This is a genomic window from Nocardioides sp. NPDC051685, assembly GCF_044453405.1.
Classification (GTDB): Bacteria; Actinomycetota; Actinomycetes; order Propionibacteriales; family Nocardioidaceae; genus Nocardioides.
This window is the reverse complement of sequence record NZ_JBITCR010000008.1, coordinates 112,785-169,522: the sequence shown is the minus strand read 5'-3', so window position 1 is coordinate 169,522 and position 56,738 is coordinate 112,785. Positions and strand designations below refer to the sequence as shown.

The following is a 56,738-nucleotide window of genomic DNA, read 5'->3' as shown; positions in this document are numbered from 1 at the left end:
CCGGCAAGCCGATCCGGATCGCCAGCAAGTCGATCCGGGTGCGCTCGGTGATCCGCGACGCGCTCGAGGTCCCCGGGATGTCGGGCATTCTCGCCTACACGCTGCCCGAGGCGCTCTGGCTCGCCGAGGAGCACGATGACGTCGTGGTCGGCTACCCGACCATGCACCGCGAGGCGTTGCGCCGGCTGGCCAAGGACGAGGAGCTGGCCTCGCGGATCACGCTGATGGTCGACAGCCCCGAGCACCTCGACCTCACCGCCGAGATCGTCGGCCCGGGCGGCCCGCCGATCCGGATCTGCCTGGAGCTGGACGCCTCGCTGCGGTTGGCCGGCGGCCGGGTGCATCTCGGCGCCCGACGCTCGCCGGTCCACTCGCCGGCGGCTGCCGCCGACCTGGCCCAGAAGGTGGTCGCGCACCCGCGCTTCGAGCTGGTCGGCGTGATGGCCTACGAAGGCCAGATCGCGGGTATGGGCGACAACCAGCCGGGTCTCAAGAGGTTCGCAGTCCGCGCCATGCAGAGCAGCTCCGCGGCCGAGCTGGCCGAGCGCCGCGCGGCTGCGGTCGCGGCGGTGCGCGCGGTCGCGCCGCTGGAGTTCGTCAACGGCGGTGGCACCGGCAGCCTCGAGCTCACCACCGCCGAGGACGCGGTCACCGAGCTGGCCGCCGGGTCAGGGCTGTTCGCCCCGCGACTCTTCGACTTCTACACCCGCTTCCGCCCCCAGCCGGCGGCGTACTTCGTCCTGTCGGTGGTACGCCGCCCCTCACCGCAGCACGCCACCGTGCTCGGCGGGGGCTGGATCGCCTCGGGTGCCGCCGGCAAGGATCGGCTGCCGACGCCGGTCTGGCCGGAGGGCCTCTCTCTCGTCGACCAGGAGGGGGCCGGCGAGGTCCAGACTCCGCTGGTCGGTGACCGCGTCGATGAGCTCGGGATCGGGGACCACGTGTGGTTCCGGCACACCAAGGCCGGCGAGCTCTGCGAGCACGTCGACGAGCTCCACCTCATCGATGACGGCCGCATCGTCGACGTGGTCCCGACCTATCGCGGCGAAGGAAAGACATTCCTATGACCATCGAGTCGTCGGCGGCCGCTCCGACCGCCCCCACCGCAGCGGACCGCGCAGCCCGTGCCTCCTGCTTCGCGGCCTTCGCGATCCAGGGATTCATGTTCGCGTCGCTGATCACCCGGCTGCCGACGATCAAGGACCGGTTCGACCTGTCCGACTACCAGGTGCTGGCCGTGCTCGGGGTGGTGTCGATCATGTGCGCGGTGGGCAGCGTCGCCGCGGGGTACGCCGCAGCCCGGTTCGGCAGCGCCGTCGTGCTGCGTACGGCGCTGGTGGCCGCGGCCGTGTGCATCGGCACGGTCGCACTGCCGGGCGCGCTGCCTGCACTGCTGGTCGTCCTCGGCGTCTACGGGCTCTTCGTCGGCTCCATCGACGCGACCATGAACATGCAGGGCGTCGGCGTCCAGGACCGTTACGGCCGCAGCATCATGGTCGGCTTCCACGGCATGTGGAGCCTCGGCGCAGTGGTCGGCGGCATCTACGCCACGATCACGATCGAGCTGGGCCTGCCGTTGCCGGCCACGCTCGCCATCGTCACCGTGGCCGCGCTGCTGCTGGTCGCTCTGCTCTGCCGCAACCTGCTCGCGGTCGACCCGATCGACGGCCATGCCGACTCGGTGGGAGAGGCGGTCAAGGCCAGCGTCCCGTGGGTGCCGGTGCTGCTGCTCGCGATCCCGACCTTCGTGATGTGGTTCCTCGACTCCGCGACCTCGGCCTGGGGTGGCATCTACCTCATCGACGGCCTCGGCTCCTCCGACAGTGCCGCCCCGCTGGCCTTCACGGCGTACCAGCTGGTCCTGCTCCTCACCCGCCTGGTCGGCGACCGAGTCGTACGCCGCTTCGGCGCGGTCGCGACGGTCCGCGGCAGCGGGGTGATCTGTGTGGTGGCGGTCGCGATGATCGTGGCCGCGCCGAGCGTCGGCGTCGCCATCACCGGCTTCGGCATCCTGGGAGCCGGCCTGGCGATGATCCCGCCGCTGTCGATGGTGGCCGCGGGCCACCTGGACAGCGAGGGTGGCGGCCAGGCGCTGGCCCGGGTCAACGTCTCCAACTACGTCGGCTACATCCTCGCCGCCGTAGCCCTCGCTGCTGTGGCCGAGCAGATCAGCCACCGCGCGATGTTCATCATCCCGCTCGTCCTCGCCCCGGTCATCGTCCTCATGGCCGGCCGCTTCGCACCCCGCACAAGGAGCGTGACCTCATGACCACCACCGCAGCCTCGAGCAAGAGGACGCCCGCCGAGCCGGCTGTCATCCAGGTCGAGAACCCGTCGACCGGCGCAGTCATCCAGGAGATCCCGAACCTGACCGAGGCGCAGGTCGCCGAGCTGGTCGTGCGGGCACGGGCGGCGCAACCGGCGTGGGCCGCGCTCGGGTTCGACGGCCGTGCCCGCTACCTCAGGCGGATGCAGAAGTGGTTCATCGACAACACCGAGCGGATCACTCACCAGATCCACGACGAGAACGGCAAGTCGATCGACGAGGCCACGATCGAGGTGATGTACGGCGTACTGGCCAGCTCGTTCTGGGCGAAGAACGCCGGCAAGTACCTCGCCGACGAGAAGGTCTCCAGCCGCTCGCCGTTCGTGCTGGGCCGCAAGTTGCTGATCCGCTACGAACCACTCGGCGTGGTCGGCGTGATCGGACCCTGGAACAACCCGCTGCTCAACAACTTCGGTGACGTGATCCCGGCCTTGGCCGCCGGCAACAGCGTGATCCTCAAGCCGTCCGAGGTCACCCCGCTCACCTCGCTGCTGATGGCCGAGATGTGCCTGGCCGTCGGGCTGCCCGCGGACGTCTTCGCGGTCGCGACCGGCGCCGCCGGCACCGGCGCGGCTCTGGTCGAGCAGGTCGACGGGCTGATGTTCACCGGTTCGACCCGCACCGGCAAGAAGATCGCCGGCCGCTGCGGCGAGCGGCTGATTCCGGTCAGCCTCGAGCTCGGCGGCAAGGACCCGGTGATCGTGCTGGCCGACGCCGATCTGGAGCGGGCCGCCAATGTCACCCTCTTCAGCGCGATGCACAACACGGGCCAGACCTGCACCTCCTCGGAGCGGGTGTACGTCGAGGCGCCGGTGTACGACGAGTTCGTGGCGCTGATGACCTCGCGATTCGAGTCGTTGCGCGTGGGTGAGTCGACCGGTTTCGGGACCTCCGACGCCGGCTCGCTGACCTTCCCGCCGCAGCTCGACATCGTCAGCCGGCACGTCGACGAAGCGGTCCAGGAGGGCGCTACCGCCGTGACCGGCGGCCGAGTGAAGCCCGGCCCCGGCCGGTTCTTCGAGCCGACCCTGCTGACCGGCGTCACCCAGGACATGGCCTGCATGCGCGAGGAGACCTTCGGCCCGACGCTGCCGATCATGAAGGTCGCCGACGCCGACGAGGCGGTCCGGCTGGCCAACGACTCGGCGTACGGCCTGCAGGCGGCCGTCTGGACCAAGGACACCACCAAGGGGCAGGAGATCGCGCGGAAGCTCCAGGCCGGCACGGTCACCATCAACGACGCCCTCGCCAACTACTTCGCCCTGGAGCTGCCCATGGGCGGCTGGAAGGACTCCGGCCTCGGCGCCCGGCACGGCAAGGACGGCATCCGCAAGTTCGTCAACCGGCAGTCGGTCCTGGTCACCCGGTTCGGCCAGAAGAACGAGCTCCACGGGATGCCGTTCAAGGCCAAGAACTTCGGCGTCCTGACGAAGCTGATCAGCACGCTGTACGGACACCCTCGCAACACAAAGGCCTGAGCGTACGAGGCGAACGACGGATCCTCGGACCGCCGTCGCATCCGGCAGCGGTCCGCTGACCGAGGGCGGGTCGTCATCGCTCGACGCGTCGATGCGCGGCTCGCGCGCCGACGGGACAGTGGGTTGTAGCTCACCGAAATAGCTGGGCACGCCGAGTGCTGCGTGCTTGTCGACCAGGCACACACCAGCGGAGGGGAAGGAGGGCACAAGGCGAAGGGACGGGTGAGCGAAAAGGAGAAAGCCCGGTCAGTTCAGCAATGAATTGCCTACTGAGACCGGGTTTTCGCCTGGTGGAGCTGAGGGGATTCGAACCCCTGGCCTTCTCATTGCGAACGAGACGCGCTACCAACTGCGCCACAGCCCCAAGCGATGAGAAACGTTAGCACCTCGTCGCGGGTGATACCCAATCAGGAGCCCGTGGCGCGGCCGCGCGCCTCTTCGGCAGCCGAGGCCGCGGCGCGCTCGGCCTCCTCGGCCTGGCGGACGAGCTCGGAGTCGGCGGCGTTGCGACCCGAGCTCCACACGCCGGTGGCGTCCAGGTCGATGGTGCGCACGGTGCGGCGCGGCGCGGCCTCCTTGGAGACGTACGTCGGCAGCGGGGTCTCCACCGGCTTCCAGGCACCCGCGGGGAGCTGCTCGCCGGTGTCGTCGTGCTCGACGACGGCGACCAGGTCGCCGGTGTCCTGGTCGATGTCGAAGGTGACCCGGGGCGGGGCGACGGGCTCCGGCTCGGGGATGTCCTCGGGGAACGGGATCCGTGCCCAGACCTCGCGCTGGTGGCGCACGCTGATCCGGCAGGTGACCAGCCAAGCAACGACCAGCCCGGCCGGGATCGCGATCCAGACCGGGCCGAGGACACCGAAGCCGGCGAGCGCGCCGACCACGGCCAAGCCGAGGACAAGCGCGCCGAGCACGATCGAACGGCGCTTGGCCGCGGCGCGAGCCGCTCGGCGGCGTACGGCTATCGGGACCGGACGTGGAGCAGGCTCGGCGACCTCGGGCTTCTTCGACGACTTCTCGGTCACCAGGTCGGTGGAGTCCTTGCCGGTGGCCTCTCGTCGTGCGAGGATCCGACGGGACTTGGAGATGGCGGCGCCGGCCCGGCTCTTCGTCCCGTCCTCGGCCGACGCTGTCTGTTCGAGCGCTTTGGGCACCAAGTACACCGCCCACGCCACGGCGAGGGCGACGAAGATGAGTGCGCTCGGGTCCACGTCAAGAAGCGTAGGAGCCATTACCAGCCCGTAGGCGGACGTGCAGTGGTGTGTCGCGTGTGACTTGTGTGATTTCAGAAGGACACGCCGACGTCAATGCCTCATTCAGGTGACAAACCCAGTCTGGCCAGCATTCCTTGGTGACATTCCTCAACCGTGATCGCGAAGATACGGTGATCTCGCCAGGCGCCGTCGATATGCAGGAATCGGGGCGCATATCCGATCTCGGCGATGCCCAGCTTCTCCACGACGCGCAGCGAGTTGGAGTTCTCCGGACGGATGCAGATCTCGATCCGGTGCAGCCGCGCGGTGGTGAAGCAGTGGTCGATGACCAGTGCCACCGCCAGCGGCATCACGCCTCGGCCGGCGAAGCTCTGGTCGATCCAGTAGCCGATCGAGGCGAACTGCGCGGAGCCGCGCACGATGTTGTTGACCGTGACCTGACCAGCGAAAACACCGTCGACGTCGATCGCGAACGGATAGGTCGTCCCGCGCTTGGCCTGACGCCGAAGACGACGTACGAGGCCGGCGAAGGTCGTGGGCCGGGCGCTCGAGCCCGGGGGCACGGTCGCGTCCCACTGGTGCAGCCAGGCCGCCGAGCGACGGCGCGCCTCGGTCCAGGCCTTGGCGTCGGTGCGGTCGAGAGGGCGGATGGTCACCGCGCCGTGGGAGAGGACGGCAGGCCAGCCGGGATCAGTCATCGCTGGCCCCACTCAGTGATCACTGCCGACCGACTGCTCCACGGCGTGGGGCAGCACCGGACGAAGTACGTCGATCGCATCCTTCACGCCACCCCGGGACCCGGGAAGGTTCACCACCACGCACGCTCCGATCTGACCGGCCAGACCGCGGGACAGTAGCGCTGTCGGGACCCCCTTGGCCACTCCGGCCGCCCGGATGCCCTCGGCGATGCCCGGGATCTCGCGATCCAGCAGCGGGCGGGTGACCTCGGGGGTGCGGTCGGTGGGGGTGAGGCCCGTGCCTCCGGTGGTGAGGACGACCCGCGCCCCGTCCTCCGCCGCCCGGGCGATCGCCTCGCCGACCGGGTCGCCGTCGCGTACGACCTCGGGAGGGCCGACCGCGAAACCGAGCTCTTCCAGGAAAGTGACCAGGAGTGGTCCGGTGGTGTCCTCGTAGACACCCGCCGAGGCGCGGTTGGAGGCGACGACGACGGTCGCTTTCAGGCTCATCGCTGGAACGTACCCGACTTTCCACCGGTCTTCGTCTCGACCCGGACATCGGTGATGACCGCTCGCTTGTCGACCGCCTTGATCATGTCGACCACGGTGAGGCCGGCGACCGCGACCGCGGTCAGTGCCTCCATCTCGACACCGGTGCGGTCGGTGGTCTTCACGGTCGCGGTGATCTCGACGGCGTCGTCGGCGACGCTCAGCTCGACCTTGACGCCCGAGACCGCCAACGGGTGGCACAGGGGGATCAGATCGGGGGTCTTCTTCGCGCCCATGATCCCGGCGATGCGGGCCACGGCGAGCGCATCACCCTTGGGTACGCCCTCGCCGCGGAGCAGCTCGATGACCTCAGGTGCGACCAGCACCCGCCCGGACGCGGTCGCAGAGCGGGCGGTGACCGCCTTCTCGGAGACGTCGACCATCCGGGCCGCCCCGGTCTCGTCGACGTGGGTGAGTCGGTCGGCCATCAGAACTCCACGTCCAGCTCGATCACGTCCACCTCGGCGTCCTTGTCCAGCGCGGTCGTGTCCGGCGGGATCACGATCAGGCAGTTCGCGCCGGCCAGGTCGCCGATCAGGTGGGACCCCGGCCCACCGATGGGCGAGACGCCGGCGCGGGAGCCGTCGTACCAGCCGCGGAGGTACTGCTCCTTCCCCTTCGGGGAGCGCACCGGGTGGGTGAGGGCGGCGCGGCGTACGGGCCTGGCCTCGGGGGTCATGCCCATCAGCCGGCGGATCGCCGGGAGCACGAAGAGCTCGAAGGAGACGAACGAGGAGACCGGGTTGCCGGGCAGGCACAGTACCGGCACCCGCTCCTCGCCGATCCGGCCGAAGCCCTGGGGCTTGCCCGGCTGCATGTTCACCGGCCCGAACCAGACACCCTCCGGCGTCAGCGCCTCCTTGACCACGTCGTAGTCGCCCATCGAGACGCCGCCGGAGGTGACCACCAGGTCGGCGCGGACCAGCTGGTCGGAGAGCGCGGTCATGAAGGCACGCGGCTCGTCGGGAACGATCCCGACGCGGTAGGCGATCGCGCCGGCCCGGCGGGCAGCGGCGGCCAGGAGGAAGGAGTTGCCGTCGTAGATCGAGTCGTGACCCAGGGTCTCGCCGGGCTCGCGCAGCTCGGTGCCTGTCGAGAGCACCACGACCCGAGGCCGCGGGCGCACCGCCACCTGGGCGCGGCCGACCGAGGCGATCAGGCCGAGATGGCGCGGGCCGAGGACCGTGCCCGCAGGGATGAGCAGGTCGCCCTTGGCGACGTCCTCACCCGCGTAGCGGACGTGCTGAGCCTCCTCGGGCGTCTTCCGGATCTCGACCTCGGCGACACCACGGTCGGTCCACTCGTACGGCACCACGGTGTCGGCTCCCGCCGGCAGCGGCGCGCCCGTCATGATCTTCGCCGCCGCGCCCGGCGGGAGCGCCAGCAGCGAGGCCTGCCCGGCACCGATCTCGCCGAGCACCGGCAACCGCACCGGCGCCTCGGCCGAAGCCGTCGCGACGTCGGCGTAGCGGACCGCGTAGCCGTCCATCGAGGAGTTGTCGAAGCCCGGTAGGGCAACCTCGGCATGGATGTCCTCGGCCACCGCCAGCCCGAGACAGTCCATCAAGGGCTGCGGGTAGGCCGGCATCGGCTCGAGTTCGGCCAGGATTCGGTCGCGGTAGTCGGCGGGGGTCACCCCGCCAACACTAGTCGGACAGGACGGTTGCGGGCGCGACGCGTTCGGCGTTGGCGCCGTCGAGCTCGACGGCACCGATCACCTGGACGCCCTTGCCGAAGGTCCAGTCACCGTTGACGGTCAGCGAGGACGCCTTGCGCAGCGACGGAGCGCCCTCGGGGAAGCGCTCGTCGAAGTTGGCGACGTACTTGTAGTAGTCGCCATCCAGGTCGATGAACGGCACCACGTCGGCGACCTGGTCGAGCACGAAGTCGTCGCCGATGTCGTAGACGTCGGAGCGGAGGACGAGGAGGTCGTTGGTCGTCTTGACCGGAACGAACCGGTCGCGGCCGACCTCGATCAGCTGCGAGCCCTCGAAGACCTCGATCGCGGCACCCATGGCGGTCTCGATCTGGACCACCTTCGGGGTCTTCGGGTCGGCGGGGTCGACGGTCTTCTCGTTGCGGATCAGCGGCAGGCCGAGGATGCCGTCGCGCTCGGAGAGGACCTTCTTGAGCGCCTTGAGGTCGAACCAGATGTTGTTGGTCGAGCAGTACTTGTGGCGGCTGAGGTCCTGCACCGCCACCTTGTCCTCGTCGCGCGTCTGCGCCGTCTCACGCAGGATGAGACGGCCATCGGACTTGCGGCGCGCGAAGTGACCGCCCTTGCGGTCGCTCGGGGTGCGGCGTACGGCCTCGATGGCGAAGGGGGCACCGGACTTGGCGAACCAGCCGGCGACCTTCTCGTCGGGGACGGCGCCGAGGTTGTCGGAGTTGGAGACGAAGACCCGCTCGTAGCCCTGCTCGATGAGCAGGTCGAGGAGTCCGGTGTCGAGCAGGGCGGTGTAGATGTCGCCGTGGCCCGGCGGGCACCACTCGAGCTCGGGGTCCTTGGGCCACTCGACGGGGGTCAGGTCGTCGACGAGCAGACGCGGCTCGCGGTTCTGCAGGAACTCCAGCGGCAGACCCTCGACCGGCAGGTCCTGGTAGCGCTCGAGCGCGGCCAGGCTGTCCTCGGAGGTGCGGAAGGAGTTCATCAGCAGCAGCGGGAGGCGTACGTCGTACTTCGCCCGCATGTGCAGGATCTGGCGGGCGATGACGTCCAGGAAGCTCAGGCCCTTGCGCACGCAGAGCAGCGACTTCGCGCGGTCCATGCCCATCGAGGTGCCGAGGCCACCGTTGAGCTTGATCACCGCGGTCGTCGAGATGGCGGCGTGCGCCTCGTCGTCCGTGACCTCGGCGTCGGCGATCGACGCGATGTCGACCGGCTCGATCGTGTCCTCCGGGATCATCCCGGTCTCCCCGTGCTCGAGCTGGCGGTAGTAATGTGCGAATGTCTGCACCGCGACGTCGTCCACGCCGGCATCGCGCATCTTCGCCATTGCCTTGGCCAAACCTGGGCTACCCATAAAGGAAAGCCTAGGCTGTCGTTGTGTCGGGTTCACACACCCCTCCGGGTTCTGATGGTCCAGCCCCCGCTGACTTCGTGGGGCGCAAGACTGCCTTACGCGACCAGTTGGTGACTACCCGGGGGCGCATCGGGCTCCCCCGGCTCGGTTCGCTTGCGCGCTCCCTTGCGCAGGTGGTCACCGATATTCCAGACGTACGCAGCGCCGCCACGGTTGCGCTCTACGTCTCGATCGGCAGCGAACCGGGCACGGGACCTCTTATCGACGAGTTGGACGCGGCCGGGAAACGCATCCTCCTCCCCTGCCTGCTGCCGGACAACGACCTGGACTGGGCCGTCTACGACGGAGATCTGGTCCGGGCACCTCGCGGCCTGCTGGAGCCCGGCGGGGAGCGCTTGGGCGTCTCCGCGATCGCCGGTGCCGACGCCGTGCTCGTCCCCGGCCTGGCCGTCGACCCGCAGGGCCATCGGATGGGACGGGGCGGCGGCTCCTACGACCGCATCCTGGCCCGGGTGCCGGCCGGAACCTTTACCTGCGCACTTCTCTATCCGTGGGAAATCGGCGTCTCGGTGCCCGTGGAGGCGCACGACCGAGCCGTCGGAGCGGCCGCGAGCGCGGAGGGAATGCAGCGCTTCTCCTAGGCGTTCGCTAATATTGGCAGTCGCGCCCGTCGAGTGCCAGATTCTGTTCTAGGAGAAACGTGCCCACCTACCAGTACGCCTGCACCGAGTGCGGCCACGCCTTCGACCAGTTCCAGAGCTTCAGCGAGGCTTCGCTGACCGAGTGCCCCGAGTGCGGCGGCAAGCTGCGCAAGGTCTTCAGCGCCGCCGGCGTCGTCTTCAAGGGCTCCGGCTTCTACCGCACCGACTCCCGCTCCGGTTCCTCCTCGTCGACGTCCTCCACGTCCTCGTCCTCGACGTCCTCGAGCACCTCCTCGCCGGCGCCCGCCGCCTCCGGCTCCTCGGACTGAACCCTTAGTTATCCACAGGGTCATCCACATGCCTGCAGAGGCTGTGGATAGCGAGATGCGGGGAACGCGAGCGCGATCTAGCGTGCCCGCATGTTCACTCGAATCACGTCCTTCTCCCGCCGCGTACGCCGCGGGGTGCTCGCCCACCGACGCCTGCTGGCGTTCCTGCTGACCGCCTCCGCGGTCGCGATCGGGATCTCGGCCACCCGGCCGGACCCACCCGACACCACGACGATGGCGGTCGCGTCCCGAGATCTGCCGGTCGGCACCGTGCTCACCGCTGCCGACCTGACCGACGTCGAGACCGATCCCGGCAGCGTCCCCACCGACCTCGCCGATGCGCCGCTCGGTGAGCGCCTCGCGGCTCCTCTGCGGCGGGGCGAGCCCGTCACCGACGTACGTCTGGTGGGGCCGGGGCTGACCGAGGGACACCCCGACCTGGTGGCCGTGCCGGTCCGGCTCCCCGACGCCGAGATGGCCGGTCTGCTCCACGTCGGCGACACGGTGGACCTCTACGCCACGGACCCGGCCACCGCCGAGACCGCCCAGGTCACCACCGACACGCTGATCCTCAGCCTCCCTCAGGCCGCGGAGCCGAGCGGCGATGATTCTCCGGCACAAGGAAAGACCGACGGGTTCGGCGTCACGAACACTTCGGCGGGGCGTCTGGTCATCGTCGGAGTCGCCGCGGACAGTGTCGAGGACGTCACGTCCGCAGCAGTGAGTGGTTATCTCACCTTCGCGTACTGATAACCACCGCGCCACGTCCGGGCGGTCTCCTTCACCTCACACACCGATTCACAGGAGAAAGCAAGACATGGACGGTTTCAAGAAGTTCCTGCTCCAGGGCGACCTGATCAAGCTGGCGGTCGCCTTCATCATGGGCGGCGCTTTCGCCACAGTCGTCACTGCCACCGTTGACATCATCATGGACCTGCTCGGCAAGATCGGCGGCACGCCCGACTTCTCGAACTACGAGCCGGGCGGCATCAGCCTCGGCGCATGGCTGACCGCGGTGATCGCCTTCCTCATCATGGCGTCGGTCGTCTACTTCCTCATCGTGAAGCCCTACACCGCCGCCAAGGAGCGCTTCTTCCCGGACCCCGACCCGGGCGAGACCGAGATCGACATCCTCAAGCAGATCCGCGACAGCATCAGCGTCCGCTGACCCACTCGCACCCCAGGTGCCGTCTCACCCACCGTGGTGAGGCGGCACCTGGGATTTCAGCCATCGATCCGACGTCGACTCCTCGGACTCCGCGGTGTCGTCCCGCTCGTCCTGGGTCGTCTCGGGAAGTTCGTCACCGAAGATCCGCGCCAGCCGCTGCTTGCGTTTCCACTCCGGCTCCTTGGTCTCATCGGGTTCGGTCATCAGCACAACCCGGCTCGTTCGCGCGCCGCCTTTGCCTCTTCGGCGATCTGGGCGAGCTCCTCCTCGGAAGCACCGCTGCTGGCACCGTCCGAGGCGGTGTCCGACGATCCACCGGCGGCCTCGTCTGTGGGCGTCGACCCCGCGGTCTCACCGTCAGTCGAGCCACCGTCGGAGGGTGCGTCGCCCGAGCCCTTGCTCTTCTTCCCAGCAGCCTGCCCGGCGTCCATCGCCCCGGCGGCGATCTTCTTGGTCAACGGCTTGTCGTTGGCGATGGCCTTGAAGACGTTCCTCGCCTTCTCCTCATCGAGCACAACCGTGGCCTCGGGATTCTCAGGATCGGGCAACGTCGGGATGGTGAGGAACTTGATGTTCTCCATCCCGATGCTCTGGAACCCGGACCCGATCTTCGCCATCGTGTCGAGGTTGTCCTTGAGACCCTCGTCCATCGTCAGACCCTTGGTCGCGGCGTTCAGGAAGCCGAGCACCTTCGTCGGACTGGACAGCGTGTCGCCGGAGAGCAGCTTGGCCGCCATCGACCCGATGAACGCCTGCTGGCGCTTGGACCGGTCGAGGTCACCGCCATCACCGAGGCCGTGCCGCAGACGTACGTAGTTGAGCGCCTGTTTGCCAGTCAGTGTCTGCTTGCCGGCGTCGAAGTGAGCGCCGGTGTACTTGTCATCGACTTCTTCAGGAAGGCAGACGTCGACCCCGTCGATCGCATCGACCATGCCCTTGAAGCTCGCGAAGTCGACGACCACGAGATGGTTGACGGTGATGTCGCACTTCTCACCGCACAGGTCGCTGGCCACCGACTCGAGCTGGGTGACCGTGCAGGTCGGACCACCAGCCGAGTAGGCAGCGTTCCACCGAACGTACTCAGCCGGCGCGGTCTTTCCGTCCTCGGTCTTGCACGACGGCCGGTCCACCATCGTGTCGCGGGGGATGGAGACGCCGTAGGCGAACTTCCGGTTGGCGGAGAGGTGCAGCAGGATGTTGGTGTCCGATCCACCACCGCTCGCGCCGTCGACGCCACATCCCTTGCAGTCGCGGCTGTCCGACCCCATCACGAGGATGTTGATCGGCTCCTTCGGGCCGACGTCAGCGGCCTTCTCACCAAGACTGACAGTACTGATGTTCGACCGCAGGCTGCGGTAGGTGTAGACCGTGAACAGCCCGACGATCAGCGCCAGCACGAGCAGCGTCGAGCTGAGCACCTGCCACACGCTGATCCGCGGCTTGTCGCGACCCTCGCGCTCGTCGCCGGGGTAGGGGGCGTACGGCTCGTCATAGCCACCCTGCGGCGGATAGTCGTCATAGGGCTCGTCGTCATGACCCGAGGCGTACGCAGCACCGTGCCGCCCCGCGGGCGGATATGCCTCGTGACGAGCCTCGTGCAGCTCGTCGCGGGAGGTCGTGCGCCCCCGAGGCCGGTCGCCGGGGGCAGGGGCGTTCCAGTCGAACTCGCGGGCGGCCGGCGGGGCGAGCTGCTGGTCGGGAACCTTGGGCGCAGAAGGAGCAGGCTGAGGGTCCTGGCGATACCACTCCGGCACGGGCGCGACCGCGGTCTCCTCGACGGAGGGCGCCGGCGGCGGAGGTACGTGACGCGGGGGGCGCGGTGTCTCGCGCAGTGCTGGAGCGACGGCGGTCACATCTGGGTCGCCCCACTCCTGAGGTGACGACGGAGCAGGCGTCTGCGACGCACCCGAGCCCCCGCGGCCCATCGCCTGATAGCGCTCGGCTCGGGTCGGCTCCCGCCGTATCGGTTCGACGCGCAGAGGTTCGGCACGCGGCGGCTCGGCGACGGAATGATCGACCGGAGCCGGCTCCTGACGAGCTGGACGCGCAGCGCGGCGACCACCGCCCGCCGACCCGGGGCCCGGAGGCGGCGGCGACACGAACTCGGACTGCGGACGCGCGGCCCGTCGTCCACCGCCGGGCTCCGCCGACGGCTGGTCGGTCGGTACGTCCGCGACCCGAGAACCACGCCCGGAACGAGTCCCCCCCGACTCGTTGTTCGCGGGTTCGTCGGCGCCGTACATCCACTCGAATCCGGACACACCCGAGCCAGAATCCGCACCCCCACGTCGGGGAGGCCGGGAGGGGTCAGGCATAGGTCACCGTCACTCGTCGCTTGTCTTCGGGGGGATTCGGGTTGAGTCGACGGTGACTCAACCTACGCGAGGGCCCCAAGTTTGGCCCCTGACCGCATCGAACCCCAAACCGTAGTATCACCCGTCACCATGGCAAGATATCCACGAATGCCCCAGTAGCTCAGTGGATAGAGCAGCCGCCTCCTAAGCGAAAGGTCGCAAGTTCGACTCTTGCCTGGGGCACCAGGTTTCGCCTGTTTCGCAGGCCAGAAGGCGTTTCACGCCCAGAATGCTCGAGCCCGGATCCCTTCCGGGGCTCGCGCAACTCGACGTTCACACTTGCGCTCGACGCGGCTTCATGCCGTCCTTGACGCATCTCTCGCCACCACAGTTCAGATGTCACGTGCCCGTGTGCCTGACCCCTCACCACCTTTCGGGGGTGCCGCAATGCACGCCACTGGACGATCGTCGGGATCGCCGAGGTTCAGGAGTCCCCCGAACACATCGGTCATACCGCGCGGCGGGGTGCGTCGCCGAGGAGGATTCATGTTGCCAAGAAGGCTGATCGGTATCGCGGTCGCGTCGATGCTGGTGTTCGCGACAGTTGCAGCGGGTTCCGCCTACGCGGCGGAGGCGGACGGCATGCAGATCAAGGTGCTGTCCAACCGGGCGGACCTGGTGTCGGGCGGCGATGCCCTCGTTGAGATCGTGCTGCCCAGCAACACCGATCCCGCCAAGATTCGAGTCGACGTGGCCGGGAGAGACCTGACCTCCGCGTTCGCTGTCCGGTCCGACGGTCGCTTTCTCGGTCTGGTCACTGGGTTGGCTGTCGGTGAGAACGTGTTGACCGCGCGTGGCGCGGCTGGCGCCGCCCAGATGACGATGACCAACCATCCGATCGGGGGGCCGTTGTTCGCGGGGCCGCAGGTACAGCCCTGGATCTGTGCGACCGAGAAGAACGGCCTCGGTCCGGCGCAGGACGCCCAGTGCAACACCCCGGCGAAGTTCGAGCTGCTCTACATGTCCTCGGTGACCGGCCAGTTCGCGGCGTACGACCCGAACAACCGACCGCTGGACCTGGCGTACACGACGACCGACCAGGGAAACCGCGCGCCGTACGTCGTCCGCCGCGAACGCGGCGTGATGGACCGCGGCATCTACGACATCGCGGTGCTCTACGACCCGTCCCAGCCCTGGGCACCCTGGGCGCCGCAACGCGGCTGGAACGGCAAGCTGCTCGTCCCGTTCGGCGGCGACTGCACCCCGCGGCACTCGCAGGGCTCACCGGAGTCCCTGCCGGACGGCACGGTGCTGAACGACCAAGCGCTCTCACGCGGCTTCGCGGTGGCCCTGTCGAGCCTGAACATCTTGGGGCAGAACTGCAACGACGTGGTGTCGGCCGAGGCGTTGACGATGCTCAAGGAGCACATCGTCGAGCGCTACGGTCCGATCCGCTACACCATCGGCAACGGCTGCTCGGGCGGCTCCATGCAGCAGCACTGGATCGCCTCCAACTACCCCGGACTGCTCAACGGGATCCAGCCCTCCTGCAGCTACCCGGACATCTGGGAGACCATGCAGGAGGCCGAGGACTGCCACCTGCTCGACCGGGCGTTCGACAGCTCGGCACTGTGGACGGTCACGGCGCAACGCGCCGCCGTGGAGGGGTACGCCGCCGAGACGACCTGCCGTTCCCTGTGGGACAACCCGACCGGCAACGGCAACTACGCCAAGACCTGGCTCGACCCGGACAACGGCGCCGGGTGCCTAGGTGGCTTGCTCGGCGCCAACGCCACCACCCTGGACCCCAACCCGGCCTGGGTCTACGACGAGCAGACCAATCCGACTGGCGAGCGCTGCACTCTGCAGGACTACGGGGTGGCCATCTGGGGCCGGCGCCCGGCTGAGGCGTGGGGCGCGGCCGAGCAGCGGATCGGGCGAGGGTTCGCCAACCGGCCCTTCGACAACGTCGGCGTGCAGTACGGGCTCCAGGCCCTGGAGTCCGGTGAGATCCTGCCCGAGCAGTTCGTCGACCTCAACGAGAAGGTCGGTGGCCTGGACATCGACTGGAACTGGCAGCCGCAGCGCAGCACTGCCGACCCCGCCGCTCTCGAGATCGCCTACCGCTCCGGGCGGGTCAGCTACCCGAAGGAAGCGGCCAAGGTGCCGATCGTCGACCTGCGCGGATCAAGCAACCTCGAGATCCACACGGACTTCCACAGCTACGCCATGCGCGCCCGCATCGACCAGGCCAACGGCGGCCACGGCAACCAGATCATCTGGACCAGCCCCGAGCCGCTCACCGGCGACGACACCGCCAACGCGCAGGCGTTCCTGCTGATCGACAAGTGGCTGGCCAACGTCGAAGCCGATGCCTCCAGCGATCCACTCGAGGTCAAGGTGCTCCGCGACAAGCCTGCGGATGCCGTCGACGCGTGCTGGATCGCAGGCGAGAAGGTCACCGATATGAGCAGGTGCAGGGCCGCGTTCCCCTACTTCGCCGACCCCCGCATCGCCGCCGGCGGTCCGCTGGCCGACAACATCTTGAAGTGCCAGCTCAAACCCCTCGACCGCGACGACTACGCCGTTGACTTCACCAACGCACAATGGGAACGCCTCCGGAAGGTCTTCACGGCAGGCGTGTGTGACTACCGCAAGCCCGGCGTCGCACAACAACCGTCGATCCCTTGGCTGACCTTCAGCGATGGCCCCGGCGGCCAACCGCTCGGAGCTGCGCCACGATCCAGGTAGGAAGGCGGTATCCCGAGCACACCGCGATCTATGAAGCGTCGACGACCTCGAACCGGATTCCGGCGGCTTGGAGCCGCGCGAGCAGCGCGTCGCCCATCGCGACCGCGGTGGTCACCGACCCGGAGGTCTCGGGCAGCGTGTCGAAGGCGAGGCACAGTGCCGACTCGGCGAGCATCTTCGAGGTCTCGGTGTAGCCGGGGTCGCCTCCGGAGACCTTGGTGTGGATCTTCCGGCCGCCGGTCTCAGCAACGAAGTCGACCGTGAACCACGACTTCTCGCGCCGGCGCTCGGAGGGGCCGGTGCCCTGCTTGACCCGCTCGCCGAGCTTGGCCCGCAGCGGCGACACCTGCATCGCGAGGGCGAGACCGCCGACCCCGACCGCGCCACCGACGGCGTACCGGAGCGTCTTGGTCCCGGCGAAGTGCGAGTAGGTGAACGCGGGGCCGTACGCCTCCAGGGCTCGCCCGGAACGAGCGACGATGAACGGGTCGATGGTCGGCAGCGGCAGCAGCCAGTAGCCGAGCTCGCTGTCGCGACCGATCCGGGGCTTCGCCGGTCGAGACGTACGTCCCTTCGGCCGCTCCTCGAGCGCCCGGCGCTCGCGCGAGGCCGCGGCCATCTCCCGGGGCCGCGACATCTGCCCCAGCGCGGAGTGGAAGGTGCCGCCGGAGAAGGTGGCGTTGGAACGGACGACGCCCTTCATGGTCATCGGACCGGTGATCTCGCCACCGGCTGCGAGCTCCCGCACCGTGTAGTAGGCGCCGAGGTCGTGCGGGATCGAGTCGAACCCGCAGGCGTGCACGATCCGGGCGCCGTTGGCGCGGGCGATCGCGTCGTACTTCACGAACATCGTGTCGACGAACTCGGGTTCTCCGGTGAGGTCGACGTAGTCGGTGCCGGCCTCCGCGCAGGCCTTGACCAGCGGTTCACCGAACTCCAGGTAGGGCCCGACGGTGGTGATCACGACGCGAGCACGAGCCGCCAGCGCGGCCAGCGACGAGGCATCGTAGACGTCGGCCTGGATGAGCTCGACGTCGACGGAGCCGAGCCCGTCGCGAACTGTCTCGAGGCGTGACAGCGAGCGACCCGCGAGCCCCCACCGCAGCCCGTCGGGCGCGTGCTCGGCGAGATATCCGGCCACCAGGCCGCCGGTGAATCCGGTCGCGCCGAACAGCACGATGTCGAGATCGCGAGAAGTCGTCATGACCGCTACCTTTCCAGAAGCAACGAAATCCGAGACGGCACGGGTCTCTCAGTGATCAAATGTTGCATCAGTAGGGATACTCTTAAGCGGTTTCTTTCGGCACGATCCCCAACCACGAGATGAGTGAGACGAGCCTGTGGGCGACGCGGTGATCAGCGTTCTGCTGGCCGACGGTCACGACGTCGTGCGTGTCGGCGTGCGCACCGTCCTGCAGCCCGAACCCGACATCGAGGTCGTCGGTGAGGCTCGCACCGCCGCCGAGGCGCGGCCGCTGATCGCGACGCTGCGCCCTGACGTACTCATCCTGGACGCGCACCTGCCCGACTCCTCTGGGGTCGCGCTGTGCCGCGAGGCGCTGGCGATCAAGAGCGACATCCGATGCATGATCCTGGCCACCGACGCCGACGACGAGGTGATGAGCCAGGCGATCATGGCGGGCGCGGCCGGTTACGTGCTCAAGCAGATCGAGGCGACGAGCCTGGTCTCCGGCGTACGCCTGGTGGCCAGCGGCCACACCCTCTTCGACCCCGAGGCGGCCGCCAAGGTGGTGCACAACGTCGAGGAGCGCCGTCGGATGCACGAGGTGGTTGCCGAGCTGACCCCGCAGCAGCGTCGGATCCTGGTGCTGCTCGCCGAGGGCATCTCCAACCGGCAGATCGCCGACCGGCTGGTGCTGGCGGAGAAGACCGTGAAGAACCACATCACCGGCCTGCTCGCCAAGCTCGGTGTCAGCCACCGCACCCAGGCCGCCCTGATGGCGAGCCAGCTGCTCGAGGACGGTGTCGTGCCGCGGCCGGCACCTCCGGCCGACGACACCAGGCAGGCCAAGGGGCCGGGCCCGAACGGCGGGCCGGTGCCTCCGCATCCCCGCGGCCAGGCCCCCTCCCACAGCCCCGGCCGAACCCGGTGACCGACGCGGCGATCCAGGTACCGTGGACGGCATGTGCCGCAACATCCGCCCGCTCCACAACTTCGAGCCGCCTGCCACCAACGACGAGGTCACCGCTGCCGCCCTGCAGTTCGTACGCAAGGTGAGCGGCACGACGAAGCCTTCTGCCGCCAACCAGGAGGCCTTCGACCACGCCGTCGCCGAGATCGCGCACATCACCCGGCATCTCCTCGACGACCTGGTCACCAACGCCCCCAAGAAGAACCGTGAGGTCGAGGCCGCGAAGCGCAAGGCTCGTGCCGAGGCGAGGTACGCCTGATGACCCTCGCCGTGGAGGCGAGCAACACCGATTCGTACGCAGCAGCCCTGGCCCTCCTCCAGGACCGGCGCCTCGTGGTGCTGACCGGGGCCGGCGTCTCGACCGACTCGGGGATCCCCGACTACCGCAGCCCGGGCAGTCCATCACGGCAGCCGATGACCTTTCAGCAGTTCATCTCGGGTCCGCAGGAACGGCAGCGCTACTGGGCACGCAGCCACCTCGGCTGGCGACGGATGGGCAGCGCGGTGCCGAACGCCGGTCACCAGGCCCTGGCGGCGATCGACCCCGAGCTGCTGATCACCCAGAACGTCGACGGCCTGCACGAGCAGGCGGCACCCGAGCTGGCCAGGAGCGGCCGGATCGTGACGCTGCACGGCCGGGTCGCCGACGTGATCTGCCTGTCCTGCCGCACGGTGAGTCCGCGCCGTGACCTCCAGGTGCGGATGGAGACGCTCAACGCGGGGTGGGCCGAGGCGCATGCGGACGTGGAGACCCGTCCGGACGGTGACGTCGCGCTCGAGGAGACGCAGGACTTCGTCGTCCCCGACTGCGGGATCTGCGGCGGCATCCTCAAGCCCGATGTCGTCTTCTTCGGGGAGAACGTGCCCAAGGACCGGGTCGCCCGGTGCATGGAGGCGGTCGACGCCCTCGCCGACGAACGAGGAGGGGGCGAGCTCCGCGGCGAGCGGCACGAGGGGAAGGGCGTGCTGCTCGTCGCGGGCTCGAGTCTGGCGGTGATGAGTGGCTACCGATTCGTGCGCCGGGCGGCGAAGGCCGGGATCCCGGTCGTCATCGTCAACCGCGGCGCCACCAGGGGCGATGGGGAGGCTGCGTACAAGCTGGAGGTCGGCACCAGCGAGTTCCTCACCGCGTTGTCCTCACGCAGAGCGTGACTGGAACGGTAGATCGGCCATCCGGCCGGCCGCCTCGTCGACGGACAGCCTGGCTCCGATGAAGAAGTGGTAGACCGGGCCCTCGTCGATCAGCAGCACCTTCGCGCTGTGGAAGTCACCACCGAGATCGGTGAGCACGATCTCCTCGCCGCGCTCGAGGTGACGGGTCAGGCCGGTGTCGGTGTGGTGGACGGCGACTGGGCGGAACGTCTCATCCAGCTCGCGACCGCGAGCGGGCAGATGAACGACCTCCATAGAGCTCTCCCCTCCGGAGACCCCCGCAAGTCTCGACATGACAACTGCTGAAGCCCATCACGATGAGCTGGTCTTCAGCAGGTCCCGCGCATCAAACATAAGCATCTAAGACCTAATCGGTCCAGAGTCGTGTGCCAGATTCTGCCGACGTCGAGAGAATTTCACCCACAGTTGCAAAAGTGGGTGCGCAGTTGCCGAACCGAAGCCGACTCGTGGGGCCGACCGGCGATGGATCTGCGGGTCAGAGGGCCTTCACGAAGATATGGTCCGCGGCCTCGGGGATGATCTCGGCGGTCTCGCCACCGGAGCCGAGCAGGACTCCGTCGGCGGTCGCCTTGATGGCGACGGTCTGGTCCGGGATCGCGCCGACGCGGCGCAGGGCGCTCATCAGCGACTCGTCCTTCTGCATCTCCTCGGAGATGCGTCGCACCAGGACGGTGGCGCGCTCGGAGCCAGCCGCGGCCGTGAGCGACTGGACGCCGGCCATGAAGTCCTCGTCGGCCGGCTTGCCACCGAGCTCGTCGAGGCCGGGGATCGGGTTGCCGTAGGGCGACTCGGTCGGGTCGCCGAGCAGGTCCAGCAGTCGCTTCTCGACGGTGTCCGACATGACGTGCTCCCAGCGGCACGCCTCCTCGTGGACGAGCTCCCAGTCGAGGCCGATGACGTCGGTGAGCAGCCGCTCCGCGAGCCGGTGCTTGCGCATCACCCGGGTGGCCAGGCGAAGGCCCTCGTCGGTGAGCTGCAGGTGGCGGTCACCCTCGACCGTGAGCAGACCGTCGCGCTCCATCCGGGCCACGGTCTGGGAGACCGTCGGACCCGACTGGTGCAGGCGCTCGGCGATGCGGGCGCGCAACGGAACGATTCCCTCTTCGACCAGCTCATAGATGGTGCGAAGGTACATCTCGGTGGTGTCGATGAGATCGCTCACGGGTTAATCCTACATCCTTGAATCAGTCAAAAAAACCGAACCCAGCAGGGTGTGTTCCGGACGACGTCGGCCTGCAGGAGAGATCAACACGGCGTGATCCCCTAGGAGCCCTGGCGTTCGAGGGCTTCGTTGTATTTCGAAAGCATAGCGCTGAGCCGATCGATCTCGCCGGGACTCCATTCGGCCAGCCGGTCGCTGAAACGTACGCGGCGCTCCCGAGCCACCCGGTCGAGCCCTTCGCGCGCCTCGGCGGTCACCGAGACCAGGCTGGCCCGGCCGTCCTCGGGGTCGGGGTGACGCTCGAGCAGGCCCAGGTCGACGATCGTCTGCACCATCCGGCTGACCGCACCCTTGTCGATGCCCAGCCCGTCGACGAGGGCGGAGGCACGCAGCGGACCATGCTCGGCGACCCAAGTCAGCAACATGTAGCCGCCGGGCGGCAGGTCGGGGTGGAGCATTCGGCCACGGTCGCGCATCGCCCGCTTCGCACGGCGCATGAGCACACCGACCTCGGCCTCGAGCCGGATCAACGACTCCACCCGCGGGGCATCGATCGCGTCGTCCACGGCGGACTCGTCAGTCATCTCCGAACAGCTCCCTCGGCTTCGGGCTCGGCCTCAGGGAGGGCCTGAGTCTCGGGGAGATCCTCCACGCTCGTTCTGAGCGGGACCTCCTTGATGCCCACGATAGCGACCAGCGCGATCAGGGCACACGGGACGGCCACCAGGAAGAGGTCGGCGGTCGCGACGGCGAAGGCGTGCTCGTAGAGGGCCTGCATCGCGCTCGGCATGCTCGACGGGTCGGCGAGCCCCCCGCTCTTCAGGCTCTGCAGCTCCTCGGGCGTGACCTTTCCGCTGGCCACGAGCTTCGGGACGCCGTCGGTGATGACGTCCTCGACGCGGTGGGAGAGGACGGCGCCGAGCGCGGCGATGCCCATCGAGCCGCCCATCGACCGGAAGAAGGCGACGACCGAGGAGCCCGCGCCCATGTCCTTGTTGTCGAGGTTGTTCTGCACCGCGAGCACGAGGTTCTGGTTGGTGGCACCGACGCCGAGGCCGAGGACCGCCATGTAGGCGCCGACCAGGGCCAGGTTGGTGTGCTCGTCGATCGTGCTGAGCAGGTAGAGCCCGATCGGCAGCATGATGCCGCCGAAGAGCAGGTAGCGCTTCCAGCGACCGGTGGAGCTGATCAGGCGTCCGGTGACCATGCCGGCGCCGGACAGCCCGAGCACCATGCAGATCGACATCAGCCCGGCGTGGGTCGGCGTCATCCCGCGGGCGGTCTGGAAGTACTGCTGCAGGTAGACCGTCGCGCCGAACATCCCGGCACCGACGAAGAACGAGGCGAGCGTGGAGAGGACCATCGTGCGGTCACGGAAGAGCCGCAACGGGATGATCGGCTCCTTGGCGAACCTGCCCTCGACCAGGATCGCGAGGGCGAGCACGACGACGCTGCCGGCGACCAGGGCGTACGAGGTCAGCGAGGTCCACGCGAAGGAGTCGCCGCCCAGGGTGACCCAGATCAGCACGGTCGAGACACCGCCGACCAGCAGGAACGCGCCGAGGTAGTCGATGCTGACCTCGCGGCGTACGTGCGGGAGGTGGAGGGTCTTCTGGAGCAGGACGAAAGCGACCACCGCGAACGGGACACCGATGTAGAAGACACCGGGCCAGCCCAGCGGGGAGTCGACGATCACGCCACCGATGAGCGGTCCGATGACCGTGGCCAGGGCGAAGACCGCGCCGATGTAGCCGGAGTAGCGGCCGCGTTCGCGCGGGGAGACGATCATCGCGATGATCACCTGGATCAGCGCGATGATGCCGCCCATGCCGAGACCGGCGATGACACGGCCGGTGATGATCACCGGCATCGACGGGGCCAGGCCGCAGATCGCCGAGCCGACGATGAACAGGCCGAGCGCGGCCTGGACCAGGATCTTCTTGTTGTAGAGGTCGGCGAGCTTGCCCCAGATCGGCGTGGTCGCGGTCATCGCCAGCATGCTCGAAACGACGATCCAGGTGTAGCCGCCCTGGGTGCCGCCGAGATCGGTGACGATCCGCGGCAACGCGTTGGCGACCGACGTGCTGGACAGCATGGCGACGAAGAGCGCCATCAGCAGGCCCGAGAGGACCTCCATGATCTGGCGGTGGGTCATCTCCGGCGCGGCGACGGCCTGCGAAGACTGCGGGGACTCTGACAAGTGGGGACTCGGCTCTCACGCGAATTGGTTGAATATCGGCAACCAATGTACGCCGGGTTAGTTGCTAAACACAACTTGTCGCCGCTCGCGGTCGACGCGCGAAAACGGGGCGACCCGCAGGCGGGCCTGTGGCCGACCCGGTGGATGAGTCCGGTACGCCTGCGGGTCGGGTGGCTGCTGGTGAATTGCCAGCTCCCCATCCGTGGTTGGAGGGCTGCTAGCGAGCAGCCACCTCACGCATCCAATCGTTCTTCATCTGATCGGATCACCTCCTTTCCCGTGTGCCTCAACGGTAGGCGTCGAGGCCGGCCGCGTTCAAAGGGTTTATTTCACGCCGTGGCCGGCTCCTCCTCCACGATCGCGTGGCTGAACTGCGACTGGTAGAGCTCGGCGTACGCACCGTCGGCTTCGAGCAGCTCCGCGTGGTTGCCCTGCTCGACGATCGCACCGTCGCGCATGACCAGGATCAGGTCGGCGTCGCGGATCGTGGAGAGCCGGTGGGCGATCACGAAGGACGTACGGTCCGAGCGAAGCGCCGCCATCGCGTGCTGCAGGAGCAGCTCGGTGCGGGTGTCGACCGAGGAGGTCGCCTCGTCGAGGATCAGCAACGAGGGCTCCGCGAGGAAGGCGCGCGCGATCGTGACCAGCTGCCGCTCGCCCGCCGAGAGGTTGCCGCCCTGGTCGGTGATCAGGGTGTCGTAGCCGTCGGGCAGCGAGTGGACGAACCTGTCGACGTACGTCGCGCGGGCCGCCTCGAGGAGCTCCTCCTCGGTCGCGTCGGGCCGGCCGTAGCGGATGTTGTCGCGGATCGTGCCCTCGAAGAGCCAGGTGTCCTGGAGCACCATGCCCGTGCGTTCGCGCAGGTCGGAGCGGGGAATCGAGGCGATGTCGACGCCGTCGAGGGTGATCCGGCCGGCGTCGAGCTCGTAGAACCTCATGATCAGGTTGACCAGCGTCGTCTTGCCTGCCCCGGTGGGACCGACGATCGCCACTGTCTGCCCCGGGCGGGCCACCAGGGAGAGGTCCTGGATGAGCGGCTTCTCCTCGTCGTAGGAGAACGAGACGTGCTCGAAGCGGACCTCGCCGGCGCCCGTGCCATCGATCCGCGGATCGCCCGTGTCGAGCGACTCCTCCTCGGCATCGAGGAGCTCGAAGACGCGCTCGGCCGAGGCGACGCCCGACTGGAGCAGGTTCATCATCGAGGCGAGCGTCGTGATGGGCTGGGTGAACTGTCGCGAGTACTGGATGAAGGCCTGCAGGTCACCGAGGCTCAGGGCACCGCTGGCGACCCGGAGGGAGCCGACGACCGCAACCACCACGAACATCAGGTTGCCCACGAACATCATCAGCGGCATCAGGATCCCGCTGACGAACTGGGCCTTGAAGGCGGCGGTGAAGAGCTTGTCGTTCTCCTCGGCGAAGGTCTGCTCGACCTCCTCCTGGCGACCGAAGACCTTGACCAGGTCGTGGCCGGAGAAGGTCTCCTCGATGTGACCGTTGAGCTTGCCGGTGTGGCGCCACTGGGCCACGAACTGCCCCTGCGACCGCTTCATCACCGCGCCGGTCACCACCAGCGAGACCGGCACCGCGAGCAGCGCGATCAGGGCCAGCACCGGGCTGATCCAGAACATCATGAACAGCACCGTGACCAGCGTGAACAGCGCGGTCAGCACCTGGCTGAAGGTCTGCTGCAGCGTCTGGCTGATGTTGTCGATGTCGTTGGTGACCCGGCTCAGCAGCTCGCCGCGCGGCTGCTTGTCGAAGTAGGACAGCGGGACGCTGTGGACCTTCTTCTCGACGTCCTCACGCAGGCCCTTCACGGTGCCCTGGACGACCGAGTTGAGGATCCAGCCCTGCACGAAGGAGAGCATGGAGGCGACGAGGTAGACGGCGAGCACGATCATCAACGCGTTGCGCAGAGCGTCGAAGTCGACGCCGTGGCCAGGGTTGACGTAGTCCATCCCGGCGAGCATGTCGGCGAGCCTGTCGTCGCCCCGCGCCCGCAGCCCCTCGACCGCCTCCTCCTGGGTGACCCCGGCCGGCAGCTGCCGGGAGAAGATGCCGCCGAAGATGATGTTGGTCGCCTTGCCGAGCAGCCACGGCCCCAGCGACATCAGCGTCACGCTGATCGCGGCCAGGCCGATGGTGGCGAAGGCGTGGACCTTGTAGGGCGCCATCCTTCCCAGGAGGCGCTTCGCGGAAGGGACGAAGTTCATCGCCTTGTCCCCCACCGCGCCGCCGGCTCCCATCGGGCCGGGGCCGCCCTGGGGACGTACGATCCGCTCGGTCTTCTTCATCTGACCGGTCTTCTGGTCGCTCATGCGGCGGCCTCCTCTGCGCTGAGCTGGGAGGAGACGATCTCCTGGTAGGTGGCGTTGACGGCGAGCAGCTCGTCGTGGGTGCCCTCGCCGACGATGGCGCCGTCCTCGAGCACGAGGATCTTGTCGGCGTCACGGATGGTGGAGACGCGCTGGGCGACCACGATGACGGTGGCGTTGCGGGTCTCGGGGGCGAGCGCGGCGCGGAGCCGGGCGTCGGTGGCGACGTCGAGCGCGGAGAAGGAGTCGTCGAAGAGATAGATGTCAGGACGACGCACCAGCGCCCGGGCGATGGCCAGTCGTTGCCGTTGGCCGCCGGAGACGTTGGTGCCGCCCTGGTCGATCTCGGCGTCGAGGCCGGTGCCTCCCTCGGGCGCCATCCGCTCCACGAAGTCGCGTGCCTGGGCTACCTCGAGCGCGTGCCAGAGCTCCTCGTCGGTCGCGTCCGGCTTGCCGTGGAGCAGGTTGGACCGGACGGTGCCGGTGAACAGGAAGGCCTTCTGCGGCACCAGCCCGAGGGAGCTGCGCAGCGTGGCCGGGTCGAGGTCGCGTACGTCGATCCCACCCACCCGGACGACACCGGCCGTCGCGTCGAAGAGCCGCGGGACGAGGCCCAGGAGGGTCGTCTTGCCGGCGCCGGTGGAGCCGATGATCGCGACGGTCTGCCCGGGGCGGGCCTCGAAGGTGACGTCGTGGAGGACGGGGTGGTCGGCGCCGGGGTAGGTGAAGCCGGCCCCGGTCAGGTCGATGTGCCCGCGCCAGGAGATCTCGGTGACACCCGCCGCCGGCGGCGTCACGCTGGTCTCGGTGTCGAGGACCTCGGCGATCCGGTCGGCACAGACGGCCGCGCGCGGCACCTGCATGAGCATGAACGTGCCCATCATGATCGACATCAGGATCTGCATCAGGTATTGCAGGAAGGCGGTCAGCGGACCGACCTGCATCACCCCGTTGTCGACCCGGATGCCGCCGAACCAGATCACCGCGACGCTGGCCACGTTGATGATCAGCATCATCAGCGGGAACATCGTCGACATCCACCGCCCGGCGCGCAGCGCGACGTCGGTGAGCTCGTCGTTTGCCTTCGCGAAACGCTCGGTCTCCTGCCGCTCGCGCACGAAGGCGCGGATCACGCGGATGCCGGTGATCTGCTCGCGCAGGATGCGGTTGACCGCGTCGATGCGCTCCTGCACCTTGCGGAAGTTGGGGACCATGCCGCGTACGACCACGGCCATGGAGATGAGCAGCACCGGGATGACGACCGCGAGCAGCCAGGAGAGACCGGCGTCCTCCCGGATGGCCATCACGACGCCGCCGACCATCATCATCGGCACCATCACCGCGAGCGTGCAGGTCAGGACGGCGAGCATCTGGACCTGCTGGACGTCGTTGGTGGTGCGGGTGATCAGCGAGGGGGCGCCGAAGCGGCCGACCTCGCGGGCGCTGAAGGAGCCGACCTTCGCGAAGATCGCCGCCCGCAGGTCACGGCCGAAGCTCATCGAGCTGCGTGCGGCGAAGTAGACGCTGACGATCGAGCACAGGATCTGCACCAGCGCCACGCCGAGCATGATCGTGCCGACCCGGATGATGTAGCCGGTGTCGCCCTCGGCCACCCCGTTGTCGATGATGTCGGCGTTCAGGCTGGGCAGCAGCATGAAGGCCGACGTCGAGAAGAGCTGCAGGATCGCGATGACGACCAGGAATCTCTTGTACGGGAGCAGGTAGTCCCGCAACAGCCTGAGAAGCATTCAGTCATTCCCTCTGGTCAGGATGCCACCGAGCAGCACGTCGATGACGTCGTCGCTGCTCAGCGGCCGGTTCGTTCGGTTCAGGCCGGGGAACCAGGCCCCGGTCGTGAGGCTGCGCAGCACCAGCGCGGCCTTGCGCGGCGGCAGCCGCAGCTCGTTCACGTGCGGCTCGAAGACGAGCCTCGTCAGGTTGTCGACGAGGGCCTTGTTGGCCTCGATGAGGAACGTCGGCGGACCGGGCGGATGACGTACGCCTTCGGGATCCGGCTCCTCCATCACCGCCGAGCGCACGGCCATCATGACGAGGACACCGCGCTGCGAGGACGCGGCGAGCAGGTCGATGACCGCACGGAGCTTGTCCTCGATGTCGGCCTTCCCCTCCACCACCTCGGCCATGGAGTGGCCTGCCCGGGTGGGGTCGAAGACGTTCTCGGCCACGGCCCGGTAGAGCTCCCGCTTGTCACGGAAGTGTCTGAAGATCGTGCCCTCGGCGACTCCGGCCGCCTCGGCGATCTGCCGCGTGGTGGTTGCCGTGCCGTGCTCGATCAGCAGCGTCTCGGTCGCCGCGATGATCGCTGCGCGCCGGTCGGCTGCGGGAATCGGCTTCGCCCGCGTACGTCGTTCGTCCACGTCGACGAGCATAAGTGAGTGAGCACTCACTCACAACCCAATTATTGGGTGGTTGGTCACACCAAACCCTTTCGAGCGGATGCGGACTAGGGCATGCTGAGGCGCTATGTCGGGCCGCCAAGGGCCACGGCAGCGGTGATCGACGATCTCGACCACCGAATCGGAATGGAGACAGCATGCGTAGGTTGTTGACAGGCGCGACTGCGGTCGCGCTGGGCGTCACCGGCGCCCTCGTCATGGCGGACTCGGGGACCGCCACCTCCAACAAGGAGGTCCGCTATGTCGTGGCATATGCCGAGGGATCCTCGGCCGCCAGCGCCCGTGCCGCAGTGAAGGCCGCCGGGGGCGAGATCGTCTCGGAGAACAGTGCTATCGGTGTCGCCACGGTCACCGCGGGCGAGGACTTCGCCGAGGCTGCCAACGCCTCGAGCGCGCTCGTCGGCGCGGCCCAGGACAGGATCGTGGGCGCCACCACCCCTGACGGGGCCAGCGAGGCGCGCAAGCAGGACGTGTCGGACGTCGAGACCGAGTTCCGCGGCACGAAGGGCACCGCGCCCAAGACCCCGAAGCCCAAGGGCTCCTCGGAGCCGCTCTCCGGTCTGCAGTGGGACATGAAGCAGATCGACGCCGCCGCGGCCAACAAGACCGAGCGCGGCAAGGGTGTCCGCGTCGGCATCCTGGACACCGGTGTCGACGGGTCGCACCCCGACATCGCCCCCAACTTCGACGCCGCCCTGAGCCGCAACTTCACCACCGACATCCCGGTCGACGCCAACGGCGACACGGTCGACGGCCCGTGCGAGGACGAGCCCGACGCCTCCTGCGAGGACGCGGCCGACGTCGACGAGAACGGTCACGGCACCCACGTCGCCTCGACGATCGCCTCGCCGGTCAACGGCATCGGCATCTCCGGCGTCGCCCCGGAGGCCGACATCGTCAACCTGCGCGCCGGCCAGGACTCCGGCTACTTCTTCCTGCAGCCGTCCGTCGACGCGCTGACCTACGCCGGCAACAACGGCATCGACGTGGTCAACATGAGCTACTACGTCGACCCGTGGCTGTTCAACTGCACCAACCACCCCGCCGACTCCGCGGCGGACCAGGCGGAGCAGGTCACGATCATCACCGCGATGCAGCGTGCCCTCGACTACGCCCGCGGCCGCGGCGTGACCCTGGTCGCCGCCGCCGGCAACCAGGCGATCGACTACACCAAGCCGCAGACCGACGCGAGCAGCCCCGACTTCGCCAGCGAGCCCGGCGAGGCCGCGTACGTCCGTGACCTGCTCGACCCGGAGTCGTGCGTCTCGATGCCCACCGAGGGCAACGGGGTGATCGCGGTCAGCGCCACCGGTCCGTCCGAGCGCAAGTCCTACTACTCCAGCTACGGCAACGGCTTCGTCGACGTCGCAGCGCCTGGTGGGGATGCGTACGACACCGCGGACGGGACGCGCGACTACGCCGCCACCATCCTGGCCGCCTTCCCCTACGACCTGGCCGTGTCCGAGGGCGCGGTCGACCCGGCGACCGGCGAGGTCCTGGTCCCGTGGGCGGTCGCGGACTGCTCCAGCGGTGAGTGCTCCTACTACCAGTACCTGCAGGGCACCTCGATGGCCTCCCCGCACGCTGCTGGCGTCGCCGCGCTGATCGTCGGTGAGTACGGCAAGTACGACAGCTCCGGCAAGACCCTCTCGCCCACCAAGGTCGAGAAGATCCTGCGCAAGTCGGCCACCGACAAGGCCTGCCCGGTGCCGGCCGACTTCACCTACGTACGCCACCTGCCCGACGGCACGACGCGGACCTCGACCCACACCTGTGAGGGTGGCGACGGCCCGAACGGCTTCTACGGCAGCGGCATCGTCAACGCGAAGGCGGCGGTCGGTCGCTGATGTGAGTGCAGGGATACCCGGTCAACCGGCCCTACCAATTTCTGGGCCCTGCACTTCTCTGGCATTGCAGTACCTGAGAAGCGCAGGTCCCCGGTTGACCGGGGATTCCTACCGCTCGCGGATGACCGCGACCTGACCGGCGCGGACCACGTGCGGTCGACCCTCGTTGCCGGAGAGCAGGTCGGTGCCCCGGACGGGGACGATAACCGCCTCGTGGGTGTGGTTGATGACGAAGACGTACGTCCCCTGCTCACCGACCCGCCGGATCGCCTCGACGCCCTCGGGGAGCCCGGCGACGACCGGCTTGGTCGTGGTGAAGACCTGGGTCGCCAGGGTGTCGAGGGCGTCTGGGGTGAGCTCGGTGCCGACGTACCAGGCGGTGCCCTTGCCGACGCGGCGCCGGGTGACGGCGGGGTCGCCGGCGCAGTCGCCGGTGGCGTACGCAGCCACGACATCGGCCCCGACGGCACGGCCACGCTCGCTCCAGATCGTGCCGGATCCGTAGGCGGTCAGCGGGATCTCGTCGCCCTCGGGCAGCGGGCAGAACTCCTCGATCCGCACCCCGAGGAGATCGGACAGCCCACCCGGGTAGCCGCCCAGCCGGATGTGGTCGTGCTCGTCGACGATGCCGGAGAAGTAGGTCGCGACGAGCGTCCCTCCGGCCTCGACGAAGTCGGTGAGCCGGGCGATGGCGTCGTCGGAGAGCAGATACTGCACGGGCACCACCACCACGTCGTAGCCGTCGAGCGGGTCGGTGACGCCGATGACGTCCACCCCGAGGTTGCGTGCCCAGCAGGCCTTGTGCCAGGCCCGGGCGGTCGCCATCGGGTCGACGTCGACCGACGGGTGCGAGTCGAGGGTCGCCGCCCACCAGGAGTCCCAGTCGAAGCAGATCGCGACGCTCGCCTGCGCCACCCTCGTGCCGGTGACCTCCGCGATCGCGGAGAGATCCGCCCCGAGGCGTACGACGTCTCGCCACAGCCGGCTCTCGGTGCCGGCGTGCGGGACCATCGCGGAGTGGAACTTCTCCGCACCGCCGCGCGAGGCACGCCACTGGAAGAACAGCGCACCGTCAGCGCCGCGCGCGACGTGCTGGAAGGAGTTGCGGCGCATCTCGCCGGCGGTCTTGGCGATGTTGCGCGGCTGCCAGTTGACCGCGGAGGTCGAGTGCTCCATCAGCAGCCAGGGCTCGCCGTGGGCCAGCGAGCGCGTCAGGTCGGCGGTCATCGCGAGCTGCGGCGTGCGGTCCTCGTCGGCGGCGGCGAGGTAGTGGTCGTTGGAGACCAGGTCCTCGACGTCGACCCAGCTGCGGTAGTCGAGCGACTTGCGGAACCCCATGAAGTTGGTGGTCAGGGGCTTGTCGGAGTGTGCCCGCACCGCCGCCGCCTCGACCCGGAAGATGTCGCGGATCTCGTCGGAGCAGAACCGCCACCAGTCGAGCTGCTGTCCGGGGTTGGCGAAGTTGCCGTAGGAGACCTGTCGCGGCGGGTCGATCTGCTCCCAGCTGGTGTAGCGCTGGCTCCAGAAGGCTGTCGCCCATGCCTCGTTGAGCCTCTCGATCGAGCCGTGACGCTCCTGCAGCCAGCGCCGGAAAGCCACCGCGCTGGCGTCGCAGAAGCAGTGGTCGTTGTGGCAGCCGTACTCGTTGTTGACGTGCCACATCACCACCGCCGGATGCTCGTCGTAGCGCTTGACCAGCTCGGTGATGAGGGTCGTGGCGGCGTCGCGGTAGGCGGTCGAGGAGGGACAGTACGCCTGGCGAGCACCGAACGCGCGCGGGTTGCCGATCTGGTCGACGAGCGTGGCCTCCGGATGCCGCTCGAGGAACCACGGCGGCGGGCTCGCGGTCGCGGTCGCCAGGTCCACGGCGATCCCGCCCGCGTGCAGCTTGTCGAGCACCCGGTCGAGCCACCCGAAGTCGTACTCCCCGGGCGTCGGCTCCAGCAGGGCCCAGGAGAAGATCCCCACGCTGACCAGGTTGACCCCGGCCTCCTGCATGAGGCGTACGTCCTCGTCCCAGACCTCCTCCGGCCACTGCTCCGGGTTGTAGTCCGCGCCGTAGGCGATCCGACCGCCCAGCGCTCGGGTGACCTGCTCCATCCCGGTCACGGAGCCAGCCTCTCCGTGCGCCACCTGTCGCCCTCGCGCCGGTAGACGAGCCGGTCGTGCATCCGGCCCGGGCGTCCTTGCCAGAACTCCACCGTTTCCGGCACGACCCGGTAGCCGCCCCACTCCTCCGGCACCGGGACCGGCCGTCCCTCGAACTCCGCCTCGACCTTCGCGTACGCCTCCTCCAGCTCCTCGCGGCCGGCGACGACCCGGCTCTGGTGGGAGGCGTGGGCACCGAGCTGGGAGCCGCGCGGACGCTGGGAGAAGTAGGCCTCGACGGCTTCGGCGGAGAGCACGTGGGCGACGCCGTCGATGCGTACCTGCCGCTCCAGAGGGTGCCACGGGAAGAGCACCGCACAGCGCGGGTTGCCCGCGAGGTCGGAGCCCTTGCGGGAGGCGGTGTTGGTGAAGAAGGTGAAGCCCTCGGTCGAGAAGCCCTTCAGCAGCACGGTGCGCGACGAGGGCGCGCCGTCGGCCGAGACGGTCGAGACGACCATCGCGTTGGGCTCGACGATGCCCGCGTCACGAGCCTCGGCGTACCACCTCTCGAACTGTTCGAACGGGTCTGCCGCGAGGTCACCCTCGGTCAGGCCGCTGCGGGTGTAGGACTCGCGCGCGGCCGCCAGCTCAGCTGAGAGATCCATGGTCTCAACCTACGGCTTGGTGGGGCGGCCACCGGACTCAACCCATGAAGCTCTTGACCTGCGTGCCCGACTCGTCGAGCTTGTCGCCCAGCTGCTCCAGCGCCGAGCCGACCTTCGCCAGGAGCCCTGCGATCGTCTCGAGAGAGCCGGAGAGGTCGTCGAGCGCCGAGCCGGCGCCGCCGATCTCCTTCGCAGCGCTCGCGATCGACTTGGCCGGACCGTCGGCCATCGGCACCCGGCCGAGCCCCTCGGCGACGTCGGCGAGCCGGTCGACGCCCTTGGAGATCGCGGCCGAGATGCCACCCAGCGAGGTGGCGACGTCGCCCAGGGCGTCCTTGACGCCGCCGGTGCCGTCCCCGACCAGCACGGCGCCGGCCTCACGGGCCCGCCCACCGGCCGCCTCGAGCCCCTCGCCGAAGGAGTCGAACAGCTGGGGCAGCCGCTCCAGCGCCGCGAGTACGTCCTTGTTCTCGGTGATCAGCTTGATCACCTTGTCGATGTCCTTGGCGTTGAGGCCACCGACGAGCTTCCCCAGGTCCATGGTGGTGACACTAGCGCCGGAGCCCCTACCACGACCGCGCCCCACGCCCGGGTCGAAGCCAGGATGCGGCACAATGCCCATGACAACAGAGGAACGGAGAAGGCAGTGAGCCAGGTACAGCACGGCCTCGAGGGCGTCGTGGCCTTCGAGACCGAGATCGCGGAGCCCGACAAAGAGGGTTCGGCCCTTCGCTACCGCGGGGTCGACATCGAGGACATCGTCGGGCGGGTGCCGTTCGAGAACGTCTGGGGTCTGCTGATCGACGGCTCCTACGGCCCGGGCCTGCCGCCCGCCGAGGCCTACAACCTGCCGGTGCACACCGGCGACGTACGCGTCGACGTCCAGGCCGCCATCCCCATGCTCGCTCCGGCCTTCGGGTTCGGGCAGACCTACGACATCTCCGACGAGCAGGCCCGCGCGGACCTCGCCCGGGTGGCCGTCATGGTCCTGTCGTACGCCGGCCAGTCGGCGCGCTCCATCCACCTCCCGGTGGTGCCGCAGCGCGAGGTCGACAAGGGCAAGACCCTGGCCGAGAAGTTCCTGATCCGCTGGCGGGGCGAGGCCAACCCCGCCCACGCGCACGCGATCGACGCCTACTGGTCCTCGGCCGCCGAGCACGGCATGAACGCCTCCACCTTCACCGCCCGGGTGATCACCTCCACCGGCGCCGACGTCGCCGCGGCCTTCTCCGGCGCGATCGGCGCGATGAGCGGCCCGCTGCACGGTGGCGCGCCCTCGCGCGTGCTCGGCATGATCGAGGACGTCGAGAAGTCCGGCGACGCCGCCGCCTATGTGAAGGACCTGCTCGACTCCGGCGAGCGGCTGATGGGCTTCGGCCACCGCGTCTACCGCGCCGAGGACCCCCGCGCGCGGGTGCTGCGCCGCACCGCCCGTGAGCTGAACGCGCCTCGCTACGAGGTCGCCGAGGCCCTGGAGAAGGCCGCGCTCGCGGAGCTCCGCGCTCGCCGCCCCGACCGCGTCCTGGAGACCAACGTCGAGTTCTGGGCCGCCATCGTCCTCGACTTCGCCGAGATCCCGGCCAACATGTTCACCTCGATGTTCACCTGCGCCCGGACCGGCGGCTGGTCCGCCCACATCCTGGAGCAGAAGAAGACCGGCCGCCTGATCCGGCCCTCTGCCGTCTACACCGGCCCCGCTCCCCGGCCCGCCGACGCGGTCGAGGGCTGGAACGCCGACTGGGCGAAGTGATCCGTACGTCCCTCAGATCCTGATCGCAGCGCCGGTGACCCGCACCCGCGGGTCGGCGGCGCTCAGGTCGACCTCCAGCAGCGACGGGCGGCCCATGTCGTGCCCCTGGTGGAGGGTGAGCCTCGCCTCCTCCGGGACCAGGGCCAGCTCCCGGGCGTAGGCACCGAAGGCCGCGGCCGCGGCTCCGGTCGCGGCGTCCTCCACCACGCCGCCGACCGGGAACGGGTCGCGGACGTGGAACACGGTCGACGACTCCCGCCACACCAGCTGCACCGTCGTCAGATCGAGCCGCTCCATCAACCGGAGCAGCCGGTCGAAGTCGTAGTCCAGCTCCGCCAGGCGCTCGCGGGTGGCGGCCGCCAGCACCAGGTGACGTACGCCCGCGAAGGCGATCCTGGGCGGCAGCTCGGCGTCGAGCTCGTCCTCCCGCCACCCGAGCGCCGCAAGAGCCTCCGCGACATCTGCCGGGTCCGCGTCATGCACCCGGGGCTCGACGCTGGTGAGGGTGGCCTTCAGGACGCCGTCGGCGTTGCGTACCGTGACGGGCACGTGGCCGGCTGCGGTGTGGAACCCGAAGTCGCCCACGCCGAGGTGCTCGCCAAGTGCCACTGCGGTGGCCACCGTGGCATGACCGCAGAAGCCCACTTCCGCCTTGGGGCTGAAGAAGCGCAGAGTGAATGACCGGTCGTCGTCCGGGCTCGGTCCGGGAGTCAGGAAGGCGGACTCCGAGTACCCGAGCTCGGCGGCGATCGTCACCATCTCCTCGTCGTCGAGGGCGGATGCGTCGAGGATGACGCCGGCTCCGTTGCCGCCGTTCGGGCTGGTGGTGAATGCGGAGTAGTGCAGGATCTCGGTCATGCCGTGATCATCCATCCGTACGTGCATCGCGGCGAACGAATTGTCGTTCGGCCGGGTCAGAACCTCTTGGCCATGCAACGGACGAGGTCGTCGTCCTTGTAATAGCCGAACGGCTCGACGTCGACGTAGCCGTTGGCTGCATAGAGTCCGATGGCCTCGTGCTGGAGGCCGCCGGTGGTGAGGACCATCGCCTCGAAGCCGGCGCTGCGGGCCGAGGCCTCGACGTGGGCGAGCATGCGTTTGGCGAGCCCCTGGCCCTGGGCCTCGGGGACGACGTACATCCGCTTGATCTCGGCGGTCACCTCGGTCCCGAGGGCGGGCTCGCCGGAGCGGCGCCAGGCGCCGGAGGCGACCGGGACGTCGTCGAGGTAGGCCAGGAAGTAGGCACCCGCGAGACCCTCGAACATCTCCGGCACCGTCGGGTCGTGGTCGGGCTCGCCGTAGCGTTCGACGTAGAACTCCTGGACCCGGTCGACCAGCTTCTGCGCATCCGGGTGGTCGTAGGCGACCCGGCGAATCTCAACAGACACGTCGGTATTCTGGCCGACGCCCGCCTCTTGCGAGAATGGGTTTATGACGCTGCAGATCCCCGCCGACCTCCTGCCCGCCGACGGACGTTTCGGGTCCGGGCCGTCCAAGGTGCCCGCCGGGCGCCTGGAGGCGCTCGCCGCGACCGGGGTGTCGGTGATGGGCACCTCCCACCGGCAGCAGCCGGTGAAGGATCTCGTCCGCCGCGTCCAGTCCGGGCTGGCCGACCTGTTCTCGCTGCCGGAGGGCTACGAGGTCGTCATCGGCAACGGCGGCTCGGTGGCGTTCTTCGACCTGGTGACGTACGCCCTGGTGCGTGAGCGCAGCCAGCACGCCGTCTTCGGGGCGTTCGGCAAGAAGTTCCTCTCCGCGGCGAAGGCAGCTCCGTGGCTCGGTGAGCCGTCGGTGATCTCGGCCGAGCCCGGGGCCCTGGCGGTTCCGGCGCAGGAGGACGACGTCGATGTTTACGCCTGGACACATAACGAGACCTCGACGGGTGTGATGGCTCCTGTCGTACGTCCTGCCGGTGCTCGCGCCGACCAGCTCACCATCGTCGATGCGACCTCGGCCGCCGGCGGCCTGCCGCTCGACGTGACCGAGAGCGACGTCTACTACTTCGCGCCGCAGAAGTCCTTCGCCTCCGACGGCGGCCTGTGGCTGGCGCTGCTCTCCCCCGCCGCGATCGCTCGCGCCGAGGAGATCGCGGTGAGCGGGCGGCACATCCCGTCGTTCTTCTCGCTGACCGAGGCGATCAAGCAGTCCCGCAGCGCGCAGACCGTCAACACCCCGTCGGTCGCGACGCTCTTCCTGATGGCCGAGCAGCTCGACTGGATGAACTCCTCCGGCGGCCTGGACGCGATGGTCGACCGCACCACCGCCTCCTCGGACGCGCTCTACGCGTGGGCCGAAAAGGCGCCGTACGTCCGTCCGTTCGTCGAGGACCCCACCCACCGCTCGCTCGTCGTCGGCACCGTAGAGCTCGACGCCGGCATCGACAAGGACCAGCTGCGCCGCATCCTCGCCGAGAACGGCGTCGTCGATCTCGACGCCTACCGCGGCGTCGGCACCAACCAGCTCCGGATCGCGATGTACCCCTCCGTCGACGCCGCCGACATCGAGGCCCTCACCGCCTGCATCGACTGGGTCGTCGACCGCCTCTGACCCGCCGACTCGGCGCTGATGCCTCACCGACGAGGGCCCGAGTCGGCGGAACTGTCCCATGAATCAGACCCGAGTCGGCGCATCTGTCCCACGCGTGTGGGGCAGATGCGCCGACTCGAGGGTTCTGAGTGGGGCAGACGCGCCGACTCGGCGTCAGGAGCGCTTGCGGAAGAGGAAGTACGCAGCGACAGCAAGCACGACCAGCGCGACCGGCCCCAGCGCCCCGCCGGAGTCCTCACCGTTGTCCCCGGCGTCGTCCTTGTTCGCCGGCTCGGGCTCGTCGACCGCAGTCGGGTCGGCGGTCGGCGACGGTTCGTCCCCGAGGACCGCACTCACCAACTCAGGGTCGACTCGAATCACCTCGGCCCGGATGCCCTCGCTGGTCACGACGACCTCGCCCTCGGCGGTGACGCCGATGGCTTCGCCCTGCTCCTGGTCGGGGGTCCGGAACGAGCCCACCCGGTCCATCGAGGGCCAGTCGTAGATCGTGGCCGAGTAGTAGCCGCGTACGACCAGATGCCTGCCGTCGGGGAAGAAGGCGCCGTCGGTGGCCATCGGGATGACCGGGGCGACCTCCTTCAACCGGTTGGGGCCGTCGGGGTCGAGGCGCTCGGGCACCGCGTAGAGCCGCCCACCGCCCCAGTCCTTCGTGGCGACGAAGATCCGTCCATCGGGGTGGGTCAGCAGCGACTCCGCGTTGTGCGGCCCGTCGGGGTAGACGAGCTCGTAGACGGTCGGTGAGACCGTGCGCTCACCCCGCCCGACCGGCACCTTCGCGATCCGGATCGAGTCCCAGACGCTGTTGTTGTCGCCGATGTCGCCGACCCAGACGTGGTGGCGGCCCGCGGGCGCGAGACCCTCGACGTCGACCGGGTCCGCCGCCCAGTGGGTCACGCCGACCGTGTCGCCGCTGGAGTCGACCGTGAAGACGCGTCCGCTGTCCCCGGAGTCGTTGGTGGTGGCGTACAGGCCCTTCCCGAGCGGCGTCAGGGCGCTGGCCTCGCTGATCGTCGGGTCGGAGAAGGCGAAGAGCACGTCGTCGCCCGCCGCGTGCGCGGGCACGGACGAGATCAGCACGAGTCCGAGCGCGCCCGCGGCGGCGACGACCGCCTTCATCGGTCCGAGAGCAGCTCGCCGAGCTTCGGACGTACGCCCCATTCGGCCACGAGCTCGTCGTACTCCTTCTTCACCGAGCCGCCCTTGACCGGAGAGCCGGTGCGGATCGCGCGGAGCATCGTGTTGCGCGGGGTGTGCTGGCTCTCGACGAACTGCACCACCTCGACGCGATAGCCCGACAGCCGCAGCAGGCTCGCGCGCAGGGCGTCGGTCAACGTGTCGGCGAAGCGCTCGCGGAGGATGCCGTGGCGGGTGAGCATCGCGTAGGGAGCCGGGGTCGGGGCCTTGCGGAGCTGGGCGGCGATGTCGTGGTGGCAGCACGGCGCGGCCAGCACCAGCGGCGCCTCCCACTCGATCGCGCGGGCGAGGGCGTCGTCGGTGGCCGTGTCGCAGGCGTGCAGGGCGAGCACCACGTCGGGCTTCTCGGTGAGCTGCACGCCCTCGATCGTCCCGGCCACGAACTCGGCGTGCACCCCGAGCTCGGCCGCGATCTTCGAGTTGTGCTCCCGCGACTGCTCCTTGACGTCGACGCCGGTGACGACGACGGGCAGCTCGCGGACCTCGGTGAGGTAGCGCTGAGCCGCGAAGGTCAGGTAGCCGTTGCCGGCGCCCAGGTCGATGATCCGCAGCGGCTCCTCGGCGGTCGGCCGGCGGACCTTCCCGGACTTCATCGCGTCGGTCAGGGCAGCGTCGAGCTGGCGCAGGAACTCCTCGACCTGGCGGTACTTCGCCTGGCGCGACGGCTTCAGCTTCCCGTCCTTGCCCGAGAGACCGAGAACTCGGAAGACCGGGTCGGACTCCGGCAGCAGCCGCTCTTTTGCCTGGTCATGACCGCGTTCGACCTCGACCGGCGCGACCAGCTCGGTGGTCGAGACCAGCGCCGTCGTCGGCGTCTTGGCCTGGATCTGGGTCTGCTCGGTCGCGGTCGTGACGATCCAGTTGGCGAACGGTTCGTCGAGGAGATCGTCCAGTGCCGAACTATCTCCTACGGGATGATTCGCGGTGAACGCCTGGGTCGCGTCGTACGTCGTGATCTGCAGGTGTCGCCCAGCCTTGAGGTCGACGTAGCGAAGCTCGGCACGACGCCACTTGGGCGCGGTGCCACGCTGCTTGCCCGACGCGACCGCCTTGACCAGCTGGTCGGGATCGAGGATCACCGATCGCATCCGGTTCAGCGCCCGCAGCAGCGGCTCGGACTCCCTGCTCAATTCAGCACCCCGGCGATGACGACGACCAGCAGAAGGGCGACCAGCGCGCCGGGAATGATCATTCGGCGGTAACGCGGGTTCACCGCTTCAGTCTAGGCGCGGAGCGGGTGCTAACACCCATCCCCGGCGTACGCCGGAGGGTGCAGTCGCGCCTGTAACACGTCGTTCGTAGGACTATCCGGTCGCTTGGATAGGGCGAGTAGTCCTACGAACAGCGTGTTACACGTTCGCCGCTCAGACCCGCGACGCGAACAGCTCGGCGAGATGCATGGTCGGCACCGAGGCGAGGTCGTCGAGCTGGACGCGGCAGGACATCCCGTCGGCGAGGACGACGGCGTCGGGATGCGACCGGACAGCAGGCAGCAGATGGGTCTCCGCGACCGCGACCGACACCTCGTAGTGTCCCTCCTCGACCCCGAAGTTGCCGGCCAGACCGCAGCAGCCGGAGACCTTGGTGACCGTCGCACCGGCCTGCGTCAGCAGCGCCTCGTCGGCCGTCCAGCCGAGCACGGCATGCTGGTGGCAGTGCGGCTGCGCGACGACCTCGACGCCGCTCAGGTCGGGAAGGGTCACCCGTCCCTCGCCCACCAGCCGGGTCACCAGCTCGGCGAAGGTGAGCATCCCGTCGCGTACGACCTCGGCCTCGGGCAGCGCGGAGAGCTCGACCGAGTCCGACCGCAGGGTCGCGGTGCACGACGGCTCGAGCCCGACGACGGGAACGCCGGAGGAGACATAGGGCGCCAGCGTACGAACGGTCTTCTCCATGATCTTGCGAGCGTCGTCGAGCTGGCCGGTGGTGATCCAGGTGAGGCCACAGCAGGCCTTGTCGCCGATCACGCGCACCGTCAGGCCCTGCGACTCGAGCCACGCGATCGCACCGTGACCGGACTGGGCGAAGAAGTGGTCGGTGAAGGAGTCGGCCCAGATCCAGACGTCCGGGGTCTCGGCGCCGAGGCGAGCGACCGGCGCCGACCGCTTCAGGGTCTTCGGCGCGAACGCCGGGATCGAACGACGCTGGTCGATGCCGGCGGTCTTCTTCGCGACCGCCGCCAACGGGCCGATCTTCAGGGACGCGTTGGCCATCCGTGTGAACGGCGACGCGAGCCGCGCCCACTTCGGCAGCTGCCCGAGAAGGGCGTGCGAGCGCGGCCGACGCTCCCCGAGGACGTCGTGCTTCTGGTAGAGCGCCTCCGACTTGTACGTCGCCATGTCGATGCCCGTGGGGCAGTCGGACGCACACCCCTTGCAGGCCAGGCACAGGTCGAGCGCCTCACCCACCGCGGGATCGCCGAGACCGTCGACGAGCGACCCGTCGAGCGCCTCCTGCAGCACCCGCGCGCGTCCACGGGTCGCGTCCTTTTCCTCGCGGGTGGCGAGGTAGGAGGGGCACATCACCCCGATGGTCTTCGGGGCCACACACTTGCCGACACCGGTGCAGCGATGCACCGCCGCACCCAGGTCGCCGCCGTCATGGATCAGCCGCAGCCCGGTCCGGGGAAGCGCCCGGGGCCGCACCGGCCGCAGGTCGTCGGTGATCGACGCCGGCCGCACGATGTTGCCCGGGTTGAGCAGGTCGGCGGGGTCACAGATGCCTTTGACCTGCTCGAACAGGTCGATCGAGGTCTTGTCATACATGATCGGCAGCAGCTCCGAGCGCACCCGCCCGTCGCCGTGCTCGCCCGACAGCGAGCCACCGTAGGTCACCAGCTGTGTGGCGCACGCGGTCATGAACTCCCGGAACACCTGCGCCGACTCGGGCGAGTCCGGTGCGAACGGGAAGTCGATGCGGCAGTGGATGCAGCCGTCGCCGAAGTGGCCGTAGGGATAGCCATGCAGACCGAAGTCCGACAGGATCCCTTCGAAGTCCCGCAGCCAAGCGCCGAGGTGCTCGGGCGGCACGGCGGCGTCCTCCCAACCGGAGTGGGCCGGGGTCGGCAGCGAGACGCCGGCGAGGCCGGCGCCGTCCTCGCGGATCCGCCACAGTGCGGCCGCCTCGAGGGGATCGACGACCACCCGCGACTCGAGCGCCCCCGACTCGGCGGCAAGACGTTTCACCAGGTCAGGCGCATCCTGGCCGGCGACCTCGACCATCAGCCAGCCGGCGCCCTTGGGCAGGTCGGGCACGGCGCGGCCCTTGGCGCGCACCAGGTCGGCGATCCGGGCATCCATCCCCTCGCACGCGATCAGCCGCCCCGGCGCCACCTGGAGGAGCGCGGGCACCGCGTCGGCCGCCTCGGCCATCGTCGGGTAGCCGAGCACGAGCAGCAGCCGACCGGGCGAGTCCTCGACGAGCCGCACCGTCGTCTCCAGGATGGTCGCCAAGGTGCCCTCGGTCCCGGCCAGGAACCGGTCCACCCGGCCGCCCTTCTCCGGCAGCAGGTGCTCGAGGGAGTAGCCCGAGACCTGGCGGCCGAAGCGGCCGAACTCGGTGCGTACGTGCGCCAGGTGAGAACCCACGAGCGCCTGGAGCCGCTCCGCGGTCTCACCCGACGAGACCCCGTCCGCGTAGGTCGCGTGCTCGCCGTTGCCGAAGAGCACCGTCAGCGCCTCGATGTTGTCGACGGTACGGCCGTAGCCCAGCGCACGGTTGCCGCAGGCGTTGTTGCCGATCATCCCGCCGATCGTGCAACGCGTGTGCGTGGACGGGTCCGGCCCGAAACGCAGCCCGTGCGGGGCGGCGGCCCGCTGCAGGTCGGCGTGTACGACGCCCGGGTCGATCCGCGCGGTCCGTGCCTCGGGGTCGATCTCGTAGATGGTCCGCAGGTCCCGCGTGTCCACGACGATCCCGGAGCCGACCGCGTTGCCGGCGATCGAGGTGCCCGCGCCCCGCATGGTCACCGGAACCCCGACGGAACGAGCCACCGAGTGCACCCCGATCAGCTCGTCGCGCGACTGCACCCGCACGACCACCGACGGCACCACCCGGTAGAGGCTGGCGTCGCTGGAGTAGAGCGCCCGGGCCAGCGGCGAGTCGTCGACCCGGCTGATCCCCTGGTTGCGCAGCTCATTCACCAGATCCGAGGCAGTCGCATTCACCCGCTCATTGTCACAGACGCCGGCGTCGTCCCCGGCCAGCGCCCACCGTCGTCGACTACAACCCGGACCCGTCTCAATGAGCGATATTCGACTCTCATATAATGGGACAGCCCGCGGGATCGCGGGCCCATCACGACCTCGGAGAGAGACCATGTCCGCCACCCCCGCACCGGCCAACCCACGCTCCCGCGTGCTCGTCGCCAGTCTCATCGGGACGACGATCGAGTTCTACGACTTCTACGCGTACGCAACCGCAGCCGTCCTCGTCTTCCCCGCCCTCTTCTTCCCGGCCGGCGACCCGACCACCGCGCTCCTGGCGAGCTTCGCCGTCTTCGGCGCCGCGATGGTCGCCCGCCCGGTGGGCGCGATCTTCTTCGGTCACCTCGGCGACCGGCTCGGCCGCAAGACGACCCTGGTGATCTCCCTGCTCACCATGGGCATCGCGACGTTCCTGATCGGTGCACTCCCGACGTACGAGACCGTCGGCTGGGTCGCTACCGCGCTGCTCGTGCTGATGCGCCTGGCCCAGGGCTTCGCGCTCGGCGGCGAGTGGAGCGGTGCCGCGCTGGTCGCCACCGAGAACGCCCCCGAGGGCAAGCGCGCGATCTTCGGTACGTTCCCGCAGCTCGGCGCGCCGCTCGGCTTCATCCTCTCCAACGGCCTGTTCCTGACCATCGCGGCGCTGCTCTCCGCGGAGGGCGCCGACCCGACCAAGCCCTCCGACGCCTTCCTGGCCTGGGGCTGGCGGGTGCCGTTCCTCTTCTCCGCGGTCATGGTGATCGTCGGCCTGTGGGTCCGGCTGCGACTGGTCGAGAGCGACGTGTTCACCAAGAGCCAGGACGCCGGCCTGGTCCGCAAGGTCCCGCTGGCCTCGGTCGTCCGCAACCAGGGCAAGCAGCTGATCCTCGGCACCTTCTTCATGCTGGCGACCTACGTCCTCTTCTACCTGATGACCGCGTTCTCGCTGTCGTTCGGCACCGCCGCCAAGGACCTCCCGGTGCCCGGCCTGGGCTACGGCTACACGACCTTCGTGCTGATGCTGATCTTCGGCGTGCTCTTCTTCGGCATCTTCACCATGGTCTCCGGGCCGCTGGCCGAACGCTTCGGTCGCCGCCGACTGCTGATCGCGGTGACCCTCGGGATCATCGTCTTCGGCCTCGCCTGGGTGCCCCTGGTCAACGCCGGCACCGTCGGCGTACTCCTCTGGCTCGTCCTCGGCTTCTCCCTGATGGGCCTCACCTTCGGGCCGATGGGCGCGCTGCTGCCCGAGCTGTTCCCGACCAGCGTGCGCTACACCGGCTCCGGCATCTCCTACAACGTCGCCTCGATCCTCGGCGCCGCGGTCGCGCCGTTCATCGCGGTCGCACTGTGGAAGCAGGCCGACGGGTCGCCCGTCCTGGTCGGCGTCTACCTCTCCGTGATGGCCGTGATCACCCTGATCTCACTGGTGATCAGCAAGGAGACCAAGGACGTGGCGCTCGAGGAGACCACCGAGAAGGCCACGGTCTGACCGTCTAACGTGGCGAGGGTGACCGTCAGGATCCTCTCCGCCACCGACGTACGCAGCATCTTCACGCCGCAGCTCGCGCTGGCGTCCCAGCGCGAGGCGTTCACCCGACTGGGAGCCGGGGAGGCCGTCCAGCCTCCCCGGCTGCTCGTCCCGGGGCCAGACTCATCGGTCTCGTTCTGCTACTCCTCCCGGCTCGCTCCCGACGCCTCCGCGGTGAGCAAGTTCGGCAGCGTCAACCCGGCCAACGCGGCCCGCGGCCTCGGCGCCGTCCACTCGGTCATCACGGTCCTCGACGCCGAGACCGGCGAGCCACGCGCGATCATCAACGGCGACAGCGTCACCGGCCTACGCACCTCCGCGGCGACCACCCTCGCCATGGAACAGGTCGCACCCGACGCCCGCAGCGTCCTCGTCGTCGGCACCGGAGCCCAGGCCCGCGCTCACCTGGACGCCTTCCCGGTGACCCATCCCGGTGCCGAGCTCCAGGTCTTCGGCCGGAACCACGCGGCCGCCGCCGAGATCGCCCGGTCGCACGGCGCCCGCGCGAAGGACGACCTGGAGCAGGCCGTACGCAGCACCGACATCGTCGTCCTCTGCACCTCGTCCCTCACCCCGGTGATCGAGGACACCTGGGTCACCGATGGCACCACCGTGGCCAGCGTCGGCTCCTTCGCCCCCGACCGCGTCGAACTGCCGCCGTCGCTGCTGGCGCGCGCGACGGTCGTCGTCGACTACCGCGCGTCGGCGCTGACCGACTCCGGCCCCGTCGTCGAAGCCGTCGTCTCCGGGTCGGTCGCCCCAGACCGGATCACCGACCTCGGCTCGATCCTGACCGGCGCCGCCGCGCTCGACCGCGGCACCACCGACGTCGTCATCTACCTCTCCGTGGGCGTCGGCGTCCAGGACGCCGCCGCGGCGTCGGTGATCCTGGCCGCGGCCGAGGAGCACGACGTCGGAACCCAAGCCGAACTGGGCTAGGAGCAATACCGGGAGGTCAAGCGGGCGGGTGGTCGTTGCCAGGTCACGAAGTGATGAGGGCGACGCACCTGCCCCCCCTTGACCCTGGGCGAACGAACTTTCTTTCACCCTGGGAGCGTGAACGAACTTTCATTCACCCCGGACACGTGAACGAACCTTCATTCACCCCAGACACGTGAACGAACCTTCATTCACCCCAGACACGTGAACGAACCTTCATTCACCCCAGACACGCGAACGAACCTTCATTCACCCCAGACACGCGAACGAACCTTCATTCACCCGCATGCGTTCCCGCGCCGTAGGCCGCAGCCCGCCACGACTAGGAGGCTGCCTTCTTCTCGGCGTCGAGCGCCGCGGCGACCACGTCGAGCAACGGCAGCGTCGCCAGCTCTTCACGGGTCACCCAACGTACATCGTCGGTGGTGCCGTTCTGCTCCACCACCCGCGGCTCCGCGTCCTCAGGGACAGTGGCCGAGAAGATCAGATGGACGCCGTGGAACTCCTCGTGACGGCCACTGGGAGCCGTGCCGGTGATGTTCACGTCGTGCACGTCGAGCACCTCGCCGACCTCGCAGGTCAGGCCACACTCCTCGACCACCTCACGCACCAGCGCCTCGCGCGGCTGCTCCCCGAAGTCGACCCCGCCGCCGGGCAGCGTCCAGCTGCCCGAGTGGTAGCCGAGCGGCGAGATCCGGGTGAGCAGGATCGCGTCGTCGGCGGCGCGGGTGACGAACGCGTACGCGGCCAGCCGCTGCATCCGCGCCGGCTTGTGCACCTCGAGTGCGTCGGTGACCAGCGGAGACGTCGGGATCTCGCCGCTCACCACCGCAGCGAGAGGCAACCAGGCGGCCTCCGCCGTCGACCCGTCGACCTCCATCGTCTGCGGCTCGGGAGCGTCGTGAGGCACCCAGCCGTCGTAGACGATGCGGATCGCATGGGAGTTGACCCGGCGACCCAGCCGCCAGGCCTTGGCCTGATGGACGGAGTAGACCCGTGCCTCGACGCCGACCTCGACCGGCACCCCGGCCTCCTCGTAGACCTCACGCACGACCGCGTCGCGCGGGTCCTCGCCGTGGTCGATCCCGCCGCCGGGCAGCGTCCACCGCTCCTCCGGCGTGACCTTCTCCGAGAGCCGGCTGAGCAGGATCTCCGGCTCGGCGGCCGCACCGGCCCTGATGATGACGGCGTACGCCCCCACCCGCTGCACCATCGGAAGCTTGCGTCGCCGCCCGCCGCGGCCCCGATTCCGCGTCGCCATCAGCTGAACGGGGGTCGGGAGTCGAGAGCCAACGAGCGGCGACCGGCCCAGCGCCAGACCTTGGCGGCCCGGTCGCGGTCCTCGTCGGTCACCAGGTTGCCCATCCACCGCAGCGCCAGCGTCATCAACCAGTCGGAGCGCATTCCCGCAGGTCCAAGGGTGGATACGAGCTTGGGACGGGTCGCGATCCCGGCCAGGCGGCGGGCGATGGAGAACGCCTCGCCGTAGTGCTCGCGCAGGGTCGCCGGCCATGCGGTGGCCAGATCCTCTCCCGCGATCAGCGCGTCGGCGACCATCCGCCCGGTCTCCAGCCCGTAGTCGATCCCCTCACCGTTGAGCGGGTTCACGCACCCGGCGGCGTCGCCGATCAGCGCCCAGTTGGCGCCGGCGACGCCGGAGACCGCACCACCCATCGGCAGCAGGGCGGACTTCTCCGCCCGCAGCTCGCCCTTGAGACCGAACTTCTCGCGGCACTGCTCGGTGTAGTGCCGCATCAGCGGCTTGATCGCGACGTCGGCGGGTCGCTTCGAGGTGGCCAGCGCACCCGCGCCGATGTTCACCTCGCCCGACCCGAGCGGAAAGATCCAGCCATATCCCGGCAGCGCCTCACCGGACTCGTCACGCAGCTCCAGGTGGGAGGAGATCCACTCGTCGTCGGCCTGGTCGGAGGCGATGTAGGCCCGCCCGGCGACGCCGTAGACGGTGTCACGGTGCCACTCCCGCCCGAGCACCTTGCCGAGCGGCGAGCGCACCCCGTCGGCCACCACGACCGACCGGCAGACCACCTCGTGACCGCCCTCGAAGATCACCGCAGCAATCCGGGCGCCGTCCCACCGCACGTCGACCGCACGCACGCCGTCGACCGCCGTCGCGCCGGACTTGATCGCCACGGTGCGCAGATGGTCGTCGAGCTCCGTGCGCGGCACCGCCGAACCCCACGACGGCAAGGTCCCACCCGGCCACGGCAGGTGCAGCGTCTGCCCGAACCCGTGCGCGCGCAGGCCCTTCGAGACCGGGTGGGCGCGCAACCAGTCCTCCAGCCCGAGCCGGACCATCTCGTGGGTCGCGCGCGGGGTGAGCCCGTCGCCACAGGTCTTGTCGCGCGGGAAGACGGCCGCGTCGGTCAGCAGGACATCGACCCCGGCACGCGCCAGCCAGGCCGCCGCGGCCGAGCCCGCAGGCCCTGCCCCCACGACGAGCACGTCAGCTGACTGCGGAAGGGACGACGTCATGCGCATATCTTCCCAGACCCGCCACAAGCCCGGTCAGAGAACCCTCACCTCCGGACGGCGAAGCCCCCTGCTAGGTTATTGCAAGTTCTTCGCATTAACTCTCGGAGCAGTCTCGGAAGGCCCCCACGTGCACGATCCCCTCGGCGTACGTCGCCGCCGCCGGCGCGCCGTCAGCTGGCTCCTCGGCCTCCTCGCAGCCGCCGTGGCGACCGTCGTCGTCGCGGTCGGCCTGGGCGCTGCGTACGTCACCCCGGGGGCGGTCGCCCAGATCCTCGGTCACCACCTCCTCGGCCTGCCCGAGGCCGGCTGGAAGGCGACCGAGGAGGCGATCGTGTGGAAGGTACGCCTCCCCCGCGTGCTCCTCGGCGCCCTGGTCGGCGCCGGCCTGGCCGTCACCGGCATGGCGCTGCAGGCGATGGTCCGCAACATGCTCGCCGACCCCTATCTGCTCGGGATCAACTCCGGCGCCTCCAGCGGTGCGGCGGCCGCGATCCTGTTCGGCGCGGGCACCGGCCTGGGGGCGTACGCCCTGCCCGGCTCCGCCTTCCTCGGTGCCCTCGCGGCGTCGTTCCTGGTCTTCGCCCTCGCCCGCAGCGGCGGCCGGGTCACCTCGCTGCGCCTGCTGCTCTCCGGTGTCGCGGTCGGCTATCTGCTCTACGGCCTGACCAGCTTCCTTATCTTCGCCTCCGGCTCGGCCGAGGGTGCACGCTCGGTGATGTTCTGGCTGCTCGGCTCGCTCGGACTGGCGCAGTGGGACGGCCTCCTCGCCGTCGTGGCCGCCGCGGTGATCATCACGATCACACTGCTCACGCTCGCCGGTCGCGGTCTCGACGCGCTCGCCATCGGCGACGAGACCGCCCACACCCTCGGCATCTCCCCCGACCGCTTCCGCACCCTGCTGCTGGTCGTCGTGGCACTGACCGTCGGCGTGGTCGTCTCGGCAGCCGGCAGCATCGGCTTCGTCGGCCTGGTCGTGCCCCACCTGGCGCGCCGCGCGGTCGGCTCGGCCCACGCCGTCGCCGTCCCGGCCGCCGCCCTCATGGGCGCGATCCTCCTGGTCTGGGCCGACGTGCTCGCCCGCGTCCTCCTCCAGCCCCAGGAGATCCCGATCGGGATCGTGACCGCACTCCTCGGCGCCCCGTTCCTCATCGTCCTCATCCGGCGCTTCTCGGCGCGCGACGTCTGACCCCTCAGGAGCCCACGCATGATCCGCCCCATGATCGCCACCGCCGCCCTCGTGCTGACCACGACCACCGCCTGCGGCGCCGACGCCGCCGGCGACCAGGCCACCGCGGACGGCTTCCCGCTCACCATCGAGAACTGTGGCGCCGAGGTCACCTTCGACGCTCCGCCGGAGCGCGTCGTGATGTTGAAAAGCTCCGCGGTGCCCTACCTGCACGCGCTCGGCGTGATGGATCAGGTCGTCGCCCGGGCCGGCGACTACCCCGCCGACTACTACGACGCCGAGACCCGGGCCGAGCTCGACAACATCCCGCTGCTCACCGACGAGATGGACACCAGCGGCCACCTGCAGATCTCCAAGGAGGTCGTGATCGCCGAGCAGCCCGACCTGGTCCTCGGCGAGGTCGACAACCTGTCCCGAGACACCCTCGACGCCGTCGACATCGATCTCCTCGAGGAGCCGGCGATGTGCCCCGAGGGCGTGGACGACCCCGGATTCGACGACGTCTACAGCCAGCTGGAGGCCTACGGCAAGGTCTTCGATCGCGAGCAAGAAGCCGAACAGGCTGTCGCTGACCTGCGAAAACGCGTGACCGAGCTGGAGACGAAGAAGATCGGCGAAGGACGTACGGCGGCCGTTCTCTATCCCACCGTAGGCGGCGGCGTGACCTACGCCTACGGCACCCGGTCGATGGCCCACCCGCAGCTGGAGGCGGCCGGGTTCGAGGACGTCTTCGCCGACGTCGACGAGCGAGTCTTCGAGGTCTCGACCGAGGACCTTCTCGAACGCGACCCCGATGTGATCATCCTGCTCCACAACGCCGGCGACCCGGCGAAAGTCGAGAGGTCGATCACCCAGCTGGCCGGCGCCGAGGACCTCACCGCGGTCAGGAACGGCGACGTGATGGCCCAGCTGTTCAACTTCACCGAGCCGCCCTCGGCCCTCTCGGTCGACGGCCTGGATCGGATCATCGACAGGTTCGCGCAGTGATCGAGGCCGGCGGCCTGTCCTGGACGTACGGCACGACGACGATCCTCGAGGACGTCGACGTCGCCTCCCACGAGGGCCGGGTCCTGGGTCTGATCGGGCCGAACGGGAGCGGCAAGACCACCCTCCTCCGCCTGCTCTACGGCGCCCTCCGCGGCAGCGGCACCGTCGAGATCGACGGCGACGACCTCGCCCGGCTGCCGGCCAAGGAGGTCGCGCGCCGCCTGGCCGTCGTCGTCCAGGAGTCCGGCACGGCTGATCCGAATTTCTCGGGATCCCTGACCGCCGGCGAGATGGTGCTGCTGGGACGTACGCCGCACCTGTCCGCCTTCGCCAGGGCCGGTGAGCACGACCTGGAGATCGCCGCAGAGTGCCTCGAGCGGGTCGGCGGCACCCACCTCGGTCCGCGCTCCTTCGCCGCGCTCTCGGGAGGCGAACGGCAGCGGGTGCTCATCGCGCGGGCGCTGGCCCAGGAGGCGACCCACCTGCTCCTCGACGAGCCGACCAACCACCTCGACATCCGCTACCAGCACGAGATCCTCGCCTTGGTGCGCAAGCTCCGCGCTCCGCGCGGTTACTCCCTCGCTCGGCGCGAGCGGACGAGCAAGCTCGCCGCTCGACCTCGCTCCGGTCGTCTGGGGACGACGGCGATCGTCGTGCTCCACGACCTCAATCTCGCGGCCCGCTACTGCGACGACGTGGTGCTGCTCGACCGGCACCGCGTCGCCGCGCGCGGCACCGTCGACGAGGTGCTCCGCCCCGAGATCCTGGAGCCGGTCTACGACATCGGCATCGAGCGGCTCGAGCTGCGCGAGGAGATCCATCTCCTCTTCCGCCCCGCGACCTGACGCAATCCTCAGAGCTCCGGCGCCGCCTCGACCCGGGTCTCCGGCGCCGCATCGTCGTCCGGGTCGACACCGGGCAAGTGCGCCTCCCAGAGCTCGACGTCCATCACATAGAGGCGCAGCGGCGCCTCACCGCGCAGCTCGGCGGGCTTGAACGCTCGGGCCGTCCCGACGAGCCGGTGGAACGCCACCGCGCAGCGCTTCTCGAGCTCGAAGTCCGGCACCTGGCGGGCCATCCCGGTCACGTACGCCGCACTCGCCCCCGACCCCGGCGGCACCGAGGAGTCGAAGATGACCCCGGCAACGCGCGGGTCGCGGACGATGTTGCGGGAGTGCTGCGCGTCCGGCGCCGAGACCCAGTAGAGGTCCCGGTATCCGTCGTGGGAGAAGTAGACCGGCGACGTACGCGGCCGGCCGTCGGGGTCCGACGTCGCCAGCACCAGGTAGGCGACGCCGTCGACGATCCCGCGGACGTGTCTGTCCAGATCAGCTGCCATACCCCTGAGGGTAAGACACTTCGCTAGTGCTGACCTGCGTATTTGCGTGGCAGCTCGTAGCCCTGATCGGCCAGCACCTCACGCCGCCGCGGATGGCCGCTAGTGGAACGCGTGGTGAGACAGGAGCGAGACGTTCTTGTCCTCACACCCGGTCGTCTCGTGGCGGACGAACTGGGAGTCGTAGGAGTCCGGCGGATAGACCCGGAAACCGTCCACCTTGGCCGGCCGGCAGTCGGAGGCCGGGTAGTTCTCGGCCGTCGACTCGGCGACCTCGCTCACCGCCACCTGACCCGGCTTCATGATCACCCTGCGCCACTTGCCCTCACGCGCCGCCGGGGCGCCGATCTGGGTGCCGTCGCCGCCCCCGACGTAGGACAGCCCGCCGAAGCCACCGAGGGCACAGGCATGGTCGGAGACGTTGGTCAGCGTGATCTCGCCGAACCGCGATCCCGCGCCCGCGTCGGTCGCGTGGTAGCCGGCCTTCAGGTCGGCGTTGACGCATTTCGGCGTCACCGGATCCGCCGGATCCACCGTTCCCGAGCGGGAAGAAGGAGACTCAGTCCTCACCGGCGAACCCCCCGTGGCCGCCGGTGAGGACTGAGTCGTGGACGATGGTGCGCTGCTCGCCTGGGAGGGGTCCGCGGTCCCGGAGGCAGATGGTGACGCGTCGACCGCCCCGTCCATCGTCGATGCGCAACCTCCCGCCGCGAGCACGCCGAGGATCCCGAGACCGACCATCATCAGCCGCATGTGCCGCATCGTCGCTCCTCGAGTAGCAGACAATCCATCGTCCCAACCCTGAGACGCGCGGGTGTCCCGGTCCGTTGCATCCCGTTTCGGGATTTTCTTCAGGCCCTGCCGTCGTACGCCGTCCGGGCCGCGTCGACCTCCGCCATGTGCACCTCGGCCCACTCCTTGAGGTGGGCGAGCACGGGCAGCAGGGTCTGCCCCAGCGGGGTCAGCTCGTAGTCGGTCCGCACCGGCACCGACGGCGTGACCGTACGGGTCAGCAGCCCGTCGCGCTCCATCTTCCGCAGCGACTGGGTCAGCATCTTCTGGCTCACCCCCTCGATCCGCGAGGCCAGCTCCGAATACCGCAGCGGCCCGTTCAGACCGAGCGCCACGATCGCCAGGCTCACCCACTTGTCGCCGATGGTGTCGAGCAGTCGCCGGCTCGGACACAGCGCCGTGAACGCGTCGAATCCGCTCGGCCGTTCGGCCGTCGTCGTCCCCATGGCAGACCTCCAGGTGCGTACGCCACTTCAAAGTGCCCTCTTCCCAATAGAGAGTAAGGCACCGAAAGTAGTGCAGGCAACCAGTCGACCACACCGAAGGACAAACACCATGTACGCACTCATCTCCCGCGCCGGCGACCCGACCCCGCACCTCGAGGAGCTCCCGGCGCAGCCGCTGGGCACCGGCGACATCCGGGTCGAGGTGGCCGCAGCCGGCTTCACCCTCTTCGACGCCTTCGTGGCCGCCGACCACGCCCCCATCGGCCTACCCGACGTGATCGGCCTCGGCTTCGACTTCAGCGGCGTGGTCGCCGAGATCGGCGAGACGGTCTCCGGCTTCGCCGTCGGCGACCGGGTCGCCGGCTTCCACGGCAACCCGGCCGCGGGCGCCCGCGCGCATGCGACCGAGGTCGTGCTCCCCGCCACGGATGCCGCAGTCGTACCGGCCCCGCTCTCCCTCGAGGCGGCCGCCGCGGCCCCGCTCAACGCCCTCACCGCCCGCCAGGCCCTCGACCTCCTCGGCTCCGAACGCGGCACGCTCCTCGTCACCGGTGCGGCTGGCGGGGTCGGTGTCTGGGCTCTGGCCCTGGCGAAGGCCGACGGCTGGACCGTCGACGCCCTCGTACGTCCCGGCACCGAGCACCTCGCGACCGGCGCCGACCAGACCGTCACCGAGATCGAGCCGCACGCCCACGACGCCGTGCTTGATCTGGCAGCTCTCAACGAGCCCGCCCTGGCAGGCGTACGCGACGGCGGCCGCTACATCAGCGTCAAGCCCGGCCGGGCGCCCGCGCCCGAGCGCGGCATCGAGGTCTCGACCGTGATGAGCCACGCCGACGGGCCGGTCCTGGCCGGTCTCCTCGAGCTGGCCGCCGACGGCACCGTGCCGACCCGGATCGCCGCGACGCGCCCGCTGAGCAAGGCCGCCGAGGCCTACCAGGAGGCGACGGCGGCACCCGGCTCGGACGGTCGCTGGCTCCTGATCCCCTGAAGACAATGGCGAAGGCCCCGCCTCCCTGAGGAGACGGGGCCTTCGTGACCACTCTCGACTAACTCTGGTAGGAGCCGAAGTCGAAGTCGTCCAGCGCGACGGCCTGGCCGCCGGTGTTGCCGAACTCGTAGTCGTAGTTGTCGTAACCGGTCACGGAGTACGCCGCGGCGCGAGCCTCGTCGGTCGGCTCGACCTTGATGTTCCGGTAGCGCTCCAGGCCGGTGCCGGCCGGGATGAGCTTACCGATGATGACGTTCTCCTTCAGACCGCGCAGCGAGTCGGAGCGGCCGTTGATGGCAGCGTCGGTCAGGACACGGGTGGTCTCCTGGAACGACGCGGCCGACAGCCACGACTCGGTGGCCAGCGAGGCCTTGGTGATGCCCATCAGCTCCGGACGACCCGAGGCCGGCTTGCCGCCCTCGGAGACCACGCGCCGGTTCTCCGACTCGAAGTCGATGCGGTCGGCCAGGTCGGACGGCAGCAGGTTGGTGTCACCGGACTCGAGCACCGTGATCCGGCGCAGCATCTGCCGCACGATGATCTCGATGTGCTTGTCGTGGATCGACACACCCTGCGACCGGTACACGGCCTGAACCTCGTCGACGAGGTGCTGCTGCGTCTTGCGGACACCGAGGATACGGAGGACCTCCTTGGGATCCGGCGTACCGATGGTCAGCGCCTGGCCGACCTCGATGTGGTCGCCGTCGGCGACCCGCAGCCGCGAGCGACGGGAGACGACGTACTCCTTGACGTCCGAACCGTCGTCCGGGGTGACCAGGACCTTGCGGGCCTTGTCGGTCTCCTCGATCTCGACGCGACCGGCGACCTCGGAGATCGGCGTGACACCCTTCGGCGTACGCGCCTCGAAGAGCTCGACGACACGCGGCAGACCCTGCGTGATGTCGTCGGCCGAGGCCACACCACCGGTGTGGAACGTACGCATGGTCAGCTGGGTGCCGGGCTCACCGATGGACTGGGCGGCGATGATGCCGACCGCCTCACCGATGTCGACGAGCTTGCCGGTGGCCAGCGAGCGGCCGTAGCACTTGGCACACGTACCCGTGCGGGCCTCACAGGTGAGGACCGAACGGACCTTGACCTCGGTGATGCCGGCGCGAACCAGCTCCTCGATCTTGACGTCGCCCAGGTCCTCGCCGGCGACCGCGAGAACCTCGCCGGTCTCCGGGTGCTCGATGTCGACGGCAGCCGTGCGAGCGTACGCAGCGGTCTCGGCGTTGTCGTCCTTGACGACGACGCCGCCCTGGTCGACACCGATGACCTTCGGCAGACCGCGCTCGGTGCCGCAGTCGTCCTCACGGATGATGACGTCCTGCGAGACGTCCACCAGACGACGGGTCAGGTAACCCGAGTCGGCGGTACGCAGCGCGGTGTCGGCCAGACCCTTACGAGCACCGTGAGTGGAGATGAAGTACTCCAGGACGGAGAGACCCTCGCGGAAGTTCGACTTGATCGGCCGCGGGATGATCTCGCCCTTCGGGTTGGCCACCAGGCCTCGCATGGCGCCGACCTGGCGGATCTGGTTGAAGTTACCCGAAGCACCCGAGGTGACCTGCATGAAGATCGGGTTCTTGCGGTCGAACGCCTGCTCCATCGCGGCACCGACGACCTTGGCGGCCTCCGTCCAGATCTCGACGAGCTCCTGACGGCGCTCCTCGTCGGTGACCAGACCGCGCTCGAACTGCTTCTGCACCTTGGCGGCCTGGGTCTCGAACGTCTCCAGGATCTCGGCCTTGTTCGGCGGCGTGGTGACGTCGTCGATGGAAACCGTGACACCCGAGCGGGTGGCCCAGTGGAAGCCGTTGTCCTTGAGCGCGTCCAGCGACGCCGCGACCTCGACCTTGGTGTAGCGCTCGGCCAGGTCGTTGATGATCGCGCCGAGCTGCTTCTTACCGACCTCGTAGTTCACGAAGGGGTAGTCGGCGGGGAGGGTGTCGTTGAAGATCACCCGGCCCAGCGTGGTCTCGAGCACGATCGGGTCGCCCGCGGTCCAGCCCTCCGACACGTCGTAGCCGATCGGCGGGACGATGTCGTCGAGGCGGATCTTGATCTTCGACTGCAGCGTGATCTCGAGGTGGTCGAAGGCCATGATGGCCTCGGCCGGGGACGAGAAGGCACGACCCTCGCCGACCTCACCCTCGCGGTCGGAGGTGATGAAGTAGAGACCGATGATCATGTCCTGGGTCGGCATGGTGACCGGACGACCGTCGGACGGCTTGAGGATGTTGTTGGTCGAGAGCATCAGGATGCGAGCCTCGGCCTGGGCCTCCGCCGACAGCGGCAGGTGGACAGCCATCTGGTCACCGTCGAAGTCCGCGTTGAACGCGGTGCAGACGAGCGGGTGCAGCTGGATGGCCTTACCCTCGATCAGCTGCGGCTCGAAGGCCTGGATGCCGAGGCGGTGCAGGGTGGGCGCACGGTTCAGCAGAACCGGGTGCTCGGTGATGACCTCTTCGAGGACGTCCCACACGACCGGGCGAGCCCGCTCGACCATCCGCTTGGCGGACTTGATGTTCTGAGCGTGGCTCAGGTCCACCAGGCGCTTCATCACGAACGGCTTGAACAGCTCCAGGGCCATCTGCTTCGGCAGACCGCACTGGTGCAGCTTGAGCTGCGGGCCCGACACGATGACCGAACGGCCGGAGTAGTCGACGCGCTTACCGAGCAGGTTCTGACGGAAACGACCCTGCTTGCCCTTGAGCATGTCGGAGAGCGACTTCAGCGGACGGTTGCCCGGCCCGGTGACCGGGCGGCCACGACGACCGTTGTCGAACAGCGAGTCGACGGCCTCCTGCAGCATCCGCTTCTCGTTGTTCACGATGATCTCGGGGGCACCGAGGTCGAGAAGTCGCTTGAGGCGGTTGTTGCGGTTGATCACACGACGGTAGAGGTCGTTGAGGTCGGAGGTCGCGAAGCGGCCACCGTCGAGCTGCACCATCGGGCGCAGGTCCGGCGGGATGACCGGAACGGCGTCGAGCACCATGCCGGTCGGCTGGTTGCCGGTCTTGCGGAAGGCGTCGACGACCTTGAGGCGCTTGAGCGCGCGGACCTTGCGCTGACCCTTGCCGGTGGCGATGGTCTCGCGCAGGTTCTCGACCTCGGCCTCGATGTCGAAGTTCTCGAGGCGCTTCTGGATCGCCGTGGCGCCCATGTGGCCCTCGAAGTACTTCCCGAACCAGGTCTTCATCTCGCGGTAGAGCAGCTCGTCGCCCATGAGGTCCTGGACCTTCAGGTTCTTGAAGGTGTCCCAGACCTCGTCGAGACGGTTGACCTCACGCTCGGTGCGGTCACGCAGCTGCTTCATCTCGCGCTCGGCGCCGTCCTTGACCTTGCGCTTGGCGTCGGACTTGGCGCCCTCGGCCTCGAGCGCGGCCAGGTCGGTCTCGAGCTTCTTGGCGCGGTCGTTGATCGCCACGTCGAGCCGGCCGGTCAGCATCTTGCGCTGCTGGTCGACCTTGGCCTCGAGCGAGGACAGGTCGCGGTGACGCGCGTCCTCGTCGACCGAGGTGATCATGTACGCAGCGAAGTAGATGACCTTCTCCAGGTCCTTCGGGGCGAGGTCGAGCAGGTAGCCCAGCCGCGACGGAACGCCCTTGAAGTACCAGATGTGGGTCACCGGAGCGGCGAGCTCGATGTGGCCCATGCGCTCGCGGCGTACCTTCGAGCGGGTGACCTCGACGCCACAGCGCTCACAGATGATGCCCTTGAAGCGCACGCGCTTGTACTTGCCGCAGTAGCACTCCCAGTCCCGGGTGGGACCGAAGATCTTCTCGCAGAAGAGGCCGTCACGCTCGGGCTTGAGCGTGCGGTAGTTGATGGTCTCAGGCTTCTTGACCTCGCCGTGGCTCCACGCGCGGATCTCGTCCGCGGT

At 69.1% G+C, this 56,738-nt stretch carries 50 protein-coding genes and 2 tRNA genes (2 of these 52 cut by a window edge); 21 read left to right on the top strand and 31 right to left on the bottom strand.

Features of this window, described 5'->3' with window-relative positions; all coding sequences use genetic code 11:
• The 3 genes in view from ACIA03_RS22075 to ACIA03_RS22065 are tightly spaced (each overlapping or abutting the next) and all read left to right on the top strand, a layout consistent with a single transcriptional unit that may run on beyond the window.
• Positions 1-1,067: the 3' portion of an amino acid deaminase/aldolase gene (locus tag ACIA03_RS22075; protein WP_396986478.1), read on the top strand. The gene continues 154 nt to the left of window position 1, outside the view; 1,067 of the gene's 1,221 nt are visible here — the last part of the coding sequence; the start codon falls outside the window, past its left edge; its stop codon occupies positions 1,065-1,067.
• Positions 1,064-2,269, top strand: a complete 1,206-nt coding sequence (locus ACIA03_RS22070) for an MFS transporter (RefSeq protein ID WP_396986476.1) — start codon at positions 1,064-1,066, stop codon at positions 2,267-2,269. Before ACIA03_RS22075 ends, ACIA03_RS22070 begins: the two co-directional genes overlap by 4 nt.
• Positions 2,266-3,804: an aldehyde dehydrogenase family protein gene (locus ACIA03_RS22065; RefSeq protein ID WP_396986474.1), complete on the top strand. Its 1,539-nt coding sequence runs from the start codon at positions 2,266-2,268 to the stop codon at positions 3,802-3,804. The genes ACIA03_RS22070 and ACIA03_RS22065 overlap by 4 nt, the downstream gene beginning before the upstream one ends.
• Before the next feature lie 288 nt (positions 3,805-4,092).
• Here ACIA03_RS22065 and ACIA03_RS22060 read toward each other — a convergent pair.
• The 7 genes from ACIA03_RS22060 to ACIA03_RS22030 form a co-directional block, all read right to left on the bottom strand.
• Positions 4,093-4,168 (bottom strand) — tRNA-Ala (locus ACIA03_RS22060).
• 43 nt (positions 4,169-4,211) lie between these two features.
• The gene (locus tag ACIA03_RS22055) at positions 4,212-5,015 is read right to left on the bottom strand and encodes a hypothetical protein (RefSeq protein ID WP_396986472.1); all 804 of its coding nucleotides are present in this window, start codon (positions 5,013-5,015) and stop codon (positions 4,212-4,214) included.
• Positions 5,016-5,116: 101 nt separating this feature from the next.
• Positions 5,117-5,716, bottom strand: coding sequence for a GNAT family N-acetyltransferase (locus ACIA03_RS22050; protein WP_396986470.1), 600 nt, complete (start codon positions 5,714-5,716; stop codon positions 5,117-5,119).
• A gap of 12 nt (positions 5,717-5,728) precedes the next feature.
• The gene (locus ACIA03_RS22045) at positions 5,729-6,205 is read right to left on the bottom strand and encodes a molybdenum cofactor biosynthesis protein B (protein ID WP_396986468.1); all 477 of its coding nucleotides are present in this window, start codon (positions 6,203-6,205) and stop codon (positions 5,729-5,731) included.
• Positions 6,202-6,672, bottom strand: a complete 471-nt coding sequence (gene moaC / locus ACIA03_RS22040) for a cyclic pyranopterin monophosphate synthase MoaC (RefSeq protein ID WP_396986466.1) — start codon at positions 6,670-6,672, stop codon at positions 6,202-6,204. Before moaC ends, ACIA03_RS22045 begins: the two co-directional genes overlap by 4 nt.
• A complete protein-coding gene (gene glp, locus ACIA03_RS22035) occupies positions 6,672-7,880 on the bottom strand; it encodes a gephyrin-like molybdotransferase Glp (protein WP_396986464.1) in 1,209 nt (402 codons plus the stop codon). Before glp ends, moaC begins: the two co-directional genes overlap by 1 nt.
• A 10-nt stretch (positions 7,881-7,890) precedes the next feature.
• Positions 7,891-9,267 carry a UTP--glucose-1-phosphate uridylyltransferase gene (locus ACIA03_RS22030; RefSeq protein ID WP_396986462.1) on the bottom strand — a complete coding sequence of 459 codons (1,377 nt, stop codon included), beginning with the start codon at positions 9,265-9,267 and terminating at the stop codon, positions 7,891-7,893.
• Positions 9,268-9,290: 23 nt separating this feature from the next.
• Here ACIA03_RS22030 and ACIA03_RS22025 point away from each other — a divergent pair, with 23 nt between their 5' ends.
• From ACIA03_RS22025 to ACIA03_RS22010, 4 genes are all read left to right on the top strand, one after another.
• On the top strand, positions 9,291-9,908 hold the full coding sequence (locus tag ACIA03_RS22025) for a 5-formyltetrahydrofolate cyclo-ligase (RefSeq protein ID WP_396986460.1): 618 nt from the start codon (positions 9,291-9,293) through the stop codon (positions 9,906-9,908).
• 59 nt (positions 9,909-9,967) lie between these two features.
• Positions 9,968-10,237, top strand: a complete 270-nt coding sequence (locus ACIA03_RS22020; protein WP_396986458.1) for an FmdB family zinc ribbon protein — start codon at positions 9,968-9,970, stop codon at positions 10,235-10,237.
• A gap of 90 nt (positions 10,238-10,327) precedes the next feature.
• Entirely contained in the window at positions 10,328-10,987 is a 660-nt protein-coding gene (locus ACIA03_RS22015; protein ID WP_396986456.1) for an SAF domain-containing protein, read from the top strand.
• A gap of 67 nt (positions 10,988-11,054) precedes the next feature.
• Positions 11,055-11,405: an MscL family protein gene (locus ACIA03_RS22010; RefSeq protein ID WP_396986454.1), complete on the top strand. Its 351-nt coding sequence runs from the start codon at positions 11,055-11,057 to the stop codon at positions 11,403-11,405.
• A 24-nt stretch (positions 11,406-11,429) separates the two neighbouring features.
• On the opposite strand, the gene ACIA03_RS22005 is transcribed toward ACIA03_RS22010, so the two are convergent.
• Positions 11,430-11,609 carry a hypothetical protein gene (locus ACIA03_RS22005; protein ID WP_396986452.1) on the bottom strand — a complete coding sequence of 60 codons (180 nt, stop codon included), beginning with the start codon at positions 11,607-11,609 and terminating at the stop codon, positions 11,430-11,432.
• Positions 11,609-13,258 carry an LCP family protein gene (locus ACIA03_RS22000; protein WP_396986450.1) on the bottom strand — a complete coding sequence of 550 codons (1,650 nt, stop codon included), beginning with the start codon at positions 13,256-13,258 and terminating at the stop codon, positions 11,609-11,611. The genes ACIA03_RS22005 and ACIA03_RS22000 overlap by 1 nt, the downstream gene beginning before the upstream one ends.
• A gap of 611 nt (positions 13,259-13,869) precedes the next feature.
• Here ACIA03_RS22000 and ACIA03_RS21995 point away from each other — a divergent pair.
• Positions 13,870-13,945: transfer RNA gene (locus ACIA03_RS21995), tRNA-Arg, on the top strand.
• Between the two features lie 300 nt (positions 13,946-14,245).
• Entirely contained in the window at positions 14,246-16,450 is a 2,205-nt protein-coding gene (locus ACIA03_RS21990; RefSeq protein ID WP_396986448.1) for a DUF6351 family protein, read from the top strand.
• A gap of 28 nt (positions 16,451-16,478) precedes the next feature.
• Here ACIA03_RS21990 and ACIA03_RS21985 read toward each other — a convergent pair whose 3' ends face one another.
• Positions 16,479-17,654, bottom strand: a complete 1,176-nt coding sequence (locus ACIA03_RS21985) for a saccharopine dehydrogenase family protein (protein ID WP_396986446.1) — start codon at positions 17,652-17,654, stop codon at positions 16,479-16,481.
• A gap of 148 nt (positions 17,655-17,802) precedes the next feature.
• On the opposite strand from ACIA03_RS21985, the gene ACIA03_RS21980 reads away from it, so the two are divergent.
• From ACIA03_RS21980 to ACIA03_RS21970, 3 genes are read left to right on the top strand one after another with little or no spacing between them, the layout of a single operon-like run.
• Positions 17,803-18,564, top strand: coding sequence for a response regulator (locus ACIA03_RS21980; protein WP_396986443.1), 762 nt, complete (start codon positions 17,803-17,805; stop codon positions 18,562-18,564).
• Between the two features lie 31 nt (positions 18,565-18,595).
• Complete coding sequence (locus ACIA03_RS21975; RefSeq protein ID WP_141791595.1) at positions 18,596-18,862, top strand: DUF2277 domain-containing protein; 267 nt, start codon at positions 18,596-18,598, stop codon at positions 18,860-18,862.
• Complete coding sequence (locus tag ACIA03_RS21970; RefSeq protein WP_396986440.1) at positions 18,862-19,755, top strand: Sir2 family NAD-dependent protein deacetylase; 894 nt, start codon at positions 18,862-18,864, stop codon at positions 19,753-19,755. The genes ACIA03_RS21975 and ACIA03_RS21970 overlap by 1 nt, the downstream gene beginning before the upstream one ends.
• Here the strand turns inward: ACIA03_RS21970 and ACIA03_RS21965 are convergent.
• From ACIA03_RS21965 to ACIA03_RS21935, 7 genes are all read right to left on the bottom strand, one after another.
• Positions 19,741-20,010 carry a hypothetical protein gene (locus tag ACIA03_RS21965; RefSeq protein WP_396986438.1) on the bottom strand — a complete coding sequence of 90 codons (270 nt, stop codon included), beginning with the start codon at positions 20,008-20,010 and terminating at the stop codon, positions 19,741-19,743. The genes ACIA03_RS21970 and ACIA03_RS21965 overlap by 15 nt on opposite strands.
• 241 nt (positions 20,011-20,251) lie before the next feature.
• Entirely contained in the window at positions 20,252-20,938 is a 687-nt protein-coding gene (locus ACIA03_RS21960; protein WP_045547049.1) for a metal-dependent transcriptional regulator, read from the bottom strand.
• A gap of 101 nt (positions 20,939-21,039) precedes the next feature.
• A complete protein-coding gene (locus ACIA03_RS21955; RefSeq protein WP_396986436.1) occupies positions 21,040-21,522 on the bottom strand; it encodes a MarR family winged helix-turn-helix transcriptional regulator in 483 nt (160 codons plus the stop codon).
• A complete protein-coding gene (locus ACIA03_RS21950; RefSeq protein ID WP_396986434.1) occupies positions 21,519-23,138 on the bottom strand; it encodes an MDR family MFS transporter in 1,620 nt (539 codons plus the stop codon). Before ACIA03_RS21950 ends, ACIA03_RS21955 begins: the two co-directional genes overlap by 4 nt.
• A 329-nt stretch (positions 23,139-23,467) precedes the next feature.
• Positions 23,468-25,459 carry an ABC transporter ATP-binding protein gene (locus ACIA03_RS21945; protein WP_396986432.1) on the bottom strand — a complete coding sequence of 664 codons (1,992 nt, stop codon included), beginning with the start codon at positions 25,457-25,459 and terminating at the stop codon, positions 23,468-23,470.
• Positions 25,456-27,204, bottom strand: coding sequence for an ABC transporter ATP-binding protein (locus ACIA03_RS21940; RefSeq protein ID WP_396986429.1), 1,749 nt, complete (start codon positions 27,202-27,204; stop codon positions 25,456-25,458). The genes ACIA03_RS21945 and ACIA03_RS21940 overlap by 4 nt, the downstream gene beginning before the upstream one ends.
• A complete protein-coding gene (locus ACIA03_RS21935; RefSeq protein WP_396986427.1) occupies positions 27,205-27,834 on the bottom strand; it encodes a TetR/AcrR family transcriptional regulator in 630 nt (209 codons plus the stop codon).
• Between the two features lie 176 nt (positions 27,835-28,010).
• Between ACIA03_RS21935 and ACIA03_RS21930 the strand changes: the two genes are divergently transcribed.
• Entirely contained in the window at positions 28,011-29,720 is a 1,710-nt protein-coding gene (locus tag ACIA03_RS21930) for a S8 family peptidase (protein ID WP_396986425.1), read from the top strand.
• Between the two features lie 108 nt (positions 29,721-29,828).
• Here the strand turns inward: ACIA03_RS21930 and ACIA03_RS21925 are convergent, their stop codons facing one another.
• From ACIA03_RS21925 to ACIA03_RS21915, 3 genes are read right to left on the bottom strand one after another with little or no spacing between them, the layout of a single operon-like run.
• Complete coding sequence (locus ACIA03_RS21925) at positions 29,829-31,820, bottom strand: beta-galactosidase (RefSeq protein WP_396986645.1); 1,992 nt, start codon at positions 31,818-31,820, stop codon at positions 29,829-29,831.
• Between the two features lie 5 nt (positions 31,821-31,825).
• Positions 31,826-32,473, bottom strand: a complete 648-nt coding sequence (gene pdxH / locus ACIA03_RS21920) for a pyridoxamine 5'-phosphate oxidase (protein ID WP_396986423.1) — start codon at positions 32,471-32,473, stop codon at positions 31,826-31,828.
• Between the two features lie 37 nt (positions 32,474-32,510).
• Positions 32,511-33,014: a hypothetical protein gene (locus ACIA03_RS21915; protein WP_396986420.1), complete on the bottom strand. Its 504-nt coding sequence runs from the start codon at positions 33,012-33,014 to the stop codon at positions 32,511-32,513.
• Between the two features lie 63 nt (positions 33,015-33,077).
• On the opposite strand from ACIA03_RS21915, the gene ACIA03_RS21910 reads away from it, so the two are divergent.
• Positions 33,078-34,223 carry a citrate synthase 2 gene (locus ACIA03_RS21910; RefSeq protein ID WP_396986418.1) on the top strand — a complete coding sequence of 382 codons (1,146 nt, stop codon included), beginning with the start codon at positions 33,078-33,080 and terminating at the stop codon, positions 34,221-34,223.
• Between the two features lie 12 nt (positions 34,224-34,235).
• Here ACIA03_RS21910 and ACIA03_RS21905 read toward each other — a convergent pair whose 3' ends face one another.
• Positions 34,236-35,081 (bottom strand): PhzF family phenazine biosynthesis protein, encoded by an 846-nt coding sequence (locus ACIA03_RS21905; protein WP_396986415.1) that lies wholly within the window; start codon positions 35,079-35,081, stop codon positions 34,236-34,238.
• A gap of 56 nt (positions 35,082-35,137) precedes the next feature.
• Positions 35,138-35,611: a GNAT family N-acetyltransferase gene (locus ACIA03_RS21900; RefSeq protein WP_396986413.1), complete on the bottom strand. Its 474-nt coding sequence runs from the start codon at positions 35,609-35,611 to the stop codon at positions 35,138-35,140.
• A gap of 43 nt (positions 35,612-35,654) precedes the next feature.
• On the opposite strand from ACIA03_RS21900, the gene serC reads away from it, so the two are divergent.
• A complete protein-coding gene (gene serC / locus ACIA03_RS21895; protein ID WP_396986411.1) occupies positions 35,655-36,770 on the top strand; it encodes a phosphoserine transaminase in 1,116 nt (371 codons plus the stop codon).
• Positions 36,771-36,923: 153 nt separating this feature from the next.
• Here the strand turns inward: serC and ACIA03_RS21890 are convergent, their stop codons facing one another.
• The 3 genes from ACIA03_RS21890 to ACIA03_RS21880 form a co-directional block, all read right to left on the bottom strand.
• Positions 36,924-37,886: a hypothetical protein gene (locus tag ACIA03_RS21890; RefSeq protein WP_396986409.1), complete on the bottom strand. Its 963-nt coding sequence runs from the start codon at positions 37,884-37,886 to the stop codon at positions 36,924-36,926.
• Complete coding sequence (locus ACIA03_RS21885; protein WP_396986407.1) at positions 37,883-39,094, bottom strand: class I SAM-dependent methyltransferase; 1,212 nt, start codon at positions 39,092-39,094, stop codon at positions 37,883-37,885. The genes ACIA03_RS21890 and ACIA03_RS21885 overlap by 4 nt, the downstream gene beginning before the upstream one ends.
• A gap of 234 nt (positions 39,095-39,328) precedes the next feature.
• The gene (locus tag ACIA03_RS21880) at positions 39,329-42,130 is read right to left on the bottom strand and encodes an FAD-binding and (Fe-S)-binding domain-containing protein (protein WP_396986405.1); all 2,802 of its coding nucleotides are present in this window, start codon (positions 42,128-42,130) and stop codon (positions 39,329-39,331) included.
• Between the two features lie 151 nt (positions 42,131-42,281).
• On the opposite strand from ACIA03_RS21880, the gene ACIA03_RS21875 reads away from it, so the two are divergent.
• The gene (locus tag ACIA03_RS21875; protein ID WP_396986402.1) at positions 42,282-43,640 is read left to right on the top strand and encodes an MFS transporter; all 1,359 of its coding nucleotides are present in this window, start codon (positions 42,282-42,284) and stop codon (positions 43,638-43,640) included.
• An 18-nt stretch (positions 43,641-43,658) separates the two neighbouring features.
• Positions 43,659-44,618 (top strand): ornithine cyclodeaminase family protein, encoded by a 960-nt coding sequence (locus ACIA03_RS21870; RefSeq protein ID WP_396986400.1) that lies wholly within the window; start codon positions 43,659-43,661, stop codon positions 44,616-44,618.
• A 322-nt stretch (positions 44,619-44,940) separates the two neighbouring features.
• On the opposite strand, the gene ACIA03_RS21865 is transcribed toward ACIA03_RS21870, so the two are convergent.
• Together ACIA03_RS21865 and ACIA03_RS21860 are read right to left on the bottom strand one after the other, a co-directional pair.
• Positions 44,941-45,879, bottom strand: a complete 939-nt coding sequence (locus tag ACIA03_RS21865) for an NUDIX domain-containing protein (protein ID WP_396986398.1) — start codon at positions 45,877-45,879, stop codon at positions 44,941-44,943.
• The gene (locus tag ACIA03_RS21860) at positions 45,879-47,111 is read right to left on the bottom strand and encodes a geranylgeranyl reductase family protein (protein ID WP_396986396.1); all 1,233 of its coding nucleotides are present in this window, start codon (positions 47,109-47,111) and stop codon (positions 45,879-45,881) included. The genes ACIA03_RS21865 and ACIA03_RS21860 overlap by 1 nt, the downstream gene beginning before the upstream one ends.
• Positions 47,112-47,238: 127 nt before the next feature.
• Here ACIA03_RS21860 and ACIA03_RS21855 point away from each other — a divergent pair, with 127 nt between their 5' ends.
• The 3 genes from ACIA03_RS21855 to ACIA03_RS21845 are packed head-to-tail and all read left to right on the top strand — an operon-like array spanning position 47,239 to position 50,129.
• A complete protein-coding gene (locus ACIA03_RS21855) occupies positions 47,239-48,297 on the top strand; it encodes a FecCD family ABC transporter permease (protein ID WP_396986394.1) in 1,059 nt (352 codons plus the stop codon).
• Positions 48,298-48,315: 18 nt separating this feature from the next.
• On the top strand, positions 48,316-49,284 hold the full coding sequence (locus ACIA03_RS21850) for an ABC transporter substrate-binding protein (protein ID WP_396986392.1): 969 nt from the start codon (positions 48,316-48,318) through the stop codon (positions 49,282-49,284).
• Positions 49,281-50,129: an ABC transporter ATP-binding protein gene (locus ACIA03_RS21845; protein ID WP_396986389.1), complete on the top strand. Its 849-nt coding sequence runs from the start codon at positions 49,281-49,283 to the stop codon at positions 50,127-50,129. The genes ACIA03_RS21850 and ACIA03_RS21845 overlap by 4 nt, the downstream gene beginning before the upstream one ends.
• 8 nt (positions 50,130-50,137) lie before the next feature.
• On the opposite strand, the gene ACIA03_RS21840 is transcribed toward ACIA03_RS21845, so the two are convergent.
• From ACIA03_RS21840 to ACIA03_RS21830, 3 genes are all read right to left on the bottom strand, one after another.
• On the bottom strand, positions 50,138-50,623 hold the full coding sequence (locus ACIA03_RS21840; protein WP_396986387.1) for a pyridoxamine 5'-phosphate oxidase family protein: 486 nt from the start codon (positions 50,621-50,623) through the stop codon (positions 50,138-50,140).
• Between the two features lie 99 nt (positions 50,624-50,722).
• The gene (locus ACIA03_RS21835) at positions 50,723-51,136 is read right to left on the bottom strand and encodes a DUF4232 domain-containing protein (protein ID WP_396986385.1); all 414 of its coding nucleotides are present in this window, start codon (positions 51,134-51,136) and stop codon (positions 50,723-50,725) included.
• Positions 51,137-51,471: 335 nt separating this feature from the next.
• A complete protein-coding gene (locus ACIA03_RS21830) occupies positions 51,472-51,858 on the bottom strand; it encodes a winged helix-turn-helix transcriptional regulator (protein WP_396986383.1) in 387 nt (128 codons plus the stop codon).
• A gap of 109 nt (positions 51,859-51,967) precedes the next feature.
• Here ACIA03_RS21830 and ACIA03_RS21825 point away from each other — a divergent pair, with 109 nt between their 5' ends.
• The gene (locus ACIA03_RS21825) at positions 51,968-52,849 is read left to right on the top strand and encodes an alcohol dehydrogenase catalytic domain-containing protein (protein WP_396986381.1); all 882 of its coding nucleotides are present in this window, start codon (positions 51,968-51,970) and stop codon (positions 52,847-52,849) included.
• A 58-nt stretch (positions 52,850-52,907) separates the two neighbouring features.
• Here ACIA03_RS21825 and ACIA03_RS21820 read toward each other — a convergent pair whose 3' ends face one another.
• Positions 52,908-56,738, bottom strand: partial view of a DNA-directed RNA polymerase subunit beta' gene (locus tag ACIA03_RS21820; RefSeq protein WP_396986379.1) — the 3' portion only. The gene runs 45 nt beyond the window's last position; the window shows 3,831 of its 3,876 coding nt (coding positions 46-3,876); its start codon lies off the right edge, out of view; it ends in the stop codon at positions 52,908-52,910.

Bases quoted from the DNA above. Each gene is read 5' to 3' on its own strand.
- ACIA03_RS22010 (WP_396986454.1), top strand. From the start codon at position 11,055: ATGGACGGTTTCAAGAAGTTCCTGCTCCAGGGCGACCTGATCAAGCTG.
- ACIA03_RS21865 (WP_396986398.1), bottom strand. From the start codon at position 45,879: ATGGCGACGCGGAATCGGGGCCGCGGCGGGCGGCGACGCAAGCTTCCG.
- ACIA03_RS21975 (WP_141791595.1), top strand. From the start codon at position 18,596: ATGTGCCGCAACATCCGCCCGCTCCACAACTTCGAGCCGCCTGCCACC.
- ACIA03_RS21850 (WP_396986392.1), top strand. From the start codon at position 48,316: ATGATCCGCCCCATGATCGCCACCGCCGCCCTCGTGCTGACCACGACC.
- ACIA03_RS21915 (WP_396986420.1), bottom strand. From the start codon at position 33,014: ATGGACCTGGGGAAGCTCGTCGGTGGCCTCAACGCCAAGGACATCGAC.
- ACIA03_RS21910 (WP_396986418.1), top strand. From the start codon at position 33,078: ATGCGGCACAATGCCCATGACAACAGAGGAACGGAGAAGGCAGTGAGC.
- ACIA03_RS21985 (WP_396986446.1), bottom strand. From the start codon at position 17,654: ATGACGACTTCTCGCGATCTCGACATCGTGCTGTTCGGCGCGACCGGA.
- moaC (WP_396986466.1), bottom strand. From the start codon at position 6,672: ATGGCCGACCGACTCACCCACGTCGACGAGACCGGGGCGGCCCGGATG.
- serC (WP_396986411.1), top strand. From the start codon at position 35,655: ATGACGCTGCAGATCCCCGCCGACCTCCTGCCCGCCGACGGACGTTTC.
- ACIA03_RS21990 (WP_396986448.1), top strand. From the start codon at position 14,246: ATGTTGCCAAGAAGGCTGATCGGTATCGCGGTCGCGTCGATGCTGGTG.
- ACIA03_RS21830 (WP_396986383.1), bottom strand. From the start codon at position 51,858: ATGGGGACGACGACGGCCGAACGGCCGAGCGGATTCGACGCGTTCACG.
- ACIA03_RS21940 (WP_396986429.1), bottom strand. From the start codon at position 27,204: ATGCTTCTCAGGCTGTTGCGGGACTACCTGCTCCCGTACAAGAGATTC.
- ACIA03_RS21825 (WP_396986381.1), top strand. From the start codon at position 51,968: ATGTACGCACTCATCTCCCGCGCCGGCGACCCGACCCCGCACCTCGAG.
- ACIA03_RS21890 (WP_396986409.1), bottom strand. From the start codon at position 37,886: ATGAAGGCGGTCGTCGCCGCCGCGGGCGCGCTCGGACTCGTGCTGATC.
- ACIA03_RS22015 (WP_396986456.1), top strand. From the start codon at position 10,328: ATGTTCACTCGAATCACGTCCTTCTCCCGCCGCGTACGCCGCGGGGTG.
- ACIA03_RS21930 (WP_396986425.1), top strand. From the start codon at position 28,011: ATGCGTAGGTTGTTGACAGGCGCGACTGCGGTCGCGCTGGGCGTCACC.
- ACIA03_RS21955 (WP_396986436.1), bottom strand. From the start codon at position 21,522: ATGACTGACGAGTCCGCCGTGGACGACGCGATCGATGCCCCGCGGGTG.
- ACIA03_RS21860 (WP_396986396.1), bottom strand. From the start codon at position 47,111: ATGACGTCGTCCCTTCCGCAGTCAGCTGACGTGCTCGTCGTGGGGGCA.
- ACIA03_RS22030 (WP_396986462.1), bottom strand. From the start codon at position 9,267: ATGGGTAGCCCAGGTTTGGCCAAGGCAATGGCGAAGATGCGCGATGCC.
- ACIA03_RS21965 (WP_396986438.1), bottom strand. From the start codon at position 20,010: ATGGAGGTCGTTCATCTGCCCGCTCGCGGTCGCGAGCTGGATGAGACG.
- ACIA03_RS22065 (WP_396986474.1), top strand. From the start codon at position 2,266: ATGACCACCACCGCAGCCTCGAGCAAGAGGACGCCCGCCGAGCCGGCT.
- ACIA03_RS22070 (WP_396986476.1), top strand. From the start codon at position 1,064: ATGACCATCGAGTCGTCGGCGGCCGCTCCGACCGCCCCCACCGCAGCG.
- ACIA03_RS22005 (WP_396986452.1), bottom strand. From the start codon at position 11,609: ATGACCGAACCCGATGAGACCAAGGAGCCGGAGTGGAAACGCAAGCAG.
- ACIA03_RS21925 (WP_396986645.1), bottom strand. From the start codon at position 31,820: ATGGAGCAGGTCACCCGAGCGCTGGGCGGTCGGATCGCCTACGGCGCG.
- pdxH (WP_396986423.1), bottom strand. From the start codon at position 32,473: ATGGATCTCTCAGCTGAGCTGGCGGCCGCGCGCGAGTCCTACACCCGC.
- ACIA03_RS21840 (WP_396986387.1), bottom strand. From the start codon at position 50,623: ATGGCAGCTGATCTGGACAGACACGTCCGCGGGATCGTCGACGGCGTC.
- ACIA03_RS22045 (WP_396986468.1), bottom strand. From the start codon at position 6,205: ATGAGCCTGAAAGCGACCGTCGTCGTCGCCTCCAACCGCGCCTCGGCG.
- ACIA03_RS21945 (WP_396986432.1), bottom strand. From the start codon at position 25,459: ATGAGCGACCAGAAGACCGGTCAGATGAAGAAGACCGAGCGGATCGTA.
- ACIA03_RS21905 (WP_396986415.1), bottom strand. From the start codon at position 35,081: ATGACCGAGATCCTGCACTACTCCGCATTCACCACCAGCCCGAACGGC.
- ACIA03_RS21970 (WP_396986440.1), top strand. From the start codon at position 18,862: ATGACCCTCGCCGTGGAGGCGAGCAACACCGATTCGTACGCAGCAGCC.
- ACIA03_RS21875 (WP_396986402.1), top strand. From the start codon at position 42,282: ATGTCCGCCACCCCCGCACCGGCCAACCCACGCTCCCGCGTGCTCGTC.
- ACIA03_RS22050 (WP_396986470.1), bottom strand. From the start codon at position 5,716: ATGACTGATCCCGGCTGGCCTGCCGTCCTCTCCCACGGCGCGGTGACC.